General features: G+C 42.4%; 43 protein-coding genes and 1 pseudogene. 38 read left to right on the forward strand and 6 right to left on the reverse strand.

Annotation, left to right across the window (positions count from 1 at the left end):
* The 13 genes and pseudogenes from AB5542_RS10825 to AB5542_RS10885 form a co-directional block, all read left to right on the forward strand.
* A pseudogene (locus tag AB5542_RS10825) lies at positions 1-447 on the forward strand (3'-5' exonuclease); the annotation flags it as partial.
* 622 nt (positions 448-1069) lie between these two features.
* Entirely contained in the window at positions 1070-2119 is a 1050-nt protein-coding gene (locus AB5542_RS10830) for an efflux RND transporter periplasmic adaptor subunit (RefSeq protein ID WP_270543688.1), read from the forward strand.
* A gap of 9 nt (positions 2120-2128) precedes the next feature.
* The gene (locus AB5542_RS10835; protein ID WP_270543716.1) at positions 2129-5164 is read left to right on the forward strand and encodes an efflux RND transporter permease subunit; all 3036 of its coding nucleotides are present in this window, start codon (positions 2129-2131) and stop codon (positions 5162-5164) included.
* A 296-nt stretch (positions 5165-5460) separates the two neighbouring features.
* Positions 5461-6726 (forward strand): TolC family protein, encoded by a 1266-nt coding sequence (locus AB5542_RS10840; protein ID WP_270543687.1) that lies wholly within the window; start codon positions 5461-5463, stop codon positions 6724-6726.
* Between the two features lie 80 nt (positions 6727-6806).
* Positions 6807-7031 (forward strand): DUF3791 domain-containing protein, encoded by a 225-nt coding sequence (locus tag AB5542_RS10845; protein ID WP_270543686.1) that lies wholly within the window; start codon positions 6807-6809, stop codon positions 7029-7031.
* Entirely contained in the window at positions 7031-7507 is a 477-nt protein-coding gene (locus AB5542_RS10850) for a DUF3990 domain-containing protein (protein ID WP_270543715.1), read from the forward strand. Before AB5542_RS10845 ends, AB5542_RS10850 begins: the two co-directional genes overlap by 1 nt.
* Positions 7504-7725 carry a hypothetical protein gene (locus AB5542_RS10855; protein ID WP_229782467.1) on the forward strand — a complete coding sequence of 74 codons (222 nt, stop codon included), beginning with the start codon at positions 7504-7506 and terminating at the stop codon, positions 7723-7725. Before AB5542_RS10850 ends, AB5542_RS10855 begins: the two co-directional genes overlap by 4 nt.
* A 179-nt stretch (positions 7726-7904) precedes the next feature.
* A complete protein-coding gene (argS, locus tag AB5542_RS10860; RefSeq protein ID WP_279039103.1) occupies positions 7905-9692 on the forward strand; it encodes an arginine--tRNA ligase in 1788 nt (595 codons plus the stop codon).
* A 75-nt stretch (positions 9693-9767) separates the two neighbouring features.
* Complete coding sequence (locus AB5542_RS10865; protein WP_027199769.1) at positions 9768-10271, forward strand: flavin reductase family protein; 504 nt, start codon at positions 9768-9770, stop codon at positions 10269-10271.
* A gap of 3 nt (positions 10272-10274) precedes the next feature.
* Complete coding sequence (locus tag AB5542_RS10870) at positions 10275-11120, forward strand: histidinol-phosphatase (RefSeq protein WP_270543684.1); 846 nt, start codon at positions 10275-10277, stop codon at positions 11118-11120.
* A 4-nt stretch (positions 11121-11124) separates the two neighbouring features.
* A complete protein-coding gene (locus AB5542_RS10875) occupies positions 11125-12171 on the forward strand; it encodes an FKBP-type peptidyl-prolyl cis-trans isomerase (RefSeq protein WP_270543683.1) in 1047 nt (348 codons plus the stop codon).
* A gap of 32 nt (positions 12172-12203) precedes the next feature.
* Positions 12204-13217: an FKBP-type peptidyl-prolyl cis-trans isomerase gene (locus AB5542_RS10880; RefSeq protein WP_279039105.1), complete on the forward strand. Its 1014-nt coding sequence runs from the start codon at positions 12204-12206 to the stop codon at positions 13215-13217.
* Positions 13218-13222: 5 nt separating this feature from the next.
* Positions 13223-13996 carry an inositol monophosphatase family protein gene (locus tag AB5542_RS10885; RefSeq protein ID WP_270543681.1) on the forward strand — a complete coding sequence of 258 codons (774 nt, stop codon included), beginning with the start codon at positions 13223-13225 and terminating at the stop codon, positions 13994-13996.
* Positions 13997-14050: 54 nt separating this feature from the next.
* Here AB5542_RS10885 and AB5542_RS10890 read toward each other — a convergent pair whose 3' ends face one another.
* The 5 genes from AB5542_RS10890 to AB5542_RS10910 form a co-directional block, all read right to left on the reverse strand.
* On the reverse strand, positions 14051-15352 hold the full coding sequence (locus AB5542_RS10890; RefSeq protein WP_118301980.1) for a DEAD/DEAH box helicase: 1302 nt from the start codon (positions 15350-15352) through the stop codon (positions 14051-14053).
* A 198-nt stretch (positions 15353-15550) separates the two neighbouring features.
* Positions 15551-16357 (reverse strand): patatin-like phospholipase family protein, encoded by an 807-nt coding sequence (locus tag AB5542_RS10895; RefSeq protein ID WP_270543680.1) that lies wholly within the window; start codon positions 16355-16357, stop codon positions 15551-15553.
* Between the two features lie 48 nt (positions 16358-16405).
* Positions 16406-17410, reverse strand: coding sequence for a type I glyceraldehyde-3-phosphate dehydrogenase (gene gap, locus AB5542_RS10900; RefSeq protein WP_118301982.1), 1005 nt, complete (start codon positions 17408-17410; stop codon positions 16406-16408).
* 289 nt (positions 17411-17699) lie between these two features.
* Entirely contained in the window at positions 17700-19031 is a 1332-nt protein-coding gene (tilS, locus tag AB5542_RS10905; RefSeq protein ID WP_087422180.1) for a tRNA lysidine(34) synthetase TilS, read from the reverse strand.
* 84 nt (positions 19032-19115) lie between these two features.
* Positions 19116-20768 (reverse strand): hypothetical protein, encoded by a 1653-nt coding sequence (locus tag AB5542_RS10910; RefSeq protein ID WP_279039111.1) that lies wholly within the window; start codon positions 20766-20768, stop codon positions 19116-19118.
* Between the two features lie 292 nt (positions 20769-21060).
* Here AB5542_RS10910 and AB5542_RS10915 point away from each other — a divergent pair, with 292 nt between their 5' ends.
* From AB5542_RS10915 to AB5542_RS10970, 12 genes are all read left to right on the forward strand, one after another.
* A complete protein-coding gene (locus AB5542_RS10915) occupies positions 21061-21573 on the forward strand; it encodes a TlpA family protein disulfide reductase (RefSeq protein ID WP_279039113.1) in 513 nt (170 codons plus the stop codon).
* Positions 21574-21805: 232 nt separating this feature from the next.
* Positions 21806-22375 carry an RNA polymerase sigma factor gene (locus AB5542_RS10920; RefSeq protein ID WP_162613850.1) on the forward strand — a complete coding sequence of 190 codons (570 nt, stop codon included), beginning with the start codon at positions 21806-21808 and terminating at the stop codon, positions 22373-22375.
* A gap of 66 nt (positions 22376-22441) precedes the next feature.
* A complete protein-coding gene (locus tag AB5542_RS10925) occupies positions 22442-23602 on the forward strand; it encodes a FecR family protein (RefSeq protein ID WP_279039116.1) in 1161 nt (386 codons plus the stop codon).
* A gap of 164 nt (positions 23603-23766) precedes the next feature.
* Entirely contained in the window at positions 23767-27294 is a 3528-nt protein-coding gene (locus AB5542_RS10930) for a SusC/RagA family TonB-linked outer membrane protein (RefSeq protein WP_410518810.1), read from the forward strand.
* A 12-nt stretch (positions 27295-27306) separates the two neighbouring features.
* Positions 27307-28836, forward strand: coding sequence for a RagB/SusD family nutrient uptake outer membrane protein (locus tag AB5542_RS10935; protein ID WP_279039120.1), 1530 nt, complete (start codon positions 27307-27309; stop codon positions 28834-28836).
* A gap of 12 nt (positions 28837-28848) precedes the next feature.
* Positions 28849-29808 carry a hypothetical protein gene (locus AB5542_RS10940; RefSeq protein ID WP_087422185.1) on the forward strand — a complete coding sequence of 320 codons (960 nt, stop codon included), beginning with the start codon at positions 28849-28851 and terminating at the stop codon, positions 29806-29808.
* 90 nt (positions 29809-29898) lie between these two features.
* Positions 29899-30984: a TlpA family protein disulfide reductase gene (locus AB5542_RS10945; RefSeq protein WP_279039122.1), complete on the forward strand. Its 1086-nt coding sequence runs from the start codon at positions 29899-29901 to the stop codon at positions 30982-30984.
* Between the two features lie 11 nt (positions 30985-30995).
* Entirely contained in the window at positions 30996-31787 is a 792-nt protein-coding gene (locus AB5542_RS10950; protein ID WP_279039124.1) for a hypothetical protein, read from the forward strand.
* Complete coding sequence (locus AB5542_RS10955) at positions 31787-32866, forward strand: TlpA disulfide reductase family protein (RefSeq protein ID WP_279039125.1); 1080 nt, start codon at positions 31787-31789, stop codon at positions 32864-32866. Before AB5542_RS10950 ends, AB5542_RS10955 begins: the two co-directional genes overlap by 1 nt.
* Positions 32867-32878: 12 nt before the next feature.
* The gene (locus AB5542_RS10960) at positions 32879-33733 is read left to right on the forward strand and encodes a TlpA family protein disulfide reductase (RefSeq protein ID WP_279039127.1); all 855 of its coding nucleotides are present in this window, start codon (positions 32879-32881) and stop codon (positions 33731-33733) included.
* Positions 33734-33787: 54 nt separating this feature from the next.
* A complete protein-coding gene (locus tag AB5542_RS10965) occupies positions 33788-35416 on the forward strand; it encodes a S8 family serine peptidase (RefSeq protein ID WP_279039128.1) in 1629 nt (542 codons plus the stop codon).
* A gap of 15 nt (positions 35417-35431) precedes the next feature.
* A complete protein-coding gene (locus tag AB5542_RS10970; RefSeq protein WP_270543669.1) occupies positions 35432-36592 on the forward strand; it encodes a retropepsin-like aspartic protease in 1161 nt (386 codons plus the stop codon).
* Positions 36593-36718: 126 nt separating this feature from the next.
* On the opposite strand, the gene AB5542_RS10975 is transcribed toward AB5542_RS10970, so the two are convergent.
* On the reverse strand, positions 36719-37276 hold the full coding sequence (locus tag AB5542_RS10975; RefSeq protein WP_087422192.1) for an RNA polymerase sigma-70 factor: 558 nt from the start codon (positions 37274-37276) through the stop codon (positions 36719-36721).
* A 147-nt stretch (positions 37277-37423) separates the two neighbouring features.
* Here AB5542_RS10975 and AB5542_RS10980 point away from each other — a divergent pair, with 147 nt between their 5' ends.
* The 13 genes from AB5542_RS10980 to AB5542_RS11040 all read left to right on the forward strand — a co-directional run.
* The gene (locus tag AB5542_RS10980; protein WP_270543668.1) at positions 37424-38587 is read left to right on the forward strand and encodes a FecR family protein; all 1164 of its coding nucleotides are present in this window, start codon (positions 37424-37426) and stop codon (positions 38585-38587) included.
* Between the two features lie 76 nt (positions 38588-38663).
* On the forward strand, positions 38664-42242 hold the full coding sequence (locus AB5542_RS10985) for a SusC/RagA family TonB-linked outer membrane protein (protein WP_279039132.1): 3579 nt from the start codon (positions 38664-38666) through the stop codon (positions 42240-42242).
* A 13-nt stretch (positions 42243-42255) separates the two neighbouring features.
* Complete coding sequence (locus AB5542_RS10990) at positions 42256-43725, forward strand: RagB/SusD family nutrient uptake outer membrane protein (protein ID WP_279039134.1); 1470 nt, start codon at positions 42256-42258, stop codon at positions 43723-43725.
* Between the two features lie 7 nt (positions 43726-43732).
* Positions 43733-44638 carry a hypothetical protein gene (locus AB5542_RS10995; RefSeq protein WP_279039136.1) on the forward strand — a complete coding sequence of 302 codons (906 nt, stop codon included), beginning with the start codon at positions 43733-43735 and terminating at the stop codon, positions 44636-44638.
* A 10-nt stretch (positions 44639-44648) separates the two neighbouring features.
* Positions 44649-45746: a TlpA disulfide reductase family protein gene (locus tag AB5542_RS11000; protein WP_279039138.1), complete on the forward strand. Its 1098-nt coding sequence runs from the start codon at positions 44649-44651 to the stop codon at positions 45744-45746.
* A 40-nt stretch (positions 45747-45786) separates the two neighbouring features.
* Complete coding sequence (locus tag AB5542_RS11005; RefSeq protein WP_288215233.1) at positions 45787-46863, forward strand: TlpA family protein disulfide reductase; 1077 nt, start codon at positions 45787-45789, stop codon at positions 46861-46863.
* Positions 46860-47540: a hypothetical protein gene (locus AB5542_RS11010; protein WP_279039142.1), complete on the forward strand. Its 681-nt coding sequence runs from the start codon at positions 46860-46862 to the stop codon at positions 47538-47540. The genes AB5542_RS11005 and AB5542_RS11010 overlap by 4 nt, the downstream gene beginning before the upstream one ends.
* 145 nt (positions 47541-47685) lie before the next feature.
* Positions 47686-48261 carry an RNA polymerase sigma factor gene (locus AB5542_RS11015; protein WP_279039144.1) on the forward strand — a complete coding sequence of 192 codons (576 nt, stop codon included), beginning with the start codon at positions 47686-47688 and terminating at the stop codon, positions 48259-48261.
* Between the two features lie 95 nt (positions 48262-48356).
* The gene (locus AB5542_RS11020) at positions 48357-49535 is read left to right on the forward strand and encodes a FecR family protein (protein ID WP_279039145.1); all 1179 of its coding nucleotides are present in this window, start codon (positions 48357-48359) and stop codon (positions 49533-49535) included.
* 86 nt (positions 49536-49621) lie between these two features.
* Positions 49622-53011 carry a SusC/RagA family TonB-linked outer membrane protein gene (locus AB5542_RS11025; protein ID WP_279039148.1) on the forward strand — a complete coding sequence of 1130 codons (3390 nt, stop codon included), beginning with the start codon at positions 49622-49624 and terminating at the stop codon, positions 53009-53011.
* Between the two features lie 36 nt (positions 53012-53047).
* Complete coding sequence (locus AB5542_RS11030) at positions 53048-54487, forward strand: RagB/SusD family nutrient uptake outer membrane protein (protein WP_279039149.1); 1440 nt, start codon at positions 53048-53050, stop codon at positions 54485-54487.
* A 12-nt stretch (positions 54488-54499) separates the two neighbouring features.
* Positions 54500-55246 carry a DUF4843 domain-containing protein gene (locus tag AB5542_RS11035; RefSeq protein ID WP_027199741.1) on the forward strand — a complete coding sequence of 249 codons (747 nt, stop codon included), beginning with the start codon at positions 54500-54502 and terminating at the stop codon, positions 55244-55246.
* A gap of 43 nt (positions 55247-55289) precedes the next feature.
* The coding region (locus AB5542_RS11040; RefSeq protein WP_368243056.1) for a PKD-like family lipoprotein at positions 55290-56546 on the forward strand (1257 nt) is incomplete at its 3' end.

The raw sequence follows: 56546 nt of genomic DNA on the forward strand, positions 1-56546 counted from the left end.
GATGTGGATTTCGATATGCGGAAACGGAAGTTCGTGGACGTGCAGACAATTTTCCACAAGATGGAACAGCGTACGTTAAGTGCGGCATATCGTTTTTATTGTAACAAGAACTTGGAAGATGCCCACACGGCTGCTGCCGATACGACGGCTACTTACGAGGTGCTGAAAGCCCAGCTGGATCGTTATAATGACACGCTGGAGAACGACATCGCTTTCCTAAGCAAGTTCTCAACACAGAATAACACGGCGGATTTTGCCGGATTTATCATTTACAATGAAGAAGGGGTGGAGGTATTTAATTTCGGGAAGAACAAAGGGGTTCCCGTGGTGAAAGTACTGAAAGAGCAACCCGGTTATTTTGCGTGGATGTTGAACGGGGAGTTCCCCTTATACACGAAGAAGATTTTGACCGAGATCCGTCTGCGGACGGCAGGGTTAGTGAAGTGACCCGGGAAAGAGTATTCCCAGATAATTAATTATATTCCTGTTTCTCAAGGACGAAGTTTGTGCATTCGTGCGTTGCCTGGTCTTTGGGAAACAGGAATTTGTATTTTCCTATTTCTCTCCCACTCCGGTTTGGTCTTCGTTGTATGTTGCGCTAATGATACGAGAGGATTTATGCAGAGTTCACGTGTATTTTCCATGTTGTTTGCTCGCAAGTGACACGGAGAAAGCACGGAGGAACCACGGAGAAACCTAGGCAGAACACTAGCGTAATAATGTATTACGAGCAGTGTGGAATCGGTCGATACATGCAGCCCACTTGTTTCAATATGGTACGTTTTTACTTATGGCGACGTTACAAGGTGTCGTAGTGACGGAAGTAGAAAAATATATTCTAAATGATAAAGTTTTCCTCGACGGTTCATGTCATGGAAAACTTTATCATTTTATTCCCGTATACGAGTCAGATTAAGTGATCAATAGATGGTTAGGGGGCGTATCAGGTCGAGGGGGGAAAACTCTAATTATAAAGTTATTTGTTTAAAATGTAAATATGGCATATTCATTGCTATTTAGCCGAGCGATTGAATGAGAATAATTTGTAATAAATAAGAAGGTTTGTTTTATGGGGTTTAAATGGATGGTTTATATTGCGGTGACTCTTTTGTGGAGTGGCTGCAAAGGGAAAAAGGATAACACGTATCAGGATATTGTACGTCCTGTGAGAGTGGTAAATGTCGAGTCTTTGGGAGCTATCAATAAGTTGTATACGGGTGTCGTGGAGGCCGAAGAATACAGTAATCTGGCATTTAAGTTGTCCGGACCGTTGATCGCAATGAACGTGGATGAGGGGCAGAAAGTGAAAAAAGGACAGGTGATCGCGGCGGTTGACCCGCTTGATTATCGCTTACAGTTCGAGGCGAACAAGGCGGCTTATTTAACGGCTAAATCCCAGTTGGAACGGAACAGAAGGCTGCTTTCCATGCAGGCGATCTCACAACAGGAGTACGAAATTGCGGAGGCTAATTATATAAAAGGTAAATCGGCTTACGAGACGTCAGCGAACACGCTGGAAGACACAAAACTGCGGGCCCCGTTTGACGGTTTTGTGGAGAAAAAATTCGTAGAGAATTACCAGAAGGTGAACCCGGGCGAGTCGATTATCAAGTTGGTTAACCCAAATAAGCTGGCGGTTGGTTTTACATTGCCGGAGACGAGTGTTGACTTAACTCGTACGCCTATGACGGTGACCGTGGAGTTTGATACCTACAAGGGGATATGGTTCAAGGCGAAAGTGAAAGAATTTATTGATGCCTCGCCCGACGGAACGGGTATTCCGGTGAAATTGGTGATAGATGATTCCCGGTTTTCGAGGGATAAGCATAATATATATCCTGGTTTTTCCTGTAAAGTAAATTTGAAGATTGAAACTCCGGTGGAGGATAGTTATATCGTGCCGATGAGCGCGTTGTTCAAGAACCCGACCTCGAACGAGACGTGTGTTTGGGTGTATGACCCGAAGACGGAAACGGTGACTAGCCGGACCGTGGAGATTGGGCAGTTGTTCGGGAATGATAAGATCATGGTGCAGAAGGGACTCTCGAACGAGGATACGATTGTCGTGGCGGGAGCGAATTACATAACGGAAGGTCAAAAGGTGAAGTTGCTTAAATAGTTTGATATGATGAATATAGCTAAATATTCGCTGGAAAACACGAAGGTGGTTTATTTCTTTTTGGCCATATTGTTAGTCGGGGGAGTTTTATCTTTCGATCTGCTGGGGAAAAAGGAGGATTCGCCTTTCGTGATTAAAACGGCGGTCATTATAACGAGATACCCGGGGGCTACCCCTAATGAGGTCGAGCAGTTAATCACGGAGCCGATCGAACGGGAAATTCAATCCATGCGGCGGGTACACAAGATCAAATCGGATTCCTATTATGGGATGTCTAAAATACAAATCGAGTTGAGCCCGGCAACACCGCCGGAGGAGATGCCCCAGATGTGGGACGAGTTACGGCGTAAGGTGCTGAATATACAACCGTCGCTGCCACAGGGAGCCTCGACGATCAGCGTGTCAGATGATTTCGGTGACGTGTTCGGGATATACTACGGGCTGACGGCCGGGGAGGGTTTTTCTTATCACGATTTGCGGGAGTGGGGACAAAAATTGAAGACTCAGCTTGTTTCCGTGGACGGGGTGCAGAAGGTGGCCTTGTACGGTGAACAGACGGAGGTGGTGAACGTGTTTATCTCCATGTCGAAGTTGGCGAATTCGGGGATTGATCTGAATTCTTTGATACAGACGATCAAGTCGCAGAATTCTCTGATTAACACGGGAGAGAAACGGGCGGGAAATTTGGAATTGAAGATATTGGCCGACGGGACGTACAAAACGCTAGATGATATTCGTAACCAGTTGATCGTGACCCAGGCGGGACAACAGGTACGACTGGGGGATATTACCACGATTGAAAAGGGGTACATGGACCCGCCAAGCAGTTTGATGCGGGTGAATGGTAAGCGGGCTATTGGTATAGGTATCTCGACCGATCCGGAGCGTGACGTGGTGAAGACGGGGGATAAGGTGAAGGAGCGATTGAGCCAGTTGGAGGAGTTGATGCCCGTGGGAATCGAACTCGTGACTCTTTACCCGGAGAACGAAATTGCACGGGAGGCAAACAATGGTTTCCTGTTGAATCTGGTGGAGTCCGTGGTGATCGTGATCTTTATTATTTTGCTGGTAATGGGTACCCGTGCCGGGTTATTGATCGGTTCCTCGTTGATTTTCTCGATCGGTGGTACGATGCTGATTATGCAGTTTATGGGAGTCGGGTTGAACCGGACGTCGCTGGCAGCCTTTATTATAGCAATGGGCATGCTGGTGGATAATGCCATCGTGGTGACGGATAATGCTCAGATATTGATTAAAAAGGGTATGCGTCGGCGGGATGCTTTGATCAGGGGGGCCACCGTCCCGCAGTGGGGATTGTTGGGGGCCACGCTGATTGCTATATTTTCTTTTTTACCCTTGTACTTGGCGCCTTCTTCCGTGGCGGAGATGGTGAAACCGTTATTTATCGTGCTGGCGGTTTCGCTGGGATTGAGTTGGATTCTGGCGTTGACGCAGACGACCGTGTTCGGTAATTTTATACTGAAGGAGAATTTCGGAGATTCGAGTAAAGATCCTTACGATACGAAGTTCTACCGCAGGTTTGTTTCCGTGTTACGGGGATTGATCAAGCATAAGGTGATCACGATTGTCTCGGTGGTCTGTTTGTTCTTGGTGTCCATGTATATCATGGGGATTATGCCACAAAATTTTTTCCCGAGTATGGATAAACCTTATTTCCGGGCAGATTGTTTCTTGCCGGAAGGGTTCAGTATTCGGGAATCGGAGGATATGATGTCGGATATTGAGGCTTATTTGCTGGAGCAGGATGAGGTGGTGAACGTGTCGGTAACGATCGGGGGATCGCCCTTGCGCTATTATCTGGCAAGCACGTCTTTCGGGCCAAAAGCGAACTTCGGAAATCTGTTGATCGAGGTGGAAAAAAAGGAACAATCTCCGATCGTGGAGGAGCGTTTGAATACTTACGTGCGGGAGAATTACCCGGATATGTTGATCCGTTCCTCTTTGTTCAAGTTGTCCCCGGCGGTGGAGGCCGCCATCGAGATCGGTTTTATCGGGGAGAATATCGACACGCTTGCTGCCTTGACGGAACGGGCGATGAATATCATGCGAGAATGTGATATGGTGACGGATGTTAGAAGTAGTTGGGGAAATCAAGTTCCCGTTTGGGAACCGGCCTACTCGCAGGAACGAGGACAACGTCTCGGGATTACTCGCCAGTCGGTGGCTTACGCTTTGAAGATTGCCACGAACGGGTTGGCTATCGGGGATTTCCGGGAGAAGGATTTGTTTATGCCGATATTGCTGAAAGAGGATGGGTTTGATAGTAAGAATCTGGATAACATGAAGACGCTGCCCGTGTTTGCCACGCAGGGGTTCACGGTGCCTTTGGCGCAGGTGGTGGATAGTTTTGCCTACGATTATCATTATAACGTGATCAAACGGTATAACCGGGACCGGGTAATGATGGCGCAATGTGATCCCAAACGGGGTGCGAATACGAAAGCGGCTTTCTCGGAAGTGTGGAACAAGGTGAAAAGTATGGATATGCCGGAAGGCTACCGAATGAAAATATTCGGGGAGGACGAGAGTCAGGTGGAGTCCAACGAGGCTTTGGCTGCCAATATGCCGTTGACGTTTATCTTGATGTTTATCGTGTTGCTATTGCTTTTTAGAACCTACCGGAAACCGACTATTATATTGCTGATGGTGCCGTTGATTTTTATCGGGGTGGTCTTCGGCTTGCTGGTGATGGGGAAAATGTTCGACTTTTTCGCTTTACTGGGCGTGTTGGGATTGGTAGGGATGAATATCAAGAATGCGATCGTGCTGGTGGACCAAATCGGTATCGAACAGGAGAACGGGTTGGCCCCGCTGGATGCTGTGTTGCAGGCCACGAAGTCAAGAATAGTTCCGGTGGCAATGGCTTCGGGTACGACGATATTGGGTATGCTGCCCCTGTTGTTCGACGCTATGTTTGGCGGCATGGCAGCTTGTATCATGGGGGGCTTGCTGGTAGCCAGTTTGTTGACTATCGTGGTGTTGCCCGTGACGTATTGTTTGATATTCAGGATAAAAGCGGAGTGATTTTGAATTTTAGATTTAATGATTTTAGATTGAACTCCTCCGGCCTTCGGCCACCTCCTCTATAAACAGAGGAGGAGCTGGTACTCCTTTCACAAACAAGGAAGTAACTCGGCTCTCCCTCTGCCAGAGAAAGCTAAAAGTTAAAAGTTAAAAACTAAAAGTTGAAAGTAGTAAATTTAGAAGCGTTGATTTTGTGGGCGGAAATCTAAAATCTACAATCATTAAATTTGAAATTAGTAAAGGGAGTACCCCGAAGGGGGGAGGGAGTTTATTTTCAATATTCAATTTTTAATTGTATGAAGGTTTTTGTTATTACAATAGGAATTTTATGGATGACGTTGGGGAGCGGAATAGCGCAGACCTTGACGGTCGAGGAGTACCGGGCGAAGGTGCTGGAGTATAATCAGGATATCAAGCAATCGAGGGAGGCTGTCAAGGCGGCGATATATGCGTTGAAAGGGGTAAAAACGGGATTCTTTCCAAAATTGCAATTAAGCGGGAATTATTCGTATCAGATAGAAGACGTGGAATTTATGCAGGGGGTTGATCTGAAACACAATAATTATTCGGCGGAGGCGACATTGTCGCAGAACGTGTATGCGGGGAGTATGGTACGCAAGCAGCAAGAGGCGGCGAAGTTACAGAAAGCGATTGCCCGTTTGGGGGAAGAGTTGACGACGGATAATATTGTTTATGCGGCTGACGTGAGTTATTGGACGTTGGCGGCTAACGAGAGTCTGTTTTATATTTCCCAAGAGTTCGTGTTGATCGTGAAGGAGCTGGATGGGATTGTACAAAAACGTTTTGACGAGGGGGCGATCAGCAAGACGGACTTGCTGATGGTGAAGACCCGCTTGAAGGAGGCGGAGTTGCAAGAATCTACCCGGAATATGAATTACCAGACAGCGATGCAGTCGTTTAAAATCATGATGGGGGCTCCTTTAGAGGAAAAGTGGGTTATTATTGACTCGATCCAGAAGCCGGTGATCGTTCCGGGTTTACAACCGTTGGAAGTGGCTTTGAAACGGAGGGCCGATTACCAGATTGCCGTGCAGGATTTTAATTTGACCAAGCAACAGACCAAGATTATACGTTCAAAGTATCTGCCGCAATTTGCCGTGGGGGTGAAGGAGACGTGGGGTACGCCGTTGATTAATGTTTCCGGTGACGAGAAGTTCGCGACGGTGGCTTTTGCGAAGTTGAGTATGCCTATTTTCAACTGGGGAGAGAAACGCCAGTACGTGAAACAGAATCGTGCGATGGAGACAAGTAAGGAGTTAGCCATGAGTAAAGTCGAGGATCAAGTGAAAGAGGAACTGGCAAATGCTTGGGTGAAGTTAAACGAGAACTGGAGACAGGTGGAGATTGCCAATTCCACGTTGGAGATTGCCCGGGAGAACTTGAAGTTGAATACTTTTAGCTATAACGAAGGGAAGTTGCCTATTCTGGATGTGCTGTCTTCGCAGGCGACTTGGTTGCAAGCCTACACGAACGTGGTTTCGGCGAATTACCAGTATAAGGTGGCGTATGCGGAGTATGTAAGGATTTTGGGAGGACGGTAGGATTTTAGATTTATGAATTATGATTTATGATTGGTTTTTCACTATCTTTGCTTATGAAATTGGAATAAATAAGATAGAAGATGAATAAACAACTTCAAAATCGAGTAACTTATATTATTTATTGCATAAATGCTTTTGGTGAGCGTTATAGCTTGAATGCCAAGCAGGCTTTTGCTTATTTGCAACGATTTAAGGGGCTGGCTTTCTTGGAGGAATGTTATGAAGCAGAGCATCAGCTTTCAATACATGATGCGGTAAATGATCTTTCGGTTATTTGTAAACGTAACGGGGGAGGGTTGGAATGATGATTTTGTTTCATGGTTCTAACGTACCGATTGAATCAATAAGGCTTGATTTATGTAGTCCTAATAAGGATTTTGGGCGAGGTTTTTATTTGACAGATATAGAGGTTCAAGCTGGCCAAATGGCTCTTCGGCGAGTGCGTATAGCGGGAACGGGTCGTGCTGTTGTGTCAAGATATGCTTTTGAGGAAACATTATTGGATAGTGTGGAGTTGAAGATAAAAATATTTGATCGACCATCTAAAGAATGGGCGTTATTTGTTATGGCTAATCGAGAGGCAGAACAGACAGGTTTTCGGCATGATTATGACATTGTTATAGGACCCGTGGCTGATGATGGTGTTGCTTTTCAGTTGGAACGTTACGCTAGACAATTGATTTCACTTGAAACATTAGTTGAAGAATTGACATACAGGAAACTGAATCGACAATATTTTTTCGGAACAGAATTGTCTATCTCAAAATTACGAAAATTATGAGTAATGAAACCCAATTCTTGATAGATTCTTTGGTGGAGCGTCTGACTTTACGGGTGATGGAGGAATATGGACTTTCTATCACGGAGGCTTTAAGTTTAGTTTATAATTCACAGCTTTACGAAAAGATCGTGGATGTAGAAACGGGGTTGTATTATCAAAGTGCATCATACAATTACAATTTACTTCGTCGTGAAATTATGCTGGGTAAAATAGCGTGATATATGCTTAGATAATAAGCTATTATTTTATAGTTTTTCCCTTGTTTTTGTGATTTTTTGGAGATCATGAGAACAGGGGAAAAATTATGTTGTTTTTTTTCGGGTTTAGGGGGGATTTATAGCAAGAAATTGTATTTTTGCAAATCAATGGATAATACGGTATTAAAAGTTTGAGAGATATGACGATAGAAAAAATGCTTACTCAGCAGGTGCTGGAGGCCGTAAAGGCTTGTTATGGGGTTGAATTAACCGAGAAAGACGTACAGTTGCAGGAAACCCGGAAAGAATTTGCCGGTGATTTGACGGTGGTCGTTTTCCCGTTTACCCGATATTCCAGAAAATCGCCCGAGGAAACGGCTAAAGAGCTGGGAGAGTATTTGAAACAAAATATTGAAGAGGTGGAAACCTACAACGTGATCAAGGGATTTTTGAACGTGGTGATTTCTTCCGCTTACTGGATCGAGGTGTTGAATGACGTGGCAAAAGAGGAAAAGTACGGTTATGCGAAGGAGCCTAGCGGGAAGACTTACATGATCGAGTACTCTTCACCGAACACGAATAAACCGTTGCATTTGGGACATATCCGGAATAATTTTCTGGGATGGTCGGTTTCTGAGATTCAGAAGGCAAACGGGCATAAGGTGATTATGGTGAACTTGGTGAATGACCGGGGGATTCATATCTGTAAAAGTATGATCGCGTGGGAGAAGTTTGCCAACGGTGCTACTCCGGAAAGTACAGGAACTAAGGGGGATCACTTCGTGGGAGATTATTACGTGCGTTTTGACAAGGAGTACAAGGCGCAGATCAAGGAGTTGATGGAGCAAGGCAAAACGGAAGAGGAGGCAAAGAAAGAGGCCCCGATATTGTTGGAGGCTCAGGAGATGTTGCGCAAGTGGGAAGCCGGGGACGAAAAGGTGGTTTCCTTGTGGCGGACCATGAACGATTGGGTATTGAAAGGTTTTGACGAGACCTATAAAATGATGGGTATCTCGTTTGACAAAGTATATTTCGAGTCACAGACATACAAGAAAGGACGTGACCTCGTGTTGAAAGGTTTGGCTGATGGCGTACTTTACCGGAAAGATACCGGAAGCGTGTGGGCCGATCTTACCGGTGATGGGTTGGATCACAAGTTGTTGTTGCGGGATGACGGGACTTCTGTTTACATGACGCAGGACATTGGTACAGCATACGATCGTTTCAACGAGTTTAACATGGATCAGGAGATATACGTGGTGGGTAACGAGCAGAATTACCATTTTCAGGTGTTGTCATTGGTTTGTAAGAAGTTGGGATTCGATTGGGCCGACAAGATCAAGCATCTTTCTTACGGTATGGTTGAATTACCGGAGGGGAAAATGAAATCCCGGGAGGGGACGGTGGTGGATGCCGATGATTTGATTGACGAGATGATTCACACGGCTCGTACGACTTCCGAGGAGTTGGGGAAACTGGACGGTTACACGAAGGAAGAGGCCGAGGACGTGTATCGTAAGGTTGCTTTGGGGGCGCTAAAGTATTTTATCTTGAAGGTCGATCCGAAGAAGACCATGATGTTTAACCCGAAGGAATCTATTGATTTTAATGGGAATACGGGTCCATTTATCCAGTACACCTATACTCGTATTAAGTCTGTTTTGCGTAAAGCGGAAGAGGCCGGGGTAAAGATTGTTCCGGGAGATATTCACACGGCATTAACCGAGAAGGAACAGAATTTGGTTAAGCTGATTGCTAAATTGCCCGCAGTCGTGAAGGAGGCAGGGGATAATTATAGCCCGGCGTTGATCGGGAATTATGCTTACGAGCTGGCGAAGGAGTTTAACCAGTTCTATCATGATTATTCTATCCTGAAGGAAGAAAACGAACAAGTGCGTAATTTACGTTTGCTACTGGCACAACAATGTAGCGTGGCAATAGAGAATGCCATGGGTATGTTGGGAATAGAGATGCCGGAAAGAATGTAATGATTTTAAATTTACGATTTTAGATTGTGTGATTCCGGCTACTTGAAACCGGTGGCCGGTAAAAAGATATAAAATATGAAAAAGATTGCACCGAAAGATATAGACAAGAACGTGATCAAGTTGATCGGTCAGGATTGGATGCTGGTGACGGCTGGGGATCAGGAGAAGTTCAACATGATGACGGCTAGTTGGGGATCGATGGGGTATTTGTGGAATAAACCCGTGGTGATGGTGTTCGTGCGGCCACAACGTTACACATTCGAGTTTACGGAGAAAAAAGATGAGTTTACCTTGTCATTTTTTGACGAGAAGTACCGTCATGCATTGAATGTATGTGGTTCTGTTTCCGGGCGTGACGTGAACAAGGTGCAGGAAAGCGGGTTGACACCCTATTTCACGGAGGCCGGGAATCCGGCTTTTGAGGAGGCAACATTGGTGTTGGAGTGTAAGAAATTATATACTGACTTCTTGAAGGAAGAGGCTTTTCTGGATAAGAAGATCGTGGATAGCCAGTACGGCCAGAAGGATTTCCACAAAGTGTACGTGGCCGAAATTGTTCATGCTTGGGTGAAGGAGTAGCTGATGGATTTATGCACGTATCATAGTCATTGTAATTTTTGTGACGGGAAAGCCCCGGCGGAGGATTTCGTGAAGGCTGCCATCGAGGCGGGATTCCATAGTTACGGGATCTCTTCGCACTCACCACTTCCTTTCGAGACCCGTTGGTCTTTAAGCAAAGGAAACGTGGAGGCTTACCTGACGGAGATAAAACGTTTGCAGGAGAAATACGCGGGGCAGATCGAGCTTTACGTGGGGATGGAAATTGATTATCTGAATGATGATTGGGGACCGGCAGTAGAATATTTTCAGCGTATGCCGCTGGATTACCGCATTGGTTCCGTGCATCTCGTGACCGAGGAACAGACGGGTGAGATCATGGATATGGACGGGAAGTTCGAGGATTTTAGGGAGAACTTGCGTTTGATTTTTCATGATGATCTGAAATATCTCGTGGAGGCTTATTTCAAGGCGTCTTCCCGGATGGTAGAGTTAGGTGGTTTTGACTTTGTGGCGCATCTGGATAAAATATCCATGAACGGTTCGCTGATAGATAGCACGTTGACGGAACAGGAGTGGTATAACCGGTTGTTGTGGGACTATATGTCCTTGATAGCGGAGAAAGGTGTCATGGTGGAGGTGAACACGAAGGCATACACGAAGAAGGGGATGATGTTTCCCAATGTGAAGTATTTCAAGTGGTTGAAAGAGTTGAATATTCCTGTGATGGTGAATTCTGACGCCCATTTGCCCCAGCTGGTAAATGACAACCGGGCGTTGGCATTCGAGTGGTTGCGGGAAGTCGGAATAAAAAGCACGATGCGCTTGCATCAAGGTGCGTGGGTAGAAGTACCAATAGATAATAAATAGTGTAATGAATAAATTTCTGATTCTATTAAGCAGTTTGTTTGCGTTGACTTTCTTCGGTTGTAATAACGATGAAGAGGAACTCGATTTGATTGATACGTTGGAAAATGAGAAGATCGCTATTCACGAGTACCTGAGTCAAATTACCACGCCGATTCTTTATCTTGAGTATTATAGCGTGCATGGTATGTTAATTGATACGGTTTTTATTTTCAATTACGATAATAGTGGCGAGGTGGCAAAGGATTCGGGATGGGTGTTGATGGATTACGAGAAATTCTATCTGAATGGAGGTAAATTGGATACGACATCTCCCGAACAGGGTGATTCCACGTTTACTTATGCTTTTGGAGGACCGGTACTTTATCGTTATGACACGATCAAGAAATATGATTATGTGGCGGAAGCGTTTCGACATATTAGTGTTGGAAGTATGGGAGGAGAAATGATTGTACCCTCTATTTTGGCCGGAGATAAGAATAATTACGGGAAACCGTTACATTATAAGTTAAAGGCACATAAGCTCATTAACGATGTGAAAGTGAATGAGTATAAGTTGATTCGAAGTTATCTAGTAGACGTTATAGGCGTGGAGAGTGCTTTTGTTGACTTTCCTACGCGAGAAATTTCATCTATTGGAGAGCGGGATACAGTTACTTATACAGCTATTTTGGAGAAAGGAACGGGCGATCGAGATATTCAAGTGGGGGATTCTGTTTTGTTGGAAATGGATTATGGCTTGCTGGATGATGTGGGATTACAGAATCGGGTGTTGAGAAGTATGGGACGTGATTCTATTTATTTCTTGTTTAATGAGACTTGGCAGAAAAATTATCCAACAGGGTTGGTGAAAGGATTACAGCATTTACAAGCTGGAGATTCTGCACATATTATTGTACCTTATGGAATGGCTTATGGTGCGGTAGGTACAACCCGGGAAATAACTTTCCGAGATCGTACTAAACTTAAACAATATTTAATTCCTCCATACTCAACGTTATGGTATTGGGTACGGATTCGTAAAGTGGTTCCACCTAAAACGGAAGAAGAATAGTTTGAAAAATAACAGCTAAATAGAAACGGAAAATGAAAAGTAATTATTGGGTAATGCTGCTTTGCCTTTTGGCAAGCGGATTCATCGGGTGTTCCGATGATGATGGTGACAATTGGAAGAAAACATTTGAGGATGAGCAGGCTAGGATTAAAGACTTCGTGTATACTAAGGATTCTGATCCGAAGATCTTCAAGTATCAATATACTTACCTGAAAGAGAATATAGAGGATTACGCTTACTTGTTTAATTACCAGAAAGAAGGAAAGAAAGCAACGTATGGTGATTTCGTTTGGATTAATTACACGCAAAAGAGTTTGACGGGGAATATTATTGATTCTTCGGATCCGAGTGTTGCCGTCGGTGCCGGAGTTTCTCCTTATTATACTTTAGGAGGACCGATATTAGTGCAAATGAATACAGATGCGGAAAAATATATCGATCCGTTATCTGATATTTTAATGAATATTCCGGAAGGAACAACGGGAAGTTCAATTATTTCGAGTATTATGAGTCTTTCAACTGCTTTAGTTTATCGGGAATATATGGTTGAAAAGATTGTAACAGAACATAATCTACTTGCTTATGAAAAAAGTTTAATGAAACAATACTTAGATACGGTAAGTGGGATAAAAAGTATTTCTGAATTTACCTCGAATGATGAGATTGTGAATAATGATACAATTGCTAAAATTGCTACATTCAAGATTGGAACTGGGGCGGAGATAACTGCTACGGATAGCGTCACAATATGGATGGAAGGAAGTATTTTGGACCCGTTTGGAACTTCTCGTAAGTTCTTGAAAATGGATAAGGATGTAGAATCCGTGAAAGAGAGTGTAGCAAGTTTAAAGCCATTAGGCTTGCGTTTAGCAATGACAAAATTGAAGGTGGGTGATAAAGTACAAGTATTACTACCATCTGATATGGGATATGGCTATGGTGGAGGGTTTGATATGTCTACGGGTAATTGTATTGTTCCCAGATATTCAACTCTTTTATATACAATAGAAGTATTTGATACGCAGAAAAATCCGAAGGAAAAGTAATTATCATGAATATAAATTTGGAAAACACGCTGGCGCTTGCAGTGGCATGGGCGAAAGAGGTTGGGGAAATTCAATACTCTTATTTCAGAAGTGGACATTTGGAACTTGAAACGAAGTCAACGGTACATGATGTCGTGACGAAGGTGGATAAGCTAAGTGAGTCCATGCTGATCGAGCGTATCGGCAAGTGTTTTCCCGATCATAGTGTGTTGGGGGAAGAAAGTGGGGAACATGATGCTCATAGCGACTATCTGTGGGTGGTGGACCCTTTGGACGGGACAAATAATTATAGCCAGGGATTACCCGTATTTTGCGTGTCTATCGGGCTTCAATACCGGGGAGAGACGTTGTTAGGAGTTGTGTATGCTCCCTACTTGAACGAGCTGTACACGGCAATCCGAGGCAAAGGGGCTTTTCTAAACAATGCCCCGATCCACGTTTCCGACAAGACGGAACTCGATCGTTCCGTGCTAGCCACGGGTTTCCCTTACGACAAGGGAATACATCCTGTGAATAATATCGACAATTTAAGTCGTATTCTGCCACATCTGCGGGGAATACGACGTATGGGATCTGCCGCTTACGATCTTTGTGGGGTTGCAGCCGGGTTTCTGGATGGGTACTGGGAACTGGGTTTGAAACTTTGGGACGTGTGTGCCGGAGTACTTATCGTGCAGGAGGCGGGCGGTCATGTTGAACCCTTCCGGGAGGACCGGGGGATAGCCATACTGGCCGGAAATGCAGGGATCGTGGAGAAAATGAAAGAGTATATAAGTTAAAGGGGACTGGAAAGTCCCTTTTATTTTAGTCTTTAAAATTTGTTCTACATTACTTTACCTCGAAAGTTCTATTTTGGCTCTCATATTTTTGATTTTCTCTCTTCGGATGAGGGAAAGTAGTTGTCTTAGATTGCCTCGCTTGACGGCGACGAAAGAGTGATGGTCTTTGACTTCGATTTTACCAATGTCTTCTTTTTTCAAGTTCCCTTTTTGGCAGAGGAAACCGACGATATCCATTTTGTTGACCTTGTCTTTTTTCCCTTTGCCAATGTAGAGGGTGGACCAGAATGGTTCTGCCGGGGCGGGGTATTTACCGACGGGGTGGTAGGTTTCCGGGATTTCGGTTAGGAAATCCGGGCGGGATTCATCCCTGTCGAGTAGGAGAAAAGCGGTACCGGAGGCATTCATCCGTGCAGTTCGACCGTTGCGATGGGTGAAGGATTCCGGCTTTTCGGGGAGGTGATAGTGGATGATGTATTTTATCTCTGGGATATCCAGACCGCGGGAGGCGAGGTCTGTCGAGATGAAAATGTACGTACTTCCATTGCGGAATTTACACAGCACTCGCTCGCGTTCTTCCTGTTCCATTCCCCCGTGAAAATATTCGTTATTGACACCTTTATCCCACAGGTAATTACTCACTTCTTCCGCCCGTTCCCGATAGTTACAAAAAATCAGGGTAGGACCTTCCTCTAGATCACACAGTAGCTTGTAGAGCGTGTCGAGTTTGTTGTTACCTTCGGTGTACACGCTTTTGAGTGTTAACTTGATCGGTGCGGCACCTTCAAGAAAATCCAACATGAGAGGGTTTCGTAGGCCCGTGAATTTTGGTATCTCGATGGCCGATGTTGCAGAGGTTAAGACTCGCTTTTGCAGGTGTGGCAAGTACGAGAAGATGGTTTCCATGTCTTCTTGAAAACCGAATTCCAGAGCCTTATCGAACTCATCGAGAATGATGGTGGAGATTGAGTTCGTGTCAATTGTCCCCCGGGTGACGTGATCGAGTATGCGTCCCGGAGTCCCGATGATAAGCGTGGGCGTATATGCCAGACTGCGACTTTCCACGTTGATGTCATGTCCCCCGTAACAGCATACCACTTTGAAACCGCTTTTCAGGGAACGGAATACTTGCTCTATCTGCAAGGCCAGTTCTCTTGATGGGGTTAGGATAATGGCCTGTGCTTTCGTGTTATCCGGGGCAAGGTTTTCCAGTAAGGGTAACAGAAAGGCCAGGGTTTTACCCGATCCAGTGGGAGAGAGCAGGATGATGTGATCGGTTTCCCGATGAGCTTTCAGTGAGGCTTCTTGCATCTCGTTCAATGAAGATATTCCAAGGGCTTGAAGGGAAGAAAACATGGTAATTTAGTGATTTTAGATTTTAGATTTTAGATTCCAACCGCACAAGCTGACGCTTTTTGATTTTCAACTTTTATCTTTTAGTTTTTAACTTTTACCTTTTAGAGGGGGTAGTTTTTCATTCTACATTTTACATTTAAGTATCTAGTGATTTATAATCACCTAATCGGAAATCACTAAATCACTTCATCGATGGGATCACTGAATCATTAGGCAATTCAGTTTTTTCATGATTTTTGGGCGAGAGAATACGACTTTAGCCTGTCGGTAACCTTCGTCCACTATTTTTTCGATGTTATTAAGGTCGAACATGCTGTATCGGCTGATGTGTTTCGGCACGATAACGATGTCACACAAGCGGGTGTCGATATTCATGTTTGACAGAATACCCATGTGGAAGGAGCGTTCGGCTAAGTGGACCATGCTTTTGATGTGATTACAGGGCTCCAACGGGTCGATATGTACGCCGATAACTGTCTCGCATAACTCCCGGATCGGTCGCACTGGTAGGTTCATAAATACTCCACCGTCCGAGTACTGGTGGTGATTGATGGTGACGGGTACGAATACGATGGGTATAGAACAGGATGCTAACACGCAGGGGACTACTTTGCCCGTGCTGAAATGCGTAGGTATGCCCAAGTTCATGTTGGTGGCGGTGACTACCAACGGTATTTGTAGTTCCTCGAAAGTTTCAACATGAATGAACTCGGATAACCTTTTTTCCATTCCGGTCATGGTCATGATTCCGGTTTTGGAGACTAAAGGTCGTGCGAAGTCGAGCAGTTTTCTGTCTTGAAAGAATTTAAGCCCGTCCTCTGCCGAGTGACCGGATGCAAATATAAGCCCGGCTATTGCTCCCGCACTGGTTCCCGAAATGATGTCCGGTTTAATTCCCAGCTCCTGCATCGCCTTGTAAACGCCTAAATGGGCGAATCCTCTGGCTCCCCCTCCACTTAATACCAAACCTAGCTTGTATGGTCGTTTCTGTTGATTATTTTCCATGTGGTTAGTGTGTGTAATAGACTAAAAAAGGGGCTCATGCCCCTTTTTTTATTTTACTGTAGCCATGTGAGCGATTAACTCGATAACTTTGTTGGAATATCCCCACTCGTTGTCATACCAAGAAACGAGTTTCACGAAGTTAGAGTTTAATGCGATACCTGCTTTAGCATCGAAAATAGAAGTGCGGGCGTCACCCAAGAAGTCAGAAGAAACAACGTCTTCTTCGGTATAACCGAGGATGCCTTTCAGTTCGTTTTCAGAAGCCTCTTTCATGGCGGCTTTAATCTCTTCGTAAGTTGCAGCTTTTTCCAGACGGCAAGTCAGGTCAACAACAGATACGTCCAATGTCGGAACACGGAATGACATTCCGGTTAATTTTCCGTTCAGTTCCGGGATTACTTTACCTACAGCTTTAGCAGCTCCGGTAGATGACGGGATGATGTTGCCGGCAGCGGCACGTCCACCTCTCCAGTCTTTCATAGAAGGACCGTCTACAGTTTTTTGGGTAGCGGTGGTAGCGTGTACGGTGGTCATCAAACCTTCAACAATACCGAATTTATCATGCATTACTTTAGCCAACGGGGCTAAGCAGTTCGTGGTACATGATGCGTTAGATACAATAGTTTGTCCGGCGTAAGTTTTGTGGTTTACACCCATCACGAACATCGGGGTATCATCTTTTGACGGGGCAGACATCACGACTCTTTTTGCCCCGGCTTTCAAATGAGCTTCTGCTTTTTCTTTCGTTAAGAAAAGTCCGGTTGACTCAACTACATATTCTGCACCCACCTCGTTCCATTTCAGATCTTCCGGGTTTCTCTCTGCTGTAACACGGATAGCGTGTCCGTTTACAACGAGTTTTCCATCTTTAGCCTCAACGGTTCCGTTGAAACGACCGTGCATGGTGTCATATTTCAACATGTAAACCATGTAGTCGACATCGATAAGGTCATTTATTCCAACGATTTCAATATCGTCTCTTGTCATTGCAGCTCTAAAAACCAGACGACCGATACGTCCGAATCCGTTGATACCAACTTTAATCTTTGACATTTGTTTTTTTATTATTTGGTTAATAATGATGTTAACTCTCTCGTTTAATGTCGTAAACTCACACAAAAGTATGGATAAAAAAATGAAAAACAAAGAACTTTTAGATTAGTTATACGCGAACGTTTTTTTTCTTAAAAAAGTTTGCGCAAACGTTTTAAATATTTATCTTTGCCCAGCAATTGAAGGAAATGTTTTTTGCTTTTATAAGTGTAGTAAATTTATTGTTAGTGTGTTAAAAGAGGCCGACGGGCCTCTTTTTCTATTTAGAGTATTGATCATTTAATGCGTATTAAATTCCTTTTATTTGTTTGATGATTAAAACTCTTTTGGTAGCAGGAGATACTTTGTAGCGATCGTCTATGCGATGGCCGACCACCCAAATGATGTCCTTGCCAGATTGTAAGAGAAGGCAGTCTTTTTTCTGCTTGGCGCTGAATTTCAAGTCTGTGAAAAAGTCGCTCAATTTCTTTTTACTACGTTTCATACCGAGAGGGCAGAACCAGTCACCCATGGACCAGTGGCGTAACACGAGGGGATAAGTGATTTTATCGAGGTCAAAACACCCTGTGTCAAGATCACGGGGAACAATAAAAGAGTCATCGATGTCTTGTTCTTCGAGCCGGAAGATGCTGTCATCAACGTGGTATTCTCCACTATCTGCCAAAAGAGTGCGTTTGTCTTCTTTTTCTAAGATATTGAATAGCCGCCAGTAGATCCTGCCTTTCGTAAGTAAGTATTCTTCGGCCTCGAATTGTTTTCCGGGAATGGCGTCGCTGCTTTCAAGAATATCCTCGATTTGCGTGGCGTTAAAACCATATGGCCGTAGGATCTCGAACAAGAGCGTGTAAGGGGCTGGGGCTGCCAGTGTCTTTTGTATGTCAATAAGGGTTTCCCCGTTTTCCTCGCTAATCACTTCTTCTTTCAAACGGTCGATGCCGTAACGGTAGATTTGCTCCACTTCCTTGAGGGTGTTACAGTTTTCCCGTACCGTGTTGAGGAATGAGGGATTGATGTCCTTGCATACGGGGATGATCATGTGGCGAATTTTGTTCCGCACGTAGTCGAGCGAGTTATTGGTGGAATCGGTACGATACCCCAGTTGGTTTTGCTCGATGTAAGTGATGATCTCCTCCCGGGAACGGGACAGGAGCGGGCGTAGAATGCGATCTTTGACGGGACGAATACCGGTGAGCCCCTTGATGCCGGTTCCGCGACATATATTAATAAAGAGAGTCTCGGCAAGATCGTCGGCATGGTGTCCCACTACGATGTAGTCCATTTTTTTCTTCTGGCGCATTTCTTCGAACCAGTCGTAGCGTAGTTCCCGAGCGGCCATCTCTATGCTGATGCCTTTTTTCTTGGCGTATTCTTGGGTGTCAAAGCGTTTCACGCTCATAGGGATACCGTAGGTTTCACAGAACCGTTTCACGAATTGTTCATCCATGTTCGATTCTTTGCCCCGCAGGTTGAAGTTGCAATGCAAGGCGTGTATGCGTAGATTCAAGTACTTGAATGCGTGGAGTAAAGTGATTGAATCGGCCCCCCCGCTAACGGCAATGATAAATCCCGCTTTCTCGTCAATCTCGTGTTCCTTGAGGAACTGTTTTATCGTATCCAACATAACCTCTCTCTTTAATGAATAGCCTAAATTAGCTATTTTTCTTGAAAGAAGAAGGGAAGCACGAATAAAAATGATGATTTTATTTTACCAGAAACGTTGTTCTCCGTTTTGTATCGTGAACACGCGCTCTTCTTTACCTGCCGTGTGATTACGCAGCCAGTAGACGGCGTTCGAGGGAACGTTTTCAAAATCAACGGAATAACCCGTAGCGATTTTACAACCGAGAGATTGCCAACCACCGAGGTCGAAGTAAAATAGTTCGTACTCGTTTCCGGGATACACGCCGTTCGCATCGTTGCGGGGTAGGTAGATAATTTCCGACACGCTGACGGGGTGACCGAAGTCCACGACGAGCCGATGGGATATTCTTCCATGGGAAAGCGGGTCATTGTCGAAAATGTTGGTGAGGCGGGCTCCTCTACCTTCGGGATCAATGCTTTTTCCTGTTAGGTTTTGGCCCCGGTTGTCCTTGAATCTCCACTCGGCGAGTTCCACGATCTTGGTATGGTTAAATCGCCAGTAACGGTATTTTTGCGTGGTATCGACCGGAACGATTACGGGTTGCATGTTAGGGTTGTGGGTGACACGGTGGATGGTTACGGGGTTTTGGAATGTTGGATCGTTCGATGCTTGAAACCTTGCCCCGACAAGGGCGTTGCCATGGTACACTTTGTTGTGGTGTAAAGGATATTTACGAGTGAGGGTGAGAGTCTGTCGTCGTGTCGTGTCTGGACGTAATGTGACGGTTGTCCCGTTTGCTCGCAGGATGAAGGGATAGGTGAAGTTTCGCTGGTATTCCTTCTCGAAATAGATGGGAAAATACACGATGTTGGGACCCATGGCATGAAAGTGGGCTTTGCCTTGTTGCACGTCGCTCCAGTCGACGACCCGGAGTTCTCGCCCGTTGAATATGGCGAGATAAGCGTGTCGTGCCTGCACGGGGACAGTTGCGGTGACCGTAATATCCGAGGTGTGCAGGTATTTGTTGGTGACATCCCGGTTGAAGGGGGTTGTGAAGAACGGGGGAATGTATTCATCCTTTTCGGGAACGGGAATGGGGTTGATCGAGTACGTGCGGCGATACACTTTCGGAGCGTTTTTCATCTCTATCTGCCCGGCGAGTATGTCCTTGTTTTTGGTATCCATGACGACCGTCCATTCGTGGAATCCGTTCATGTCGGCCCAATAGGGGACGTGGTCTATGGCTGCGGGAATACCTACCATGCGATATGCCAGTAGTTGTAGTTGGCTAGAAAAGACACATTCTTTAGCCGAGAAGGGGATTCCTGCCAGGTTGTCCTTTCCGGAATCAAGTCCTAGGGCGTGACCGTAAACGATCTGCGCCATGTTGTAGGGGGAGTGTTTTTGGTTATCAAAGTAGCGTCCTGCCTCTTGCAGGCGTTCCCTTAGCCGAGAATCTATGGAATCCCGCCAATAATCGAGGGGTTCATTACCAATCCGGTAAGGTAGTAAATATTCAAGGAAATTTTCAAGAGTGAGGTCTTCGAGCCAAGGACTGTTGGTCCATAGCCGGAAGGCTTGGTCAATTTGGTGAATGAGGTAGTCGGCTTTCACTTGTTCGAGGTCCGGTTCCGCCCTGAGTTGCTGGCGGGAACGGGGATAACGGAGGGGTTGCATGAGGATGACTTTCTTCATCAAGTAAGGGGTCTCCGTACTGTCGATGACTCGTTGGAGTTGCCGAAGGTAGGGGCCGTCGAGGGAATAGTGGCCTGGCATATTCTCGATAAGGAAAATGGCTGCTTTTAGTTTGAGGCTGTCGCCGGCATAGTGGTCCAGCACTTTTTGGAGTTCCAGCTTGTTGTCCCCGGCAAGTTGCAGGGCTTGTTCGAGCCGGGAGTTAGCTTCCCGGCAGGAATGCAGGAGTGTGAATAAAAACAGATAAAAAATAAGGCGCACGGTCTATTTTTGTTTGCTGGTTAATATTATAATGCAAATGTATTTAATTTATTCAAGAATGATTATTGAAATTATTTTTTATCTTTGTCTAGAACCAAATAAAGAAAAGGTCATGAAAAGGGTATTTGTTTTTGTCGTTTCCTTGTTGGTACTGGGAAGTTTAGCAAGAGTTAACGCTCAGGAAAAGGAGACGCTGGTAAAGGTTGGGGATGATGTTCCCGAATTTGTTGTGGAGATGTTTGACGGGCAAAAGATCAATATTAAAGATTTAAAGGGGAAGATAGTATTAATTAATTTCTGGGCTACGTGGTGTCCTCCTTGTCAAGAGGAGTTGAAACGGGTGCAGAAGGAGATTATTGATCGCTTTAAAGGGAAAGATTTCGTGTTCTTGGCTATTTCTCGCGAGGAGAGTAAGGAGCAGGTGAAGAAGTTTCGAGAAAGAAATGGATACACGTTCCCTATGGGACTTGATCCGGAACGTAAGATTTATTCGAAGTTTGCCACGGCAACCATTCCTCGAAATTTTATCATTGATAAGAAGGGAAAGATCGTGGAGATTGAGGTCGGTTATACTAAGGAGGCTTTTGCGAAGATGATCGAAAAATTGGAAAAGTTGCTGAAATAGTATTTGCTCGTTGTTATTGTAAAATCTTGGAATAATTCTTGAGGTATGACATTATTCCGGAGTGTTATGGTGTGTTGTAAGCATGGGGTAAGTGATGGTATTATATAATTAAAATGCTTTAAAGGAAGATTGGAATTCTTTAGAAGAGAAGTGGCGTATTTTTCGTTAAATATAATATCTTTGCCTTTAATTACGAGTAAAGGATCGTTTATTGTTATCAAGAATGCAGAATGTGGAGAAGATAAATATACGGAAACAGGAGGTATTTGATAGCTATTTTCGGCGTTATTATCAGATACTTTGCTATTTTGCGTGTCATTATCTGAAGGAGCAGGATGAGGCGGAAGATGTGGTTCAAGAGGTGTTTATGAAACTATTGAACGGGGAAGAGTGCTTTGATAACGAAAATCATTTGAAACATTATCTTTATAAGGCTGTTCGTAATAGTTGCTTGAACCAAATAAAAATGACCAGTATTCGTTCTGATATACTAGGATCTATACAAAAAGATACAGAGGAAGATGAGAATAATTTTTTTGTGAACGTTGTACGAGCCGAAGTCTACCAAGAGATCATGGAAGCTATACAGGAGTTGCCGACGGAATGTGGGCGAGTTTTTAAGTTGGCATATGTGGATGGTTTCAGTAATGAAGAGATTGCCACACAGCTCTCGATTAGTGTGAATACTGTAAAAGTTCAAAAAAATAAAGCAAAAATTCTGTTACGAGAAAAATTGAAAGGGTTATATCCGGTAATGTTGTTATTACTAGGTAATTATTGGGGATATTATTTTTTTTCCTAAAAAAGTTGTCTTTTGCGTAATCCTTTTTTCTGAGTTGTTTGTAATAGGGGAAATTTTACGAGAGAGATGAAGAAACCATTTGGATTTGCAAAAGAGTTATTACGGTATAGCTGGGGAGAACTTTCCGGGGACGAAAAGGAAAGTGTGGAAGAGATGTTATCTAAGGTGAGGGGATTAGAAGAACTGGCGGGAGAATTAAGGGATAAAGAACGGGTTGGAAGTGAATTGCGTGCTGTGGGGAGTTTTGACGTAGAGAAAGCTTTAGTTCGGTTAAAAAAGAGACAACGTGGAAAGAAACGTTTGTTTTTACCTTGGGTGGCTGCGTCAGTTGTGGTTATGGTGGGAATTTCTGCATTTTTGTTGTTGAACCGGGAGACGGGTATGGTGAATTCATCCATGGAAGAAAAAATAGAACCGGGTAAAGCGATAGTTACATTGGAGATGGCTTCTGGACTAAAGTATCGATTAGACACCTTGTCTTCAATCGTTCGTAATAATCGGATGAATGTTGCTTTTGATAATGATGCAGGGGTTCTGAAAATAAAGGAGCAGGATTCTACAGATCACCTATTGAAAGAAGTGGGACGTAACACGATAAATGTTCCGTATGGAGGAACTTATACAGTGGAATTATGTGACGGTACGAAGGTGTACTTGAATTCGGGTACGAAGTTGGAGTTCCCTTCTCGGTTTGACGGGGATATGCGTAGCGTAAGTTTGAAAGGAGAAGCTTATTTCGAAGTTGCTCGGAATGAAAGTAAACCATTTATTGTAGAGGTGGATGAGATGAAAGTAAAGGTATTGGGGACGGCTTTTAACGTAAAGTCGTATGTTGATGAGCCGGGAATTTACACGACGTTGGTGCAGGGAAGCGTCGCTATTCTTCGGGATGGGCAACCGGAGAAGATAATTAAACCGGGAGAACAGGCTTATTACAATAAGGGTGTTGGAATGTTGAGAGTTTCCCCAGTGGACGTGAATGAGTTTACGGCTTGGAAAGATGGTTTATTCTATTTTAAGGACATAACCTTGGAAGAAATTTTGAGAATCGTGGCAAGATGGTATGATCTTGAAATTTTTTACATGAATCAAAGTGCGAAGAGTGTCGTGTATAGTGGTAAAATGCCGATGTATTCCTCAGTAGAGGATGTGTTGCGAAAGTTTGAAATATCCGGAGATGTACGATTTGAATTGCAAGGTCGGGCATTGACGGTTTTTGACAAATAATAAACGGGATTGGGCAATCCCGTTTATGTACCCGCTCGTTGGGCGACGAGCAGACTAAATGTTTAATTTAATTGAATTACAAATTTATGAAAAAAAAATGGGATTTGTTGCTAAATTTTTGGCAACAATGGAAATCTAAATTCTTTTTGCGCATGAAAATCTCGATGATTTTATTGTTGGTGGGAGTGATGCACCTTTCTGCCAGTACATTTTCACAAACGAAAGTATCTTTGAATATGAAAGATGCGACCGTTCAGGAAATCTTTTCTAGTTTGGAAAAGATGACGAACTATACGTTTCTTTACAAATTGGATCTTGTTGATAAATGTGGTAAAATGGATGTAAATGCCACGGATAAGGATTTCAATCAGTTGTTGGAAGATTTATTACGTCCGTTAGGGTTGTCCTTTAAAATAGATGATAGGGTGGTGGTGATTACTGTTCGGGAAGATGATGAGAAAAAGGATATGGTAATTATTAAAGGTATTGTGAAGGATGAAAATGGGCAGGTATTTCCGGGGGTAACAATTGTTTTGAAAGGAACAAGCGTTGGAGTTGCTTCTGATATGGAAGGAAAATTTGTTCTAAGTATTCCTAAACAAGAAAACATTAAATTATTGTTTTCTTTTGTTGGGATGAAGACAAAAGAAGTTGTTTGGAAGGGGGAGAAAATGCTGGAGGTTATATTGGAAGAGGAGTCCAAACAGATGGATGAGGTCGTGGTTACGGGATATAATACTGTTAACCGGAGGGATATGGTGGGTTCCTACACGAGCGTGAAAGCTGCTGATGTTATTATGCCAGCGTATAATTCGATAGACCAGATGTTGCAGGGGCAAATAGCCGGTATGGTTGTGATGAACACAAGTTCTCGGGTGGGGACAACACCAAAAATCAAATTGAGAGGGACAACAACTATTTTTGGAAACCAATCCCCGTTATGGGTGGTTGACGGTATTGTGCAGGAGGACCCTTTAGAATTGGAAACAACTGACATTATGACACAGGACTTGAAAGATATTATTGGTAGTCAGATTTCTTGGTTGAACCCGATGGATATAGAAACAATTACCGTACTAAAAGATGCTTCAGCCACGGCTGTTTATGGTTCAAAGGCTTCTAACGGGGTAATTGTAATTACCACGAAGAAAGGAAAAGCAGGAAGGTTAACCGTGAATTATACGGGCAACATGACTATTAATACTCGCCCTAATTACGGGATGTTCAATTACATGAATTCCAAGGAACGGGTACAGTTCTCGCAAGACGTCTATAATGCTGGAGCGTATTATGATAAAGAGCCGATAACTCAACCGTATACATACGAGGGTGCTATGAAAATGTATTTGGCAGGCGATTTAAGTTATGATGAATTTATGAAGAGAAAAACTTTTCTATCGACGGTTAATACGGATTGGTTCGATTTATTAACCCGTTCGGCTGTCAGTCATAGTCATAATGTGAGTTTGGCCGGGGGTACTGAAGCAATAACTTACAATGTTTCTTTGGGGTATAACAACACGTTGGGGCAGGAGATCGGAAACTCCAATGAGAGAATGACCGGGAGGGTTGCGGTGAATATTCGTTTACACGAGAACGTGCGTTTGAATGCCAGTCTGAATGCAACTTCCAGTACAACAAAGGCTTTTGGCGAGGAAGTGAATCCAATGTCGTACGCCACGACAACGAGTCGTTCCATCCCGGCTTATGATGAAGAGGGAAATCCGGTATATTATCAAAAGCGGGCAACGTATTTGTATAATAGAAATGTACAGAGTTTGAGTTACAATTTTATCAATGAACGGGATAATAGTGGCTCTACCAATAAGAATTTGCATGTATCTGCCGCTCTTAACTTCAGATGGAATATATTGGATTGGTTGAGTTATGAATTTACCGGAGGATATACAGCCTCGAACACGAATGGGGAAACTTATAACACGGAGAGAACATTTCGTGTGGCTTGGAGGTATCGTGGGTATGATTATGGAGCAGCCGAACCCAATAGTGCTTTATTTAAAGCGGCACTTTTGCCTTTCGGGGGTGTGTTGTTTACGACTGATGCTTCACAGCGAGCCTATAATATTCAGAATAAAGTGTTGCTATCTAAATCTTTTAATGAGGAACATCGGTTGAATGCCATGCTGGCAATGGAACTTCGTTCCTCTGCTGTTGCCAACAATGCCAATAAGGTATGGGGGTATATGCCTGACCGGGGAGAAACTCTGGTAAGGCCTACGCCTCCGGATGAATTACAGCCCATAAGTAATGCTGTTTCTGGTTGGGGAATATTGGATGAAATTTATGGGTCAGGATGGAAACGAACCAAGAATACGGATAATTATCTTTCTTTCTTTGCAACGGTTGCTTATTCGTTAAAAAATCGTTACGTGTTTAATTTCTCGATGCGAAATGACGAGTCAAATCGTTTCGGGCAGGACGTGAATAACCGGTTTGACCCGACATATTCTTTCGGTTTGTCTTGGAGAATGATGGACGAACCATGGCTCGAGGGAATGAAAAAATGGCTAAATGCCTTTAACATTCGAGCCACCTATGGAATACAGGGTAATGCGATGACTAAATTAGGACCGGATTTGACATTGAGACAATATGGAATTCTTTCGGTTTACAATCAGCATTACTCGAAGATCTCTAGTTTGCCGAACCCGAATCTTTCTTGGGAAAAAACAAAGTCTTGGGATTGGGGAGTGGATATGACGTTGTTTAATATATTTGATGTAGTGGTTGATTATTATAGAAGAAATTCGAACGTTATTGTTACTCAGGATTTGCCTTCCGAGTACGGGATCTCAACTATGAAGATGAACGGCGGGAAAATAACGAATGAAGGAGTTGAGTTTACGGTTAGTTTTACCCCGGTAAAGACTAAAGATTGGGCTTTAAGTATCTCGTTGAACTCTTCTAAGAACTGGAATGAAACAGGGAAAGAAGAATATGAAGCCACCAGAGATGAGTTGCTTGCGGGTAGCAGTGATAAAATCTTGAAAAAAGGATATCCGGTGGGTGGTTTTTGGTCTTATTCTTTTGCTGGATTAAGCGGTGAGGATGGTCGTCCCTTGTTTAATTATTTTGATGTGCCGGAAGCCGAAAGAAATTCCGGGGTTGATCCGATTACTTATCTGGTGTATTCCGGTACGAAAGAACCGAATTTTACGGGGGGATTGAATTTCAGTTTGCGTTGGAAGACGTTGACCCTTTCATCCGGTTTTTCCCTATTATTAGGATGCAAAAAACGTTTGCCTTCTCCGTATGCTAATATACCTAATGGATCGAAAATCCCGGATTCGGATGTGAATTTGAGTAAAGATCTAACCAAACGTTGGAAGAAACCTGGAGACGAAAATTACACGAAAATCCCCGGATTGGTGACGACGCTGAGTAGTTATGTTACTTTACCGAATGGTTCGGCGGAACAGTGGATGAGGGTATGGGAACAATCTGATGCTTTGGTTGCAGATGCTTCGTTCTTGCGTTGTAGACAATTGTCATTGTCTTGGCGGATTGGCGAAGATTGGTGCAAACGGATGGGGTTGAAGACGCTTTCTTTGAACGCTACGGTTTCAAATTTATTTGTTATAGCAAGTAAACGCTTTAATGGTTTTGATCCGGAATTGGGGGATAGCGTGCATCCGAAGAATTATTCCGTGGGAATTAATATTGGATTTTAAAAATGTAGGATGATGAAAAAGTTATTGATAGTATTATTCGCGGGTTTATTAGCTGCGTGTTCAGATTTCTTGGAACCCAAGTCGCAAAGTGAATATATTCCTAGAGAAGCTGCTGCATTGAATGAGATGTTATTGGGAAATGCTTATATACAGGCGGCAGGAGGAGATGAAGTTATGAATCTGTTATTGATGTTTGACGATGATATCATGTGTTCTGATTCGTCGGGAGCGATAAACACGATGGTGATGACGGGTGATAATTTTCAATTATTGGAGAAACTTTATGCTTGGCAGCCGGATATATTCATACAGGAAGGTACTTTGATGTATCAAACACCTTGGAAGTGGTTCTATTCTTATATCTTGGGGGCGAATGCGGCCTTGGATTACATTGATGGCGTTTCGGGAACCGATGATGAAAGAAATATCGTGAAAGCTCAGGCTTTCGCTTTGCGGGGTTACTATTATTTCCAGCTGGTAAACATGTGGGGTGCTCCCTATAACTATGACAAGAAGGCATTGGGGGTACCTTTGAAAGTAACCAGTGCGTTGGAAGCGAAAGAGCTTCCGCGAAACACGGTTGAAGAAGTGTACACTCAGATTTTGGCGGATTTGAATGAAGCCGAGAAAACATACGAAAAGTTGCCCAGGGAACAACAATACCGGAAAGATTACAGAACCAGTTTGCCTATGGTGCAATTATTGAAATCCAGAGTTTACCTGTACATGGAGGATTGGAAAAATGCGGCTATTTACGCTCGGAAAGTGATTGATGATTGGGATTTCATATTGACAGACCTGAACTCGTTGCCCCAGAAAACGACGGCACAACCGTATTATAATTTTATTTCGCAAGATTGTTCGGAAGTGATCTGGGTGTTCGGGAAGATAGATAAGTTTGTGAATTTAGTGAAACAGAAGATGATATTTCCCGATCCTTATAAACCGGAACAAAGCTTAGAAACTAATTTCTTTAATGCTTCTTCCGAGTTGCTTGGAGCTTTTAAAGTCGGGGATCTTCGCAAAGAAAATTATATCGTGCGTTCTCCCTACACCGATTCCAAAAATAACCAACATCTTGGCGGATACGCTCCTTACGGGAAATTTGCGGTGAACTATGCTCATGAACCTATTAGCAACACGAACTTCGCTCATGCGTTTCGGTTGGCGGAAGCTTATTTAAATTTGGCTGAGGCTGCCGCATTGGATAAGGATGAGAAAACAGCTAGATGGGCATTGGAAACCTTGTTGGAGAAGCGTTTTGTGCCGGGGACAGTTTCGGTGACGGAAACGGGAAGTGCTTTAGTGGATCGTGTTCGTCTGGAAAGACGGTTGGAATTATGTTTCGAGGGGCATCGCTGGTTTGACCTGCGTCGTTACGGGATGCCATCTATCACTCACGAGTGGAAGAGTGATGGAAAGGTTATCAAGCGTTATACGCTGAAAGAAAAAGATCTGTTCTACACGTGGCCTATTCCACAGGAGGTGATGGAAGAGAACAGAAAGTTAGTACAAAATCCGTTACCGGAAGTAAGAAATTAAAGAGAATATACTATGAAATGGAGATATTATTTATATAGTTTGCTAGGCTGCGTCTTGTTTTTTTCCTGCTATGATGAAGATACATTAACAGTCGACGAGAGCGGCGAAGATTTAGTCCGGTTTGAATTCCCTCAAGGCACGAATTCATGGGATGATGATGTTGTAGCTATCAAGGAGAAATTCAATGTATGTATTATTTATAAGGATTTTCAAGCGTCTGATTTGAATCGGACATGGACAGGAGCTGCCGGAAATCAATCTTATTTTGGAGATGAATTAACAAGTGATGAGCAAGCCGAGTTTATGATCGGCTTTATGAAAAATCATGTTTTTGCCTATCTGAGTCCGCAAATTACTCAAAAGGTGTTTCCGATGTATTATTACATGGTTTATGATTGTCATGTTCCATTCGTGTTTGGACCTTACGATTTGAAAGCACCCGTGAAAACTATTTTTGACGGAATGGATTATTGGGCGCTTTGTATGTTCTACGGGGAATCGGATCCCATGTCGGATATGTTCTATGGTAGAATTGAAGCTCCGGAAACACCAGAAGATTTTTGGGAATGGAGGGGAATTATTTTGTATGAAATTTTAGAGAAAGCCTATGAAAAGGGAAATATAATTGTGCCGGAAGAATTTCAAGCAGGGATTGACTATAAAACAGAGGTCGAGTCTGATCCGGGAACGGAGGAGAATCCCAATTATTACGCGAAGCGAGGGTTCCCGGGGGCATCGTATGGTTTCCTAAGGTTGGATGCGTTGAGCAAAATTGAATACACGAGCCCGAGTAAGAACTTTTTCGCTTATATACATTTGGGTATGAGGTACACTTCGGAAGCACTGGAAGCACTGCATCCGAAAGCAAATAATCCCTTGTTGTGGGAGAAGCGTCAATATGTTCTTAATTACATGAAGACTAAATACGATTTGGATCTGGAGGCGATTGCTAAAATCCCGGATATGAATTAATTATCAAAAGAAATGTTTCAAATAATGGAACTGTCTAACGTTTTTTTTGTTAGACAGTTTCCACTCTAGTGTGAATAAAAAATGTATTGTATGAATTATTGGTATGTAAATTTACTGGGACTACTCTTTTTTATTTTCCCGTGTAGTGGAAATGCTCAGTCCCGAACTTCGTTGCTAGACGAGGTAATTAAAGAATGGAATGGCTACAGTCTTGAGGGAGCAACGATAGAATCGATTTTAGAGCAGAAAGCGGCGGTGGAGAAAATGATTCTTACCCGTGACAAAAAAGATGAAATGGCACGTCTTGCCAATCAGGTTAAAGCGATAAATTCGGTTGCCGATTATTATAGAGTACACCGGAACACAGGTGTGAATAAAAGCGTGTTGCGGAAGATATTGAAAGGTGTACGTTTTGATTCGCGGGAATTTCTGGCGCTTCCCAACCTGAAAAGAAATATAGATACTTATTTCAACGTGAAAGCCTTGGCGGACGGTTACGAAGCATCCCGGATTTTAGACGATAAGCAGGATGAATTGGAGTACGAAAAATACAAACAAATATTGGAGTCCCGAAATTCCGATTTGATATTGTCTTATTTTGCAGGGATTAGGAGTGATTTTATTCTCAATTACACGGAGGCATTGAAAAAAGCCCGTCCTCTGTTCGAACAATATATGCCGGAGGGAGAATTGAGGCAGTTGGTAATGGATTTATATGCCGCGAAAGAACGTTTGAGTCCGGGAAAGGATGCTCCTCTTTTTACTTTAATAGACTATAAAAGACAAAAGCATTCTCTTCAAGATTTCAGGGGTAAAATATTAATAATCGACGTGTGGGCGACGTGGTGCGGAGGATGTATCCGTAAATTGCCTTATTTTATGAAAGTTGCGGAGAAGTATAAAGATCGTGCGGACGTGGAATTTATCACGATATCCATTGACGAGGAGAGCAAGTTTAATCATTGGAAGTACTCTTTGCCAAGATACAAATTGTTAGGAGTTAAGAATTTGATCGCTTTCCCGAAGACGACACCTTTCCAGGATGATTATGATGTACATGGTATTCCCCGGTATATCATAATAGGTAAAGACGGGAGAATAATTGATACCGATGTTCCCGGTCCGGGAAATGGTTTCGAAGAATTTGTGGATAAATTATTAGGTAGTTCAATTTAAGCGTACGAGATATGAATAATTGTGTAAAGAAAGGCGTTTTGCTGGTCGTTGCAGTTTTTGCTTTCATGAGTGGCTGGGGGCAAGCGAACGTTTTGGAACAGCAAAAGAAGGAATTCGAGCAGGGAAAACGTGATATCGATTTTTTAGCGTCTTATATAGCTAATTTAAAAGAGAGTAAGGATCGTCAAGCGTTGAGTCGGGCGTTGGATTGTTATATCGTGCTTTTGCCTGCGGAACAACGGTACACGGAACAATGTGTGCAGGACTTTATCAATTACATTGATTATCAGGAAAGTCAAGTTTGTTTGGATTATATAAAAAATTGGGATAAACTGAATTTGCGGGAAGAACAGGTGAAACAGATGAGTCCCAAGATGGAAGTGATGATTTTATGGCCTGTATTTCATTGGATGACTTCTCCCGCCGAGAAAAAGCCGACTCAACCCGATTGTGAAGAAGTCGTGTTATTATTGGATAAGGGCAACGTGTCTGCCGTGTCCCCGACTTGTAAAACCTTGTTGGAAATGTGGCAATTATACAAGCGGAAGGATATCGATAAAATGGTGAAATTGTTCGTCGGAATGCTGCAATCCGGATGGACTGTAAGCGGGATAGTAGATACCGGTGTGATAGGTTATTTAGCGAATTATCTGTTGGAGGAAACAAACGTGTCACAGGCACGGGAAATACAATCTGTTCTGGAAAACCTCTTGAAGGACGATTCATTGGAAAAGTCTAAAGTCGGTTTATTAAAAGGATGGAATGATGATTTTACCGGTAAAGTCTTACTAGGAGAGGAATAATGAAAATAGGGATTATTTTTATCTTGCTGTTGTGTATCGGGTGTTCCGGTACACAGCAATATTCCTTCTCGATTCGGGGAAACGTGGAAGGAGCTAAATACGGCAAAGCATTCTTGTTGACACCCAAGGAGGAAGTTATTTATTCCACGAAAATCGATGGAGGAGATTTTGAATTACGAGGAACTTTGGAAGAGCCCGGGCAATATGTATTAAGAGTGAACCGACGACAATTCATGTTCTTCATGGATGGAAAGAACATGAGAATAGAGTGCCCCTATCGTTCCTTCTCGTCCAAGTACTTGAAAGGATCTCCGGCAAACGACTTGTCCATAGAGTACGGCAAACTCCAAGAGGACTATACGGCAAAGCAAGAGCGTTTTTTTAAAGAATATAAGAAAGCGACGGATGCCGGGAATCAAAAGGCGGCAGATGAGGCGATGACTCAAGTGCTGTTAGTTGGAGAAGCGGAATTTGCCCTCACGAAAGAGTTCGTACGCGAGCATCCCGATAATATCTTTTCGGCTTACATTTCGGAGAAAGCGGGGAGAGAGAATTACACGAAGGCAAAAGAGTTGTACGAGTTGCTGACCCCGCAGGCACAACAATGTTCATGGGGATGTCTGTTGAAACAGCACCTTGACGGTTTGGCGACATCCGCTGAAGGATTGATGTGTCCGGAATTTACCGTGTCGGATGAGGATGGTAATCAAGTTACAATGAGTTCTTTGAAGGGAGATATTCTCGTTCTCGACTTTTGGGCATCCTGGTGTGGTCCGTGCCGTCAGGAAATGAAAAGTTTGAGAGAACAATATAAGGAGTTCAAGGACAAAGGAGTACGTTTCGTGAGCATCTCTTTGGATGCCTCGTCGGATAAATGGAAAGAAGCGTGCGAGGAAGAGAACATTCCTTGGCTCAGTACTTTGGCAGATGGCGGATGGGATGATTCCGAAGTACGGAAATTGTTCGGCATACAATCCATCCCTCACATCGTGCTGGTTGGTAAAGATGGGAAAATCGTGGGTAAAAACGTGCGTCGCAATCTTTTGCGGGATAAAATCATCGAGTTGTTGAACAAGTAAATGGTGTTCCAAATGGGAAAAAAATTATTGATACAATTTATGATTGTATGGGGAGTTTGTGTGTCCGCTCATGCACGGGAACAACAAGCCTGTGACACGAGTACGGTCGTGAAAATGAATCGCTTGTATGATCGTGTGATGAACGGGGATATAGATATCGACACCTCGGACTTGGAATCATTGCGGGAATCCGAAATCATTCGCCTTGTGAATAGTTTCTTGGATCTTAAGGAACCCAAAACGGATGTGATGGGACGTGCCACGTGGGTATTGTATAACATCCGGAGCGAGCGAGTAAGAGAATGTTACGTTATGTGGGCATTAGCTGAGAAATTGGATCGAGGGGATAATACTTTTATCGATCATATTTTCACGGATATGGATTTGTGTTCCGTGTCTGAAAAATTGAAAAATAGAGCCCGGGAATTGGTTGCCTTGTACGAACCTTTGCAACCGGGGAAGGATGCCCCGGACTTTGAACTCGAGTCGAATGATGGGAAGACCGTTCGTTTGAACGATTTGCAAGGGAAGCCGTTGTTTATAGAGGTGTGGAAACTTGATTCCACAAGTTGCCGGAAAGATCTGGTACGCCTGGAGGAATTGAAGTCGGAACATAAAAATGTTCAGTTCGTGACGGTTGTCGTTGAACCTCTCGGCAGGAAAGAGGCTTGGAAACAATTTTTGAGAGACAATGGTTACGAGGGCAAAGGCATTCATCTCTTTGCCGACGAGAATGCAGCTTTTCGCGAGACATATCGTATTAAGTACATTCCCCGGTGTATATTACTTGACGCGAAAGGGAAATTCCTAATCCCGTGGTGTATGTCGCCAAGGCATGAATATTTTCCCTATTTTTTTCCATGTTGAAACAGCAACAGGGGGATAAGAATTAAGTAATGAATGTATTAAATAAATTGAGTGATGAAAAAAAAGAAATTATTCGGGATCGTGTTGTTCATGTGTGCCGTGTTGGCAGTGGAAGCACAGACACGTGTCGATTGGCATTTATTGTCACCTGCCAAAGACAAAGTTTACGGGGCAGGTATTTTAGAAGCTTACTGCGAGTTGGAGAACAATACACCCAAGCGAAAAGTGGTAGTGGCGTTAATTGACGCTGGTTTTGACGTGCAACACGAGGCTTTGGCTAACGTATTGTGGCGTAACAAGAAAGAAGTTGCCGAGAATGGAAAAGACGACGATAAAAACGGGTATAAGGATGACTTGCATGGTTGGAATTTTCTTGCGTCGCCTGATGGTAAGTTAATTGAAAAGGCTTCCGATGAGACTTTCCGACAGTTCTTGAAAGTGAAGGATCGTTTCGATGAACTTCACGGAAAGAAGAGAAGTGTTGAAGAAAACAACGAGTATGTCGATTACCTTAAATTTGCCAAGAACAGTCCGTTAGTATCTTTGTACATGGGGGCAAGTTTTAATTATAATATAGCTAAGGGCGTCGAAGAATTAAATCGGCTGTTACGGGAAAAATGTCCTGATCGTGAACCCACGTTGGAAGATTTTGCAGCCTTGAACCCGATCGTACAACAATCCGGAGATACTCTTCAGAAGATCGCCTTTTATACTTATAATATAATATGGAGCTTCGGGAATAGAAATAAGAAATGGGATGACTTGTATCGAAACCGCTATAGAAGCAGTGAGGCACAGCGTCGGGAGTGTGAAAAAGCGTGGGCGGCTTTGGTCGACGAGAGGAGTTTGGCGAACGATGATTTCAATACCTTATCAAATAAATATTACGGGAACCATGAGTTCCTTTCTACTGCAGCCGACGAGGGAACAGCTGTGGCAGGTATTATCGCTGCCACACCCGGTATTGCCAAGGGAATAAAGGGTGTTTCCGATCAAGTGGAATTGATGCTTATTCGTGCCGTTCCCTCTTCCGGAGATGCGTATGATAAAGACATAGCCTTGGCCATTCGTTACGCGGTGGAGCAAGGGGCTGATATCATCAATATCAGTTTCGGGAAATATATGTTGGACAACCCGAAATGGATAGATGACGCTATTGCCTACGCCGAGAAACACGATGTATTGATCGTGCATTCTGCCGGCGATAACTATCGTGACACGGATAAAGATCCTTATTTCCCGGTAAAACAAGGGCTGGGCAGTAAACGTGCGTTTACCAATATGATCACGGTCGGAGCCTCGGATATGGAGGGAAATCCTTATATCAACAGTAATTACGGGGCAGGCAGTGTCGATGTCTTCGCACCTGGGGTGCAATTGTATACAACGGTTCGCGGTGATAACTATAGGAAAGTGACGGGCACGAAAATAGCGGCTCCGGTGGTCACCGGTATCGCTGCCATGTTGAAATCTTATTATCCCTCGCTCAAAGCCTCACAAATGAAGGATATTCTAGTGCGTACGGCTCGGCAGACGCCCTCAGCTGCAGTCCCCTTCCCGCATGATCAGACCAATAGTGAAGGTGCTCCGACCGGGGGATATGACCAGTTGTGTGTATCGGGAGGTATTATTGATGCTGTTGCCGCTGTAAAGCTGGCATGCGAGATTTGTAAGGGAAAGTAATTAAAAATATTCAGTATGAAATTCAAACAATTATATATTAGTCTGTTGGTCGTGTGTCTTGCTTTTTCGTATTTCACGACCAAGGCAGAAACCCCTGCCTTTTATGTAGAAGTGCCTTACACGACCATCAATGGGAAGATTATCATTGAAGCGCAGGTAGAAGGCGTCCCGGGAAAATTTATTTTTGACACGGGGGCACCTACTTATATCACCTACTCTTTGGCTCGGCGTCTTTCTTTAGAATCCACGAACACGCAAAATATTCTTGATGCTCACAATCAGTCGATGACCTTGGAGAAGACACAATTAAAACGTTTGTCAATGGGGATGCCGGGAATTAATATAGAAGAAATTCCGGTTACGATTATGCCTGAAGGTCATCTTATCGAACAATTCGGTGTGGATGGGATGATCGGTTGCGAGTTGTTCCCGGGGGCTGTCGTGCGTATTGATTCCCGCCAGAAAAAGATAATTATAACCGATAATATTTCTCTTTTCCATATTAATTTGAGGAATCGTTTGCCGTTGCTTCACGTGCAAGGACAGATTCCATTTATAGAATTGAACGTGGGAGTGGGGGTGATCGAAACGGTTATGTTTGATAGCGGTTCGGGAGCTTTTTATGAAATGATCTCCGCCACGGCGTCGGAAGCCCTTCGGGAGAATGCTGCCGCTTTGCTATCCAAGGGATACGGTAGTAGTGGAATCGGGATGGCAGGTGCAGCCTCTGCCGGTGAACATAATTTGATTCGTTTGTTTGAATTGCGTGTCAGCACGGGACGTTTCCAGAATATTGTTACAGAATCGATGGATGCACCGTATTCCCGTTTGGGTTCACAATTATTGGACTACGGTACGGTGACGATTGATTACGCCTCGAGTGCTTTTTATTTTGAGCCTTTTGAATCGGCACCTCAAGATTTGTACAAGAAAAGATGGAACGTAGATTTTACTATGGCGAATGGTCATGTCGTGATTGCTTGCGTTTGGGGGGATTTGGTGGAGAAGATTTCTCCCGGAGATCGTGTTTTGAAGATAGACGGGGAACCCGTCGGGGAGGTAAATGTCTCCGATGCGTTGCAGTCTTCGATCGTGAAAATTAAGAACGAGAAAGCTATTATCACTGTTTTGCGACAGGACGGTACGGAGGTAGAGGTTGCTATTGAAAAGAAGTGAGTAATTGACACTCTGTTCGGTATTGGGTATTTTATGTTCCTTGATCGATCTGCAAAGGTGTGTTTCTTTCTATGTATAACAAAACCCCAAAAGTTTTAGTCTAACTTTTGGGGTTCTATTCATTTTTTATGATGTAAAATGTGTGTATAGCATGGGATATAAAAGAAATAGAATTCCTAGTTTATCTTGAAGGCGTTTCAGTGCAATTTGTTTTTGTTTCTTCACGGTATCCACGGCCAATCCTAATTCTACTGCTATTTCAGAAGGTTTTTTGCCTTCTAATGTGAGCGTACAAATTTTTTTGCATTGTGGCGGCAATTCATCAATAGATGCGAGTAGTTGACGGTATACTTCTTCTTGAATGAGATTATTTAGTACGATAGGTTCTTCTTGTTCTTGCCAGTTATTCGTGATTTCTCTTTCGTGATGTTGTTGAATTTTAAGATTTCGGAGATAAGTAAAACATTTATTGCGAACAGAACGGTATAAATAGGTTCGAATAATTAGTTCATTTTCGAAATGAATTTGTTTTTCCCACAAGTAGACGAATATCTCTTGCACGATGTCTTCTGCTGCCTCGTGATTATTAATGTAATGGAAGGCAAATTGCACGAGTGATGGATAAAATTCTTTAAATAGAATTTTATATTCCTTTTCCTTGTATATGTTACGAATGTCATCCATATCAAATTATTCCACCACGAATCGGTTTAGTGTGAGACAAATTTAGAGTTTTTTTATATCTATGCAAGAGAACGCATGATTTTTTCTGAATTCTTTTACCACTCTTTCCCGAGTTATGAGTCCTTATATAAACAGGGAACAAAAAGTATGGATAAAGGTTTTGAAATTGCGGATATTATTGTTGCATTCATAAAGGGGGATGCGACCCCGGAGCAAATTGTCCGGTTGGACGAGTGGCAAAATGAGTCTGATGAGAATAAACGTTTGTTTGTTTCATTGCTGGATGAAACAAATTTTGAATTGCAAGTACGGGTACGGAAGGAATTGAATATAGAGAAAGCGTTTAATCAGGTTAAATCTAGAAAACGGACGCATGATCGGAGGTTTAAACGAGTGTGGCAACTTTCTCTTGTCGCTTCTATTGCAGTTCTTGTTGTGGTGAGTAGTGTTATGCTGTATAAAGGCCAGGAAGCTGGTGTAAAATCAGAGATTGATCAAGGGGTTATTTCGGGCGGTACGAATAAGGCACTTTTGACGTTATCAACGGGAGAGCAAATACTGTTAGATAAACAAGATACATTATTACAAAGTGATATAACTCGTATTCGAGTTGCGAGTGATAAAGGAGTTACTTACGAGAGTATCGAGGGGGATTCGTCGATTCAGTTAGCGTATAATACAATGGAAATTCCTCCTAGGGCAGAATTTCAACTGGTTCTATCAGACGGAACGAAAGTCTGGTTGAATGCGGGTTCTAAATTGCGTTACCCGGAAAGATTTGTTGGAGATGAACGACAGGTAGAATTGAGTGGTGAGGCTTATTTTGACGTGGTTCATGATGAAAAGGCCCCGTTTATAGTGAAAACTTCTCGATCGACAATAACCGTGTTGGGGACGGAGTTCGGAGTTCGGGATTACGAGGGGAAAGCTAATCTGACAACGTTGGTTCAGGGGCGCGTGGCCGTGTGTGACTCCATGAATAAATCGTATGTGATTTATCCGGGACAACAAGTTATTATTGATGAGCGAGGGACAACAGTGGAAGACGTGGAAACAGCCTATTTTACTTCATGGAAGGATGGTTATTTTACATTTAACCAAGCGACTTTGGGTGATATCATGGATGAATTGTCCCAATGGTATGATTTTGATTGTTTCTTTACTAATGCCACGGTGACGAACTTGCGATTGACAGCGAGATTAAAGAAGTATGATGATATTAATGTTCTCTTGGATATATTATCTGATACCGGAGATGTTTGTTTCTCTCGAAAAGGGCGAGCGATCACGGTGACAGAAATTAGCCGATAAAATACCACGGGGAATAGGCTCCACCCAAATTCCCCGAGAGTATTTATTAATTACTAAATAATTGAATTACAAATTTATGGAAAAAAATGGAAAATGCAGGTATTATCTGCCAGAAAAATGGAGATTTTTAAAAGGGCTCACGAGGCTCTTGATGTTAATCTGCCTTGTCAATCTGCCGGTACACGTTTTCTCCCAAGAGAAAAGGTTCTCATTTGAGTTCACGAACGTACCCGTGAGTACTGTTTTTCTTAATATCGAGAAAAATAGTGATTATTCTTTCGTGTATAATTCGCAAGAATTACAGAAGATTGGATTGAAAGATTACAAGTTCGAAAATGCCACGGTTCGTGAGATTTTAGAAACTTGTCTGAAAGGATCGGATTTAGTGTATGAGATTCGAGATAAGCATATCGTTATCCGGCGTGCTAATGGAAATGATCAAGGAAAGAAAATGGTGCTTGTCCGGGGACAAGTGTTAAGTGTCGATAGTGTTGGTTTGCCGGGGGTGACCGTTTTGATAAAAGGAACAACAACGGGAGTGACAACGGACCACAAGGGCTATTACTCTATTTTTGTTCCTCAACAAGAAAAGGTGGTCTTGGTGTTTTCATTTATGGGGATGAAACAACAAGAGATTCGGTACACGGGGAAAGAGGTAATCAATGTAATGATGGAAGAGGATTTAAAGACCGTGGAAGAGGTTGTCGTTACCGGTTATCAAAATATCCGTAAAACCGATATGGTGGGATCTGCCCAGAGGATCAACCGGGATGAGTTGTTTTTCGATGGAACGAATAGTCTTGAACAAATGTTACAGGGAAAGCTCGCCGGCACGGTGGTGAACAACACGAGTGGATTGGTGGGATCTCGTCAAAAAGTTCGTGTCCGGGGGACATCCACGTTGTTAGGGAATCAAGAGCCTGTCTGGGTAGTGGACGGGATTATTCAAGAGGATCCGTTACCTTTTAAAGCTCAGGAGTTTTCATCTACAGGGGCAATATCTAGTGATAATTTTGATATGGTTCGGGATTTTGTTGGAAATGCGATTAGTTGGTTGAATCCCAATGATATTGAAAATATCACCGTGTTGAAGGATGCTTCGGCAACAGTTCTTTATGGAGTAAAAGCGGCCAACGGGGTGATCGTGATTACAACAAGAAAGGGTACTCAAGGGCGGATGTCTGTAAATTATAGCGGTAATTTTTCCATCAGTTCGCGCTTGACGTATGATAAAATGCATTTGATGAACTCGAAAGAACGAATTGATGCGTCGCGGGAAATCTATAATAATAGGGTTGTGTATAACGGGCGAACGTTGGAGGAAGTCGGGTATGAAGGTGTCTTGAAAAAATATTTGAATAAAGAGATCACGTATGACATGTTTGATGCGGAGGTGAAATACTTGGAATCGGTAAACACGGATTGGTTTGATTTGCTGTATCGTAACCCTTTTAATCATAGCCATAGCTTGAGTATTTCCGGGGGGACGGATAAGGTGGATTATTATTGGTCTTTAAGTGTGAAAGATAATAAGGGGGCAGCTAAAGGGAATGACCTGCGTTCTTATAGCTCGTTGATGAAAATGACTTTTCGTTTGGGAGATAAAATTATTGTCAATGCACAATTAAACGGGGATTATACTAAAACAGACGGGTTTTATCAAGTGAATCCTTACCAGTATGCAAGAACAACGAGTCGGGCAATACCTTGTTTTAACGAGGATGGTACATATTTTTTCTATCCCTCTAAAACGAATACTAAAATGATGTCTTATAATGTTTTGAACGAGTTGGACAACACGGGAAATAAGAATCATAAAAAGAGTTTGGGGACCACGGTGGGCCTTCGTTATACGATTATGAGCGGGTTGAATTTCGAGACGCTTTTAGGGTTGGCATATAGTGGTACGACGGGAGAATCATACGCTTCGGAACGTAGTTTTTATATTGCGAATAAAAGAGGGTATGATTATGGCCTTTTCGGGTCGGAATCCACGGAATATAAGTCTTCGCAATTACCTCATGGTGGAGAATTGAACACGACGAACGATCAAAATTTAACGTTGACGTGGAGAAATACGATTGCTTACGATCATGTGTTTGGGGAGAAGCATCGGTTGGGTGTGTTTGCCGGAATTGAGTGTCGGAGTTCAAAATATGATGGCACGAGTGAAACGACTTACGGGTATTTTCCGGATAGGGGTAAAACGGTGACATTACCTCCGTTACAGTATACTTCAGGAACAGCGAAGTTCGATAATCCGATATATTTATTCATGAAAAAAAACATTGTTGATAAGAAATCAAATTATATGTCTTATTTCGGGTCGTTGACTTATTCTTTTGCAGAACGTTACGTGGTTACGGGTAGTATCCGGAGTGATGCGTCGAATCGTTTTGGGCAAGATACAAAGCATCGTTTCCTACCAACATGGTCTATAGGGGGAGTGTGGCATGTGACGAATGAATCATGGATGCAGACCCAGAATTTTTTTAATGAACTAAGTTTTCGTGCGACGTATGGTTGGCAAGGAAACGTGGCGGAAAATTATGGGCCTAATTTAGTGGCACAAATATCCGGGTTAGAGTATTACACGAAAGAGTACCAGTTGAAAGTGAAATCATTACCTTACGGGGATTTGAGATGGGAAAAAACAAAAACGGTAAATCTGGGAATTGATATTGGCTTATTGAAAAATCGATTGATGCTTACGGCCGAGTATTATAATAAGAAAACAGAAGATATCATTCTAAATAAAGAAGTTGCTTATGAATATGGCGTGAGTTCAATGCCTATTAACGGGGGGGACTTGCATAATAAAGGTTGGGAGTTAAGTGTGAACATGACGCCTGTGAGAACCAAGAATTTCTTGTGGAATTTATCTTTTAACACGTCTAAGAATTATAATAAAATGGACTCAAAGACCGAACAAAATAAAAATTGGCGTTCGGCTGCCAGTGGACGTTTAGCGAAAGAGGGGTATGCGGTGTCTTCCATCTGGACGTTCGAATTTACGGGCTTGACGAATGAAGGCCGTCCCACGTTTTATATCCCGACGATAGAAGAGTTGCCGGAAGGTATAAAAGATGCCACTGCTTTTATGAAATATTCCGGAACGCTGGAGCCTGATTTTGCAGGTGGAATATCAACCTCTTTGCGATACAAGACATTAACTTTGGCTGCTTCTTTTAACGTGAATATTGGAAGTAAACGTTTCCTGGAAGCGTTGTTCCCGGAATCTATGGTGAATGATGCTCCGAGTGCTTATTCAAATTTGTCAAAGGAATTACTAGGTCGTTGGAAAAATGCCGGGGATGAAGATAGAACAAATATTCCGACCTTTCCTTCTGCCGGTTTGAGCAGTACCCCAAGGGATTGTGTCGTTGCATCTGAATATCTTTACCGGATGTATAATTACAGTGACATACGTGTTGTTGACGGTTCTTTTTTCCGTTGCAATAATATCTCCTTAAGTTATACTTTTCCGGAGAAAATAGTAAAACAATTATACTTGACTCATTTGGCGCTAACGGCAGGAGTGAGCAATCCTTTTATTATTGTGAGTAAAGATTATAAAGGTGTGGATCCGGAAGTAGCGACGGGATCTCAACCGATCGTGAGGACGTATTCATTAGGCTTAAATGTTAGTTTCTAAAATTTTGAATGATATGAAAAATATAAAATATTGTATAGTTATTTTGGGAATGATACTAGCTGTCGGGTGTGGTGATTTTTTGGATGAATATAGTCAGGATGAGATCATTCCGAGTACGGCTGATGACTTGGACCAGTTGTTGGTGGGGGAAGCGTACCCGATTGTATTACCAATTTTGTCTTATCTGGATTTATTAACAGATGATGTGGAAAGTAATTATCCTACGAATTCGACTCAGTATCAATGTTTGGTAACCGGAGCAGGTGTTTTTACTTGGGCTGAAGATATGTATGAGAGGTTGGAAGAAAATACAAAGACCCCGATAAATACGTGGGAATATTATTATGCCCGCATTATGGGGTGTAATGTCGTTTTGGATAATATCGATGCGGCGATAGGAGATGTGAGCAAAAAGGGTAATGTGAAAGGACAGGCCTTGACGATGAGAGCTTATTACCATTTTATGTTGGTCAATTTGTTTGCACGACCTTATAATATGGAAGGTATTGACCTTTCCAAAGAATCTGGGATTCCGTTAATGCTTTCTTCTGCTGTTAAAGATGAGGCTCCTAAACGAGCCACTTTGGAACAGGTGTACAAGCAAATAGAGAAGGATTTGCTTGAGGCTGCACCTCTGATGAAGCTATATGGTCAGAATAATAATTCGTTTAAAGCGAATGATCTATTTACTTATAATTTATTATCCCGTTTGTATCTTTATGAAGAAAAGTGGGAGAAGGTAATAGAATATGCGGATTATGTGATCGAGCGTAAACCGGTGCTATTGAATTTGTCTGATATCGTAATGGCAAGCGGTTTATTTAATTGGTCATTTGGTACGAAGAATGTTTTTGATGAGGCTAGTGAAGAACGAATCTGGAGATATTCAAGAAATAATGAATTTGGTCCTTTTTTTTATCTTTACAATGCTCCTGTTGCTTTCCAAGCATCGGAAGAATTAAAAGATTTGTATGAAAAAGATAAAGGGGGTAATTCTGCGGATTTAAGATTAGGATGTTATTATCGCAGTTATTCACAATCGGGTTCAACAAGAATACAATACGGACAAAAAGCTATTACCGGCACTTCTAAAGGGATGAGAGTGGCAGAGGCTTATTTGAATCGGGCGGAGGCACAAATTCGGTTGTATTTGCAGAATGGTAATGACGAATTAAGAAAAGCGGCTTTAAAGGATTTGAATTACTTGCGGTCCCGTCGTTTTGATACACGTACGGAATTGTATAAGGATATAGACAAAAACGGGGAGGCGTTATTGGAATTTTGTTTGGATGAGCGTCGCCGGGAGCTGAGTTTTGAAGAACATCGCTGGTTTGATTTGCGTCGTAACGGGATGCCTGAAATTGTTCATATACTGACTCTTGAGGCAGGAATGCCCGTGACGTTTGTTTTGGAAGAGAAAAGTGACAAGTATGTTTTGCCAATACCTCGTAATGTTTCAGATAGAAATCCGAATTTAAAATAGATAAAGTATGAAAACAAGAATATGGATATTGATTGGAATGTTAATGGGAGTGGTTGTAAGTTGTAGCGAGGATAGTATTTCTCCGTCAACAGATCCCGAAACATTTGATGGGTTGTATAGTTTGCCTCAAGGAAATCATGATTATGATGCTCGTATCGTGGAGTTGTCAAATAAATACAACACTAGAATTTATTATAAATTCGTTGATAAAGATTATTATTGGGGAGTGAGTACGGATATTCGTTGGCGATTTGACACGGTGAATAATAGAATTGTTGCAGGGTATGATGCCTTGCCTGCCGATGAAAATTATGTAGGAGAACAGTTGGATTTATTGGAAAATCATTTCTTAAAATACTTTTCGGACACCTTGCTATTGCGAACCATGCCATATAGAGTATTATTGTCCAGTGTGTTTGATTATATAATATATTCAAGTACCGGGATGCCGGAAGTCTTGCCCCGTACGTTGGTAAACGCTTATTCCGGGTATGACTATCTTGCATTTAATTGGGGAAATGCAAACGTGAAGACGATGACTTCCGAACAGATTAATGCTTTTAAAAATGATGCGGTCTGTGTCTTTTTGCAGCGATTAGCAGATAAAGAATTGATAAAGCGTTCGACAGCATTTACTTCCGTAACAAATTATGGTGCTTCCATGACAGCTGCGAATATGTACGAGTTTGGTATTCTTCATTATAGTTATCGAACCATCGCGGGCGATTGGGAGCAATACGTGAAAGCCATTGTTTCAACCCCGTATGAACAATTGATTGCCCCGGGTGGAATCTTGCATCCGGATATTGATAAAAAGCAGATGATTCGTAAGAAATATGATTATATGATCAATCACTTTAAAGAAGAGTATAATATTGATTTGCAAGCTATAGGTGATGATGTACAAAATTGAAATGCTGGATATGAGAAAAGTTAGAAATTGGATCCTATTGTCTTTAACTCTTTTGTTGTCTTGTAATCGAGATACTGTTTATACGGTATCTATTCAGGGAGAATTAGAAGGGATAAAATATGGAACGGCATATTTAAGGACTTTCGGGGAGAAAGATTCCTTTCTACTTGCTTCTGCGATAGAGAAAGGTCGATTTGTGTTGGAAGGAGTGTTGCCGGAGAAAGGTCGTTATACGTTACAGATCAACAGGAAAGTGTTATATCTTTTCCTCGATGGAGAGAAAATACAGTTAAAGGGTGATTATAAGCAGCTGAATAATTCTGATGTGAAAGGTTCTTTGGCTAATGAATTGGAACAAGAATTTTATTCATTACTAGAAGAAAATTATCAGAAAGAATTTCGGGAACTTCAGGCTATTTATCGAGAGATTATACAACAAGAAGACCAACATGCGGCCGATGACGTGATGAGTCAGATGTTGAAATTGGATGAAAAACGCTACGTGCTAGTAAGAGACTTTATAAAAACTCATCCGGATAATATTTTTTCAATATTTCTGGCAAACACGGAAATAAAAGGAAGTTATGAAAAGGGGAAAGAGCTATATGCTCTTCTCTCCCCTTCCATGCAACAAACAGCACAGGGCAGGGAGGTGAAACAACAGGTTGATGAGTTGGCTGTTTCTGCGTTGGGGGTGCCTTGTCCGGAGATTCAAGCCGAGACGGAGCTGGGAGAGTTAGTCGTGATAGATTCTTTGAAAGGGAATTTTGTCGTGCTGGATTTTTGGGCCTCTTGGTGTGGACCTTGTCGACAAGAGATGAAGAATCTAAGAATATTGCACAAAGAATTTGCTGCAAAGGGAGTTCGTTTCGTGAGTATATCGTTTGATGATTCTGTGGAAAAATGGAAAGAGGCGTGTGAAGAGGAGCAAATTCCTTGGATGAGCTTGCATGATAAAAATGGTTGGAAAAATTCGAAGATTCGGAAAGCAATGGGGATACAGTTTATTCCTTTTATTGTTTTATTAGATCGAGATGGAAATATTATTGCCAAGAATATTCGAAGGAATCAATTGCGTGATAAACTTCTTGAGGTAACGGAGGAGTAGTGTGAGTTGGTTAGTTAAAAATATGAATAAAATAGAACGTATGAAAATCACAGGTATAATTTTATTGTTTTTATTCAATTTGCTAGGTGTTGTGCCGAGTATGGGGCAAACACAGGAAGAAAAGGTGTATTCGAAAATAGATTTGATGTATAATGTTCTAAATCAGAAAGACAAGGCAACACTTCCTGCAGAGGAGTATAGTAAATGTTTTGATGAGGTTGATCTGGCTGTTATGTTGATGATAGATTCTTTGCCAACAGATGCTTTTAAGGCTAAAGCCGAATTGGTTGCCTATAAAAATGTAATGAATACATTGGGGCTATACGTGGATAGAGGAGGGAAGGATTTGGTAAAGAAATACAAGAAACGGCTTAAGGGATTAGATATGAAGTCTCCTTTTATAGACGAATTACCCTATATATATGAAGCCAACTTGTATGGGAGATACATGATGAATAACAAAATAGGAATGTCCATAAAAAGAGGAACTTATGTGCTTAAGAATTCTCGAAATGGTGAATTTCAGCGTAGATTCGTGCAACCTATCTTACAAGGATATATGGCGTATTATGGTTATTCGGATTCATTGCGTATGTTGATGAAAGATGTAAAACGTTATTCGAGAGATTCTCAGCTTTTAGCTTTTAGCGAAGAACTTAGGGCTAAATGTTTGGCTTTGAGTAAAGGAAAGGTTGCCCCTGCGTTTACCGTGATGGATGAAGATGGGAAAACTTACCAATTATCTGATTTTAGGGGAAAATATGTGTTGATGGATATTTGGGCTACAACGTGTGGACCATGTATAAAGGCAATGCCCGGTCTTATAGAGACTTCGAAACAATATGAGAATTACGATCATATCGTTATCATGTCTTTTGCTTTGAATGTCGGTCAGGAGGGATGGGCTAAATTTTTGAGAGAAAAAGATTTTGCAGGTAAAATGGTTCATATGCGTTGTGAAAGTAATATCTCTCAATTTATGACAGATTATGCCGTTGGTGTCCTTTTGCGTTACGTGCTGATTGATCCGGAAGGAAAAATCGTGGATGCGTGGCATATTGCTCCTTCTGAGAAAGAATTCACGAAAATATTTAATAAAGAAGTTGGTATAAGATGATGAAAAGATATGGTGTATTATGCATGTTATTATTCTTTACCATAGGAATAAGATTTATTACTGTCGGGCAAAATGGAACCGACCAAGACGGTAAGATATTGCAAAAACTTTATTCTTGTTATAATCTTTTGCAAGAACCGGAATATATGAATTTGTCACCCGAAGAATATATGCGTTATTTCGTGGATATAGAAAAGAAAGCTTGCTCCATGATAGATTCTCTATCGAGTGTAGATTCGAAGAAAAAAGCTATTTTGTATCATAAATTGGGGTATTTGAATTCTTTGGGGAAATATGTGAAACAAAAAGAGGTAAAAGGTGCTGCAACATTGGAGGATGAGTTGGAGAGGCGTTTGGGTGATTTGGATATTGACTCTCCGGATTTGGATTTGTTGTCTGGTATGGAGATTATGGGTTTGTTGGATAGTTATTACGCTTGGAAATCACCTCGGGCATCTGTGTGGGAGAGATCAATGGACGTTTTGTATAACGTGAAGAGTGAAAAGGTAAGGAGGGCTTATGCTTTCCAAAACTATAAAACAATGATACAATTGTATGGTTACACGATGTTTATAGAAAGTCTATCATGGGATTTTGAATTTTGTACCAGAGATTCCGTGATGCTCCGGGAGGTTCGGGAGTTGAAAGAAAAGTATAAAAATGATCATAAAAAATAGTGTTATTTGTAATTTTGTATATAAATCCCGGTGAAGCCGGGATTTATTGTTGTGTGGATGATAGGCTTAAAGGTGAATATAATTGATGGCATTCCGGATTAAATTATTATTTTTGTAATAATTATTAGATCCGAGGGAGCCGTTTATGAGAGTGATAAAGAAGGATATAGATATATTCATAGACCAACTACAGAAGGGTGATGAAGGTGCTTTTCGAGTATTATTCGATGAGTTCTATACGGCTTTGTGTCTGTTTGCAGAACGTTTCCTTGGAGAGCGGGAATCGGCGGCGGACGTGGTTCAGGAGGCTTTTTTGAAATATTGGGACAGGCATACGGATTTTGATAATTACTATAAGATAAAATCTTTTCTTTACGTGGTGGTTCGCCATGATTGTTTGAATTTACTTCGGAATAAGCGTGAGGATTTGCCGGTGACGGAGGATATTGCCATGGACTCGGATGAATTTTTCCAGAATCAAGTCATGGAGGAAGAGGCATATCGTGTATTTTACCGGGCGATAGAGCATTTACCGCCACAGATGCGGAACGTGATCAATTACGCCTTGGAAGGATTGAAGAATGCAGATATTGCTCAAAAAATGGGCGTGTCCGAAAATGCTGTGCATGCCTATAAGAAAGAGGCGTATAAGAGATTGAAAGAGAGTATGAAAGATTATTATTACCTGTTGGATATATTTTTCTTATATCTGTTTCTTTGATTAATAAATGTTAAATAATTGAATGTAACATACCCGATCTACCATTTCTTGTGTTGTAAGATTGAAAGAATATATAAATATTCAATACAAGTAGTATGGATAAAACGAAGTTTGATGTTGCGATTTTGGTGGGGAAGTATCTTGCCAACAATTTGACAGATGAAGAACAAAAGTATCTGTCCGATTGGCTTTCTGCGTCAGAAAAGAATCGTGCGTGGTTTGAACGGGTAACATCGGAGTCTTATCAGGTTGAAAAAGGGAAGGCAACTCGTTCCATTAACGTGGAGGAGGGGTGGAAAGCTTTGGAACTTAAACGGGAATCCCGGCTAGGGGGACGTCGCCGTCGGATTTATTGGATGCGTTACGTGGCGATGTTTGTCTTACCTCTGGCTATTGCCGTTTTATTACACCAAGTGTATTATTCCCGTAAAGATAAGGTGGAAATGGTGCAAACAATTACTTCCGGAACGAGTAAGGCAATTCTTATATTAGCAGATGGTTTACCCGTGGTGCTGGAACAACAACAAGAAAAAACATTGAAAGAATCGGATGGTACCAAGATTAACGTCCTGAAAGAACATATCAGTTACGAGAGTGGTGTTGATGATAAGCAAGAGAAGTCGGTATACCATGAGCTGGTTATTCCTCGCGGGGGAGAGTTTTCTTTGACTTTGTCTGACGGGACCGAGGTCTATATGAATGCGGATTCGAAATTGCGTTTCCCGACAAAGTTCGGGAAGGGGGAACGGGTGGTAGAGTTGGAAGGGGAGGCCTATTTTCAGGTTGTTCATCATGAGGATGCTCCTTTTATCGTGAAGACTTCCCAGATGGCGATAAAAGTTTTGGGAACGGAGTTTAATGTTTCCGCTTATGCGGAGGATTCTATTATACGCACGACGTTGGTTCGGGGTTCCGTGAAGATTTCTTCGGAAGTCAGCGGGGAAAGCGTGGTTCTTCATCCCGGGGAACAGTCGGCTCTCAACCGGGGAGATCATTCCATGCTGGTGAGCGAGGTGGATGTGTCCTACGCGATGGCTTGGAAAGAAGGGCGTTTACGTTTTAAGGAGAAACCTTTGAAAGAGGTGATGAAAATTATATCCCGTTGGTATGATGTTGACGTGGTGTACGAGGACGAGGAAGTGAAGGATTATCCTTTCGGGTGTAATTTTAGTCGTCATGCAACGATAGAACCTTTATTGAAAGTATTCGAGGCGACGGGTACTATTGAGACGAGTATTCACGATAGGAAAATATGGATTAGAAAGAGAAAATAAAACGGAAGATGGTGGTACATCTCCCGCTTGAACAAGTACTTTGTGGTAAAAGTACTATAAAGTTAAATAAATAAACACTCAAAGTTATGAAAAAAAATCATGGATTCCCCTATAAATGGGGAATAAAAATGAGGTATGTGTTGCTTGTATTACAAGTGGCCCTATTTCTTCCCCAATGGGGACACGCGAGCAATAATGTTTTATTGCCGGGACCTAAGATTAGCTTTTCGATGAAAGATGCTTTGATGAAAGATGTCATCTGGGAACTTGAAAAACGATCCGGGTTTGTATTCGCTTACAACGCGAATGATTTGTTGAAGGCGGGGAAAGTGAGCGTGGAGGTGAAGGACAAGGATGTCTATGAGGCGTTGGATATTTGCTTGAAAGGAACGGGGTTGACGTATGTCGTGCAACAAGATGTTATCGTGATCAAGCGGGCAGATGCTCCGGTGCAGGAAGTGAAAAAGGTCACGATTACGGGACGGGTTGTAGATAAGGATAGTCTGCCGTTGCCGGGGGTAACGATTTTATTAAAACACACGACAATGGGTGTGGTTACCGACCAGAACGGACGTTATAGTATCACGATTCCGGATGTACAGGAGCCCGTGTTGATTTTTACTTTCGTGGGAATGAAATCCCGGGAGGTGAAGTATACGGGAAATAACGTGATTAATATCGTGTTGGAAGATGATGTGACGGAGGTGGAAGAGGTCGTGGTAACAGGAATGTTTACCCGTAAGGCCAGTAGTTTCACGGGATCGGCAACGACGATTAAGGGGGATGAATTGTTGAAGGTGGGGAATCAGAATGTATTCCAGAGTTTGAAGAGCATGGAACCCGGGTTGATGATTTTCGAGAGCCTTGAATTTGGTTCCGATCCTAACCGGATTCCGGATATGCAATTGCGGGGAACTTCCGTGATCACGATGGGTGATAATAGTGATTTGGATTTGCGGGGTAATTACGAAAACAATCCGAATATTCCTCTTTTTATATTGGATGGCTTTGAGGCGAGTGCGGTGAAAATCTTCGATTTGGATATTAATCGTGTTGAGTCGGTGACGATATTGAAAGATGCAGCTGCAAAAGCAATATATGGTTCGAAGGCAGCCAACGGGGTTGTGGTTATCGAGACGAAAAGGAATGTTTCCAAGAATCTCCGGGTAAGTTATTCCGGAAGCGTGGATGTTCAGGCTCCGGATTTGTCTTCTTATAATTTGTGTAATGCAGAGGAAAAGTTAGAGGCAGAGAGAATTTACGGGATGTACACTCCTTCGAGCCGGGAGAACGTGGACGATATTCTCCGGTTGGAAAAATTATACATGGAACGTCTCTCAAAAGTGAAAGCCGGGGTAGATACGGATTGGTTAGCCAAACCATTGAGAAATGGTGTCGGTCATAAACATTCGTTGATGATCGAATTGGGAGATAAGAACATTCAGCTCGTGGCGAACGTCTCATACAATGATGTCGTGGGTGTTATGAAAGGCTCCGATCGGACGAATGTGGCCGGTTCTGTGTTTGCCTCTTATCGGAATAACAAATTTAAGTTTAGGAATGAGTTGTCTGTAAACATGAACAAGAGTAATGACTCTCCTTATGGTTCGTTTGCAGAATATTCTAAACTGAATCCTTATTGGAGTCCGGTGGATGAATATGGTCAGATTGCAAAAAATGCCGGGGATGAAGAGGCCTTTTACGGGAATCCGCTTTATAACGCCACGTTGAATACGAGTCTGAAAGATAAATATACGGAGGTTACCGATAATTTCGAGGGTGAATATGATATTTTACAAGGGTTTAAGGCGAAAGTGAGGATTGGTTTTAATCGTAAATTCAGTCGGTCGGATCAGTTTTATCCCGCTAATCATTTGAAATTTAATTCAGAGCAAGAATTACAGAAGAAAGGTTCTTACCAGATTAACGAGGGAGAGAGTCAAACGATGAACTACGATTTCAGTTTGAATTTTTCCCGTCAAGTGAAAGAGCTACATTATTTGTTCGGTTTTTTGAGTTACAGTTTGGATGAAACGACTTACGAAGAGAATATTTACAAGGCAGAGGGATTTCCCAGTGACCGGATGAACAGTATCTTTTTTGCCCGTCAGTATGCAGAGGATACAAAACCACAGGGTGCGGAATCGACAACTCGTAATATTGGTGTGAATGCCGTGTTCAACTATTCCTACGATGATCGGTTACTTTTTGATGCCACGTTCAGAACAAATGCGTCCAGCCAGTTTGGAGCAAATCAACGTTGGGGTAATTTCTGGAGTTTGGGTGCCGGATGGAATATGCACAACGAGAAATGGTTGAGAAGTAAGGAATGGTTTTCACGCTTGAAATTAAGAGCATCAGTCGGAAGTACGGGATCACAGGGAAATAATGCCTATCAGTCTTTGGCTACTTATAATTATAGCGAGAAAAATTATGAGAATAAGTTGGGAGCCTATTTGATGGGTATGGAGAATAAGGATTTGAAGTGGCAGAAGAAGATGGATTACAACGTGGGTATGGATATGTCAGTAAAAAATAATTTCAATCTCGTGTTTGATTATTACCAGAGTACGACGGAAAACTTGTTGGTTGCCTTCACTTTACCCCCATCTACCGGATTTACAACGGTACAAGAAAATGTGGGAAAAGTAAGAAATACGGGTGTTGAGTTAAGTATGAGTTACATGGTGTTGTCGCGTCCTCAAGACAGGACATTCTTAACGCTTTCCTTACGTGCGGCACACAATAAGAATCGGGTTGTCAAGATTTCCGATTCCATGAAGGCCTATAACGAGAAGATGGATGAGATGGCGGAAAGTGATAGTAAATTGGTCACCAAATATTACGACGGAGTTTCCATGAACGCTATTTGGGCTGTTCGCTCGTTAGGGATAGATCCGGCAACCGGACGTGAGATTTATTTGACAAAAGATGGAGTATCCACGTATGAATACCGGGCGGAAGATATGGTCGTGTGTGGAGATAATTTGCCAAAATTGCGCGGGAGTTTCGGGATAAATCTCGGATATAAAGGATTTGGTTTGAACGTGATGTGCATGTACGAATTAGGAGCTAAAATGTATAACGAGACTTTGGTGGATCGGGTAGAGAATGTAAATATGAGCTATGCCGTGGATAAACGGGTTTTGGAGGGTAGATGGCAGAAACCGGGGGATAAGGTACGTTTCCGGTCATTGAAGCAGGTATGGGACCCGGAGAAACAGGCCTATAAGGTGGACGAGAAGACTTATGCAACCTCTCGTTTTGTTCAAAAGAAGAATGAGTTGAATATATCTTCTATCAATTTCTCGTATGATTTCTTCCGTCATGCTTTCGTGAAGAAAATGGGTATGGAGCGTTTGAGTGTGGCGTTCTATATGAATGATGTGGCTAAGTTGTCCACGATTAAGACAGAACGAGGATTGTCTTATCCTTTTGCAAGAAATTATAATTTTTCGTTGCAGATGACTTTTTAAGTCCTGTTATAGATTGAATGAATAAAATATAAAAATATGAGCGCTAGAATAAATACATACTGTTTGATAATTTGGATGAGCTTATTATCATTCGGAACCATATCTTGCTCTAATTGGTTGGACGTGGAACCCAAATCTGAAATAAAGGGTGACGTGTTGTTCGAGACGGAACAAGGTTTTGAAGATGCTATAACGGGTGTGTATATACTGATGACCGATACCCGTTTGTATGGAAAAGAGATGAGTTACGGTTTTATAGAGGCGGTAGCTCAACAATACGAGATTGATCCGCTGACAAACAATTATTTCGATTGTACCCAGTATCGTTATGATATGGATGCCGTGTTGACACGGATTGATGGCATTTGGAGTGCAGCTTATAATGCAATTGCCAATGTGAATAATATTTTGAAAAACTTGGAAACGAGTTCCTGTGTAACCCCACCTGTGTACGCTCGGATTAAGGGAGAATGTTTGGGATTACGTGCTTTTCTGCATTTTGATTTGTTGCGCCTGTTCGGTTGGGGTGATTTAAAGGAACGTCCGGAGATATTGAGTCGTTTGTCGATTCCTTACGTGACGGATTATAATAAAGAGATAACAAAACAATCTACAGTAAAAGATGTCTTAGCCTATATCGAGGCTGATTTGGCAGAGGCTGATAAGTTTTTGCCTCGTGAGGTGGCAACTTCTCGGTTGACGTTTAACTATTATGCTTTGTTGGCAACACGGGCCCGGGTGGCCATGTGGCAGGGGAATAAGGATATGGCGTTGAAATATGCCGAAGAGTTGATTGCAATGGAGCAGCAATTCCCGTGGGTAGATAAGAATAGATTGGAAACGAATGATTTGCAGTTGCGTGATTTTACGTTTTCTTCCGAATATCTTTTCGGATTGAACGTGTACCAATTTTCGAAGATCACGGAGTTGAGTTTCGAGGCTAAAGTGGATATTACGAGAACGAATCCCCAATTCCTGTTTCATGCGGCACAGACGGGTAAAGATTTGTTTGAACTGGGAGACAACACGGGTGCAGGTGATTATCGCTATTTGTGGTTGTATGATAAATTAGGTACTCAATATGCTTTTCTGAAGTTGAAACAGGTGGATAAATCTACTTATGCCAATCGTCTTCCTTTGATCCGGAAAGCGGAGGTTTATTATATGGCAGCAGAGTGCTTGAACGAGACGGGAAGTGTTACCGATCGGCAGAAAGCAATTAATTATTTGAATATCGTGCGGGAGAAAAGAGGAATTCAACGCAAATTAGAAAATGATTTGTCTCAGAGTGTAGTTCAGCAGGAAATATTGAAAGAGTGGCGTAAAGAGATGTTGTTGGAAGGGCAAATGTTTTTCTATTACAAGAGAAGAGGAGTGACCAATATTCAAGGATCTACGGTTGTTATGAACGACAACACGTACGTGATGCCGTTACCGAAGACGGAGGTTGAGTTTGGAAGTCGAGAAACTTATTAAAAATGATGAATTATGAAAAAGAGTATATTATATAGTCTGGTTATATTCCTTTCTGTTTTTCTTGGTGGATGCGAGAAAGATGAACCGATGGGATACCGTGGACGTCCGGGGGTTTATTTTAACGGGAAGGAGTTTTCTTATACCTTCGCTGAAAATCCTTGGAAAGATGTCGATACGGTACTATTGCCTATTTTGCTTACCGGAGATTTGGAAGATTACGATCGAAAAGTGAAGGTGGTAGTTGTTGCAGATTCAACGACTGCAACGGGAGATATGTATGAATTACTGGAGGGAACTATAAGTGCCGGATCGGAATCAGGATTTGTTCCGGTGGTTGTGAATAGTGTGCAGGAGTTGGAACATAAGGTTGTGCGACTTCGGGTACAGATCGTGGAGAACGAAGATTTTAAAGAATTGGATTTGGTTTATCCGGCATGTAATTTCACGTTTACCGCTCAGATTATTAAACCTTATAACTGGTCTCAGTTAGAATACTTTTTCGGACCTTATTCGACAGGCTGGTGGAAGTTTATCATGGAGAAATTAGGACGTACTTCTTTGCCTTATTGGGATTTATTTTCTCCGATACCTAACCCGGATCCGGATAAGTACGATATGTCGTATTACGAGATGTCAAATATTCAGCAGATGATTCGTTTGGAATTAGCCGAATATAATAAACACTCGACAACTGGGCCGATGAAACATGATGATGGGGATTACGCTGGTAAAGAGATCGTTGTTCCTGCCCCGTGGTAATGGGTGGCGTGTTTAATGGAATTGTTTAATAAAAGATGAACAGATGAAAACAAAAATATTTTTAGGACTGGTGATGATTTGTTTCTTGCTTGGCTCTTGCTTTGATGACGAATCATCCAAGAATGTCGAGTTTTTGAAACCGATCCAGATTAATGATTTCTCGACGTCTATGGAACTATACGTGAGCCAGGGAGGACGTTTGAAAATAAAGACATTAGCTTATAAAGAGGGAATGGATGATGCCGCATTATCGTTCGAATGGAAACTTCAGGGACACGGGCAACATGAAACGTTGGGAAATACGATGATATTGGACACGGTGATCAACGTGCCGATGAATCGGGAGGCTTATTCTTTATTGTACACGGTTACGGATACGGAGAATGAATTGACGGTAACCAAGCGTTATTACCTGTATGTAACAGGGCAATACGAGGCCGGTTTGTTAGTGGCTGATACTAAAGATGAACAAACTTCCGATCTGCATTTGATTATCGGGAAGAACTTTAACCGGAATTATAGTAAACATGAAGATGATCGTATTTTTGAGAATATTTATAGTATCAATAACGGAGCGAAGATTGGCGAGCTTGTCACGGATATGAAATCTGTTGTTGCCGGGTATCTTGAAACAAGTATTGCAACGGAACATTCTGTCGAGGACCTTTCCCCGCTGGATAATTTTACTGTGATTCGGAGAAATAACGATATGTTTATTAAAGCTTTTGACGGGGAATTTGTTGTGGGAGGCTTGAATAATTGTGCCCGTGGTCCTTACGATGTGATTGCTGTAAACGGGCATATCCATAAGAGAACTCAATACGAGGAGGCGACAACTTACGGGGTGGGAATGTTATTAGAGGATTTGACAGACGATTATTACATCACGCATTATTTGTACAGACCTTACAATCCGTATCCGGGAGAAGGAGATCTTTTCGGGATTGCGTATGATCAGAAACACCGTCGTTTTCTTGCCTTCCCGCATTTCCGTTCGGAAGATAATTTGCATATATTCCGAAATACTTCTGCAGATGGCAAACAGGACCCGAATCAGTTGGGAAATAAAGAGTGCATATATATAGGTTATGGTCCGAATGTTACAATGTATGCCGTATTGAAAGATAGCGATACCGGTTTGCATGAAATATGGACATTTAATATGAATGCAGATGATAAGAACCGTCCGGATGTGATTACGGGATATTATATTCTGGATGGATGTCCGGATATAGAGAAAGCCCACAAGTTTCAGTCACAGGCTATGGAAGAAGTCATGTATTATGCAACGGATGACAAA

Origin of the sequence: Butyricimonas sp. RTP31003st1_G1_RTP31003_210430, assembly GCF_040920905.1 — a bacterium.
Lineage (GTDB): Bacteria > Bacteroidota > Bacteroidia > Bacteroidales > Marinifilaceae > Butyricimonas > Butyricimonas paravirosa.

Bases quoted from the DNA above. Each gene is read 5' to 3' on its own strand.
- AB5542_RS10830 (WP_270543688.1), top strand. From the start codon at position 1,070: ATGGGGTTTAAATGGATGGTTTATATTGCGGTGACTCTTTTGTGGAGT.
- AB5542_RS10835 (WP_270543716.1), top strand. From the start codon at position 2,129: ATGAATATAGCTAAATATTCGCTGGAAAACACGAAGGTGGTTTATTTC.
- AB5542_RS10840 (WP_270543687.1), top strand. From the start codon at position 5,461: ATGAAGGTTTTTGTTATTACAATAGGAATTTTATGGATGACGTTGGGG.
- AB5542_RS10845 (WP_270543686.1), top strand. From the start codon at position 6,807: ATGAATAAACAACTTCAAAATCGAGTAACTTATATTATTTATTGCATA.
- AB5542_RS10850 (WP_270543715.1), top strand. From the start codon at position 7,031: ATGATTTTGTTTCATGGTTCTAACGTACCGATTGAATCAATAAGGCTT.
- AB5542_RS10855 (WP_229782467.1), top strand. From the start codon at position 7,504: ATGAGTAATGAAACCCAATTCTTGATAGATTCTTTGGTGGAGCGTCTG.
- argS (WP_279039103.1), top strand. From the start codon at position 7,905: ATGACGATAGAAAAAATGCTTACTCAGCAGGTGCTGGAGGCCGTAAAG.
- AB5542_RS10865 (WP_027199769.1), top strand. From the start codon at position 9,768: ATGAAAAAGATTGCACCGAAAGATATAGACAAGAACGTGATCAAGTTG.
- AB5542_RS10870 (WP_270543684.1), top strand. From the start codon at position 10,275: ATGGATTTATGCACGTATCATAGTCATTGTAATTTTTGTGACGGGAAA.
- AB5542_RS10875 (WP_270543683.1), top strand. From the start codon at position 11,125: ATGAATAAATTTCTGATTCTATTAAGCAGTTTGTTTGCGTTGACTTTC.
- AB5542_RS10880 (WP_279039105.1), top strand. From the start codon at position 12,204: ATGAAAAGTAATTATTGGGTAATGCTGCTTTGCCTTTTGGCAAGCGGA.
- AB5542_RS10885 (WP_270543681.1), top strand. From the start codon at position 13,223: ATGAATATAAATTTGGAAAACACGCTGGCGCTTGCAGTGGCATGGGCG.
- AB5542_RS10890 (WP_118301980.1), bottom strand. From the start codon at position 15,352: ATGTTTTCTTCCCTTCAAGCCCTTGGAATATCTTCATTGAACGAGATG.
- AB5542_RS10895 (WP_270543680.1), bottom strand. From the start codon at position 16,357: ATGGAAAATAATCAACAGAAACGACCATACAAGCTAGGTTTGGTATTA.
- gap (WP_118301982.1), bottom strand. From the start codon at position 17,410: ATGTCAAAGATTAAAGTTGGTATCAACGGATTCGGACGTATCGGTCGT.
- tilS (WP_087422180.1), bottom strand. From the start codon at position 19,031: ATGTTGGATACGATAAAACAGTTCCTCAAGGAACACGAGATTGACGAG.
- AB5542_RS10910 (WP_279039111.1), bottom strand. From the start codon at position 20,768: ATGCCAGGCCACTATTCCCTCGACGGCCCCTACCTTCGGCAACTCCAA.
- AB5542_RS10915 (WP_279039113.1), top strand. From the start codon at position 21,061: ATGAAAAGGGTATTTGTTTTTGTCGTTTCCTTGTTGGTACTGGGAAGT.
- AB5542_RS10925 (WP_279039116.1), top strand. From the start codon at position 22,442: ATGAAGAAACCATTTGGATTTGCAAAAGAGTTATTACGGTATAGCTGG.
- AB5542_RS10930 (WP_410518810.1), top strand. From the start codon at position 23,767: ATGATTTTATTGTTGGTGGGAGTGATGCACCTTTCTGCCAGTACATTT.
- AB5542_RS10935 (WP_279039120.1), top strand. From the start codon at position 27,307: ATGAAAAAGTTATTGATAGTATTATTCGCGGGTTTATTAGCTGCGTGT.
- AB5542_RS10940 (WP_087422185.1), top strand. From the start codon at position 28,849: ATGAAATGGAGATATTATTTATATAGTTTGCTAGGCTGCGTCTTGTTT.
- AB5542_RS10945 (WP_279039122.1), top strand. From the start codon at position 29,899: ATGAATTATTGGTATGTAAATTTACTGGGACTACTCTTTTTTATTTTC.
- AB5542_RS10950 (WP_279039124.1), top strand. From the start codon at position 30,996: ATGAATAATTGTGTAAAGAAAGGCGTTTTGCTGGTCGTTGCAGTTTTT.
- AB5542_RS10955 (WP_279039125.1), top strand. From the start codon at position 31,787: ATGAAAATAGGGATTATTTTTATCTTGCTGTTGTGTATCGGGTGTTCC.
- AB5542_RS10960 (WP_279039127.1), top strand. From the start codon at position 32,879: ATGGGAAAAAAATTATTGATACAATTTATGATTGTATGGGGAGTTTGT.
- AB5542_RS10965 (WP_279039128.1), top strand. From the start codon at position 33,788: ATGAAAAAAAAGAAATTATTCGGGATCGTGTTGTTCATGTGTGCCGTG.
- AB5542_RS10970 (WP_270543669.1), top strand. From the start codon at position 35,432: ATGAAATTCAAACAATTATATATTAGTCTGTTGGTCGTGTGTCTTGCT.
- AB5542_RS10975 (WP_087422192.1), bottom strand. From the start codon at position 37,276: ATGGATGACATTCGTAACATATACAAGGAAAAGGAATATAAAATTCTA.
- AB5542_RS10980 (WP_270543668.1), top strand. From the start codon at position 37,424: ATGGATAAAGGTTTTGAAATTGCGGATATTATTGTTGCATTCATAAAG.
- AB5542_RS10985 (WP_279039132.1), top strand. From the start codon at position 38,664: ATGGAAAAAAATGGAAAATGCAGGTATTATCTGCCAGAAAAATGGAGA.
- AB5542_RS10990 (WP_279039134.1), top strand. From the start codon at position 42,256: ATGAAAAATATAAAATATTGTATAGTTATTTTGGGAATGATACTAGCT.
- AB5542_RS10995 (WP_279039136.1), top strand. From the start codon at position 43,733: ATGAAAACAAGAATATGGATATTGATTGGAATGTTAATGGGAGTGGTT.
- AB5542_RS11000 (WP_279039138.1), top strand. From the start codon at position 44,649: ATGAGAAAAGTTAGAAATTGGATCCTATTGTCTTTAACTCTTTTGTTG.
- AB5542_RS11005 (WP_288215233.1), top strand. From the start codon at position 45,787: ATGAAAATCACAGGTATAATTTTATTGTTTTTATTCAATTTGCTAGGT.
- AB5542_RS11010 (WP_279039142.1), top strand. From the start codon at position 46,860: ATGATGAAAAGATATGGTGTATTATGCATGTTATTATTCTTTACCATA.
- AB5542_RS11015 (WP_279039144.1), top strand. From the start codon at position 47,686: ATGAGAGTGATAAAGAAGGATATAGATATATTCATAGACCAACTACAG.
- AB5542_RS11020 (WP_279039145.1), top strand. From the start codon at position 48,357: ATGGATAAAACGAAGTTTGATGTTGCGATTTTGGTGGGGAAGTATCTT.
- AB5542_RS11025 (WP_279039148.1), top strand. From the start codon at position 49,622: ATGAAAAAAAATCATGGATTCCCCTATAAATGGGGAATAAAAATGAGG.
- AB5542_RS11030 (WP_279039149.1), top strand. From the start codon at position 53,048: ATGAGCGCTAGAATAAATACATACTGTTTGATAATTTGGATGAGCTTA.
- AB5542_RS11035 (WP_027199741.1), top strand. From the start codon at position 54,500: ATGAAAAAGAGTATATTATATAGTCTGGTTATATTCCTTTCTGTTTTT.